Origin of the sequence: Bacillus cereus group sp. MYBK220-1 (assembly GCF_051916445.1) — a bacterium.
Classification (GTDB): Bacteria; Bacillota; Bacilli; order Bacillales; family Bacillaceae_G; genus Bacillus_A; species Bacillus_A cereus.
This window is the reverse complement of the sequence record NZ_JBQAGQ010000001.1, coordinates 230,687-288,357: the sequence shown is the minus strand read 5'-3', so window position 1 is coordinate 288,357 and position 57,671 is coordinate 230,687. Positions and strand designations below refer to the sequence as shown.

Below are 57,671 nucleotides of genomic sequence, written 5' to 3'. Positions count from 1 at the left end.
GGATTCACAGAGGCGTTCATGAGTATTTGTGTCCATTCACGGAACTGGTTTCGATCAGTGACGGGAATCCCGAGCATCTCTGAAATAACAATAATGGGTAGTGGGTAAGCAAAATCTGAAATAATTTCCATCTGTCCTTGTTCCTGTACAGCAACCAACAATTCGTCGGCAATTTGCTGAATACGGGGACGAAGATCCTCTATCATACGTGGTGTAAAGGCTTTAGAGACTAGACGACGTAGGCGAGTATGATCAGGTGGATCTACCGTAAGCATATTTGGCATATTCATCAACCAGTCAAACAGTTTACTCGCAGCTGTATTTTCCGAATTTGGGTGTTGCTTATCATGGGGTGATGTGAATTTCCGTAAATCTTTGATAAAACGAGCATCTTTCAGAATAGTAATCACATCATCATAGTGTAATGCGACCCATGTCCCTCCCATGCCATAAAAGTCATCAATTTGAAAAAAACGCTCTTGTTGCTTGATGAGGTTTTTATAGAACATAATGGGATTACGCATGGTTTCCGGTGAATTCAAATCCTTAAAAGTAAGTTTTTTCACTAATATGCTCCTTATCATTATAATTATTGAATGATCTGAAATTACATGTCTCTTTACCATACTATTCTATAGTTATTCATAATACAAAATGACACATCCAATTCCTAAACTCGTTTGATTAGAAATATATCCCTGAATACAAAAACACTAATACGTTTTCCTTTATATTTCTTCCGGAATATACAAATATAGATTCTATAACAACATATATGGGTCCCCATACATGTTAAGAAAACAGATTTACCCAAAAAGAAAAATGAGCTTTTTTATTTCAAGTTAGCACAAAATTTCATTTTTAGGGTAGTTGTCTTCTCTTAGCTTGATAGCGATGGGGCTCTACCCCATCGCTATCAAGCTAACAAAATTGAGATACCCCCAAATCGAATAAATGAGAGTATCTCGGTTATATATGTTTGACCATAATTCCTTATTTATATACTGCTAGTTTTTGTAATATTTGTTCTTTTATAACTGGCCATTCGCTTGCGATAATACTATATACAACGGCATCTCTTACATAACCGTTTGGCAATTGTCTTTCATTTCGCAATACGCCTTCTATTACATATTAATAATTTAGGAAATTATAAAATAAAGAGGTGACTTTTAATATATAATGATTCAATTTATTATCCTTATATAAATTATGATCAATACTTCGATCGTCAATTCCCTGGTCTTCAAATCCCTAGTTCTCCAGGTAGACCAGGTCAAAGTTCACAAGCCCCAACATCTCCTCCCCCATCATTTATTCTTCAACAATCAGTAGCTTCACCATTTGCTGTTGATCCAGGAGCAATTTCATTCTGTTTATTTCGAAACACCTATATATGGCTTAATAATGGTAAGCAGTTTTGGTATTATCCGATTTTTGTAGGACAAAGGTCTGTAACTGGTTTTAGATGGAACGGTAGGTTTTTGATGATTTTGGTAATTGATACAAGATGGATTAGATTATTTACATGTTTTTAAAAATTGTAGAGTAACGTTAAAAGTTTAATTATATAAATAAAAGAGGTATTAGAATGAAAAATTCCCATTCGAAATTTAAAAATTGATAATTTTAAAGAATTGTTTTGTGTTAAAAATAATTATGATTTATAAGGTCTCTTGGTTTATTTGAGATGCAAATCTTTAAAGAACTTACACTGGATCTTTAGAAGAATGAAATAATTTCACTTAAAATTAAACCTATATAATCTTAGGTTGATGGGCATGGGATACCACCAACATTTTGTAAAATAACCTACGCTATGCGGAAAAATAAAATAAGCTGTCCATATGGACAGCTTACTTACATAATTATCAAGATAAGAAGTGGCTAAATATGATTTATTTAACATTAACTCTCATTATCAGTAATTGGATAACTACTTAAAAATGAAAAAGAATTTGCCAATTTTTTCGCAAAACTTAATGGTGGTTCAACAGATTGGATATGAATATACATAATCAATGGTTTCATATATAACCAATGATTATGTAAAGCACTAACAATAATCCCCTGTTGAACAATTGATTGCATAAATAAAGGAATTTCTTCTTGTAAAATAGCAATTTCTCCAAAGTTCAATGCGTTACCATTTTGATCTAACGATTCAAAAGATATCCCGACCGGTATCACTGAGGTGCTTGGTCGTCCTTGAACAAACACTTTGATATTACGGTGCAAGGAGACAGAACAAACACCTTGATTTATATTGCTTTTTCCATTAAGTATTTTAGCAAATTGTTCACAAAGAACGTTGAGGTTATTCATAAATCTGATGTTCCTTTCTCACTATAATAGAGTGCTATACTACTTAAAGTATTGATCTATATATATCATACAGATTGGGTATATATGATTACTTGTATTAATATATGATATACACATACTTGGTATGCAAATATATAGAATAGAGCGAGAAACGAAGGAATAACGATGTATAACCAATTCATATGAAGTTAACATAACACATCATTGTCGGTAGCAAGGAAAAGGGAGGAAACCGTACTCTCACCAATTGTGTTGCTGTTCTATCGATTTTTGTTAAAAAAGATAACTGTTTAGTCATGTAAGATCACTTCTTTTTATTTTTAATTTATTTTTGTCTTATTGTTCCACGTCTTCTTTCATAACGTGGTCCATGAACTCCCATTAACTCTTCAATTTCACGAGCGCTAAATTTCTCTTTTCCCTTTTTCTTATTTTTCTTCTTTGCTTGTTTTGATTGCTTTTTCCACTCGTGTAATTAATCCTTTAGCACCTTTATTCCCCCCATCTCCCTTTTCAAAATAAAAAGGACACCTATTCCTAAAACAGCTTAAATGACTGCTTTAATGAACTGGTGTCCTCTAGTTTTCTAGCCGGACTATATTTGTTTTTCGTTCACTTTAAAATTCCAGCTTGTACAAAAATATTACTCATACCCTTTTCCGTTGTAGATAACAAAACCTACTGGATGATGGGTAAAATACAAAACTGGATCATCAGGATTTCCAATTGAAGGATATACATGATTTTTATCAATGTAGACTCCCTCTAATTCAATTGGATTACCTGATTCTAGACCACTAATTGGCTCTCCAAAACCATCGTTATCTCAATAACGAATAGCACAGAATAGCTCATCTGGAATCATTGATACCTCTACACCACTTGCATGCATAACATGTTTTGTAGTTTCCATACTTCCATCGCTTTTCTAATTAACGACCTGTCCACATATCTTGCACAATTCCATTTTTAAATAATTCATATGGGAAATAACAATATCCTTTATCTCCCCAGTCTTCTCCCCAGCTGTTGCGAATAATAACCGTTTGCTTATCATCGTCATATCCAACAGCACAAACAGCATGTCCCGCTGGTTGACCATCTTCAACAATTACATCATCTGTTCCTGATACTGGAACTATACCAGTCTTTTTCACTTCTTCTGACATAAAAGATTTTGGTACAGCAAATCCAAGTACAGCAACTAATCCATGAGCAAGTGCAGCCTTTAATCCCGATAAATCTTGAATACGATGGTAGGTTCCAATTTTATAAAGTGCAGCATCTGATTCAGCCTTTGGTGATGGCTTATCTCTAAAATTCTCGGTATAAGGAAAATCCTCTTCAGGGCATACCCCAATATTTTTAAGAACCCCCATACCATCACGAACATTCGCTCCACTATCTTCCTGAATATGTCCTTCTATTTCTCGTTCATGATAATATAAAAACAAACGAGATAAGCAAGTAAATGGACGACCTGATTGTAATAATAGATATTCTCGTAACCCTGAAACAATTGCATTTGCCGTACAAGAACCTATATTCCATTGATTTACTATACCTGACATTTTAGGACGAAGATCGACTTGCGTTGGCAAATCCGCCTCATTACTAAACAAGTAACTCCGAAACATTTTGTCTCTTAAATCAACAGGGTCTTTTCTTACATTAAGGTACTTTACAATATCTTTGTTACTGGTAAAACTGAAATTTGATTCATTTGAACTCATTGTAAAAATCCATCCTTTCTTAATATCTAGATAATTCATTTCTTCTCTATACTTAACTTAAAAATTAAAAATATACCTATTTAATTTTTATTTCATTTGCATTCAATACATCCGCATGTTTAATTATTTATCTTTTTACTTATCAATTTCTATTTTCAATTTATCTCACAACTACTTGAACTCTATATCTTTTTTTCTTTCTTGTTTGATTCAATTGCTTTTTCCACTCACGTAATTAGTCTTGTAGTGCCCTCATATTTTCCTATCTCCCCCTTCCAAAATAAAAAGGACACCAATTCATTAAAACAACTTGAATTGCTGCTTTAATGAATTGGTGTCCTCTAGTTTTCTATCCGGACTATATTTATTTCATTATACTTGTCTGTATAAAAAGATTCCTCCGAGCTTTATCTATTCTGTCTTTCTTATATTTTTGTATAACCTTTGTCCGACGAGCAATTGCTTTTTTTAGTTTCTTTTTCTATAAATTATCCAATCCTCTCACTCCTTCTTATGAAACAGTTTTTCCATTTTTAGACATTCTCATTAATTTAATACCTTCTTACATTCAAAAAGCCGCTCAGATGTGAATTGTACCTATATAATTTCAAAAGGATTATTTTATTAGGTTTTCAATCAAACTTCATTTCAAAATTCTCAGTTTCAAATGAACTACTAGACGCATACACCATATACTAATTTAAATGCTTCCTAGGAAAGAAGGTGAAAGCTATGCCATCTATTGTCGGAAATATGGTTGTGCAAAATAGTAACGGTTCTTTCAACTTAGGTGATTTTTATAACGTTTCTCCAAAAGAAAATACAAAAGCTTATAATGGTTCAGGTTCATCTAACGTTGCTTTTGTTCTCAATACATTTAACGGTGTTAGTGCAACAAACACATTTGATTCTGATGTTGCAGACCAAAACCAAGTTGGAACAGTCTAAATTTATTCATTTTCCTCTAACTCCTGAATAAAACCCAATATTCCGTTAATAATGTATATACAGTTTCTGATTTCCCTTCATACCCGAAGGCTGAGTAGCTAGTTTTTACTAGCTGCTCTTTTTATGTTTCACACGAATAAAATTCTATATTTCACCGATACTATATAGGACTGTAAAAAGTCAGCTTTAAATTCTTCCCACTCTAGCTCTCTTGGTCGAGGGTTGAGCAGTTAGCTCTTGCTAGCTGCTCTTTTATTTGGTTACTGCTTCTGTTTCTTAAAGAGATTCTTTAACTATATTTCACTAATAAGGACAAATTCTTTAATCTGTCTCGAATAAAATAAATAATTTGGCATATAATATCTATGCATCTAGATTATTACCTCTGTATGGAGCAGTTAGGCTGGGCTAACTGCTCTTTTATTGAATAAATTTCTAAAAAGTGTTAACAATATAAGTACACCAAGGTTGAATACGAATGACCATTTCGTTCTACTTATTCATCAGGATAGTTAGCTTTTGCTAGCTGTCTTTTTTTAGTTTATCCGAATAAAATTTTTAATTATGTCCGATACTATAAATGGGCTGATACAGCTTGAATTCACATTGACATCTGTAATGTTCTTTTTCCTTTCTCTGAGGACTGAGCGGTTAACCTTCGTTAACTGCTCTTTTGTATTGAGTTGATAATAAATTTTAGGTCGTATTTCTCTTCTATGCCATATACTTTTTAAGTATCCAACTCAAAGTGTTACCTCCTATCCGAAAGGGCACTGATGCATGGTGCTCTTTTTTAGTTTCTTTATTTCTACAAAATGAAATTTTTATAACATTTTTTAGTTCAAATATCCTTTCCATCAATGTACAAATAATATTACTTCTTCTTTAAGCATCTTTATGAACAAAATCAAAGGAGGCATCTAATGTATATATCAAATAGGATTGGCTTATTTAGTTGGATTGCAACTTACCTATACTTTTTAATTGAACCTTTCTTTATTTTCACTTCTACAGCATCTTATAACTATTTGCATCATGCAATGAGTGATCTAGGTGTAACAACCTGTGGAGAATTCACCTACGAAATAGCTCCTTATGAAATATGCTCCCCTAATCACTTTTGGATGAATTTACTCTTTATTCTTAATGGAATAACATTTTGTATTGGAGTACTATATATTTCACAACATCTAGAAAAAACAAAAATTAATAAAATAGCAACATTTTTTATAATTATAATAGGAGTTTCCACTATAGTCTCAGGATTAATTCCTGCAGATGTAAACCTAATTGGACATTCTATTCTAGTTTGGATAGGTATGCTTACTGTATTTCCAGGACTATTTATTTTTGCAAAGAATCTTAAAAAAACTAGAAAATGGACATATTTCTGTTTACTAAACTTAATAGTAATAACAATCATTATCTCACTTGTTTTTCTTTTCCCCTTACCTGCAGGTCTACTACAAAGACTTTTTTACTTGGTTCTTTTCGTTTGGGGAACTGTATCAACCTACAAATTAATAAAATAAAGATTTCATTAAAACTTTTCACCTTTTAACTGGACAAGCATATAGTATTGTATGGAGATATCCACTCATAGAAATCTACCTTTCTTGTCCAAGAGCATGCTTATATGCGTGCTCTTTTTGATTGCATTTAAAGACTTCACATTCATTAGAAATGTACATACAATAATCATGATCATCTCATTATTAATCTTTTAGTATCCTTCTCGATACACATCTTGGTCATGGAGCATCTTAAAAAGCGCTCTTTATATTTGTTAATAAATAACCATTTTGTTCAAACATACACACGGTATATATTAGTTAAGTATATATTTACATAGACAAGACATAACTTTTTTAAACATGCACAATTTTTGTGCATGTTTTTTTATTTAACAAAATAACTATTTTATTATGTTTCCTAACTTACAGTAATGTCCTTAAAAAACATTCATATATATTTATCAGATGCACTTTTAAATTCCAGAGTATCAAATACTTTTAAAAGTTAACTGACCAACAATATTCGACTTATCTTTAAAAACTTATTAAAAATCACTTAGATACAAAAAAGCTACGTTTTATATAGGATAAAAAATTATCTTACGCAAAGGGGCTTGATTATTTGTGAATTACCAAAATGATAATAACTCTAACATTCACAAACCTTGCACTTGTCCATCCCCCACGGCTAACAGTTTAAATGTTGTTCAAACTACCCCATCAATAGTCTCTGTAAATTCTGCGATTCCACTAGATACCGTGGTAAATTCTAATGGTACGGCAATCTCATTCACACCACCAACAACTGTTTTACTTGAAGGTGGAAGAACCTATTTGGCAATCTATGAAGTGCAAGTTATCATTCAACCAGGAGGTAATTCGGCAGGTATCACTATGTATCTTAATAATAATCCAATCATTGGCTCTGGTACTTCTCTGGGATATACTGCAGGATTCACTTCTGTATCAGCACCCGCTATTTTCACTACACCTTCAGGTATAACAAGTACCCTTACTGTTAATGTAGGACCATATTCTAATACATTAAATACGTTGGGCTTAACTCTTGCTGTTGTAGCATTAACATAATAAAATGTAAAACTCTCTAAAATGATTTTATTTATCCCTTAACTGTCTATTGGGCTAGCCTCTAAGAACTCCACATAACTACATATAGAAAAAGAACATTATTTGGTTCCATAGTACTAGGTGACTCGGCTAGCACAATTGCTGAGTCACCTATTTATCTATAATAAAATAAAGCTTTTGTTTAATTTATTACTTGTTCTTTTTAATGCATTATTCTATTACAATCCATTTTCATGTTATAATTACCAACAGTACATATTTTAATAGGCACAACAAATCTCATAAATATAGGAGGACCTTAATAATCCTAACTCAAGAAAAGAACATAAAATTAATTATGCATTTTCTTACATTATTATCTTTTTTTATTCTTATTTTCTTTAGTGTCACAATTTTTTATATACCTTTGGTTTTCTATTTTGTATGCAAATCACAAAACATTCGAAAAAATATCCTTGAAGCTGTTTTTTACCAACTATTCATTTGGATAATCACAGTAATTTGGAATCTTTTCATAATAAGAATCTTAATGCTATTTTAGTCTAATTTAGACTTGGCTTCAAATAACGCTTTGTTTATTTTCGGGGTAGCTCCTTTATATCTAATACTGTTTCTCTTGTTAATTTTTGGACCTATAAAAGGAATTTTATATGTGCTACAAGAAAAAGACTTTCATTATCCTATTATTTCTAAATGGATTAACAAATAAAAATACGTGTAGAAGAATTCAGAGTTTTACTGAATTCTTTTTTATGGATCTTTCAAAATCTTTTACATCTTCCTTCATTCCTTCTTTTTAATAAACTTCAAATTTTATTACAATAACGCTTTTTTTAAATACAATCGCTTGTCTATAAACTTTGTAACCTTCATTTCCTTTCCTATGATTACAACATCCTCCTAACAACCAAGTATTGATTATATATCCCATATGAACACCTCCATTTTATTGGCATATACTTTGAAGGAAAAAACATTTCACATTAAACATATACCTACAAACTCAGTTGCTAATAATTTATCAAAAATTACTTAATATTCATTTTTTAAAAGGAGGTATTTATGAGATATAATCGAAAATCAAATTCCCAAAATTCGTGTGATAAATTTCAGCAACCCTGCTTTATTTCTATATCCCCTTGTGATCAAAGTAATTGCTGTACACCTGTTTTTTTCTCGAATTCTCAACAACAAGAATTATTGCAAATAATAAATCAATTAAATCAAGCCATCCTTTCTTTTTTCACAACACCAAATCCAACAACTATACAAATACTCCAATCAGCATTACAGGCATTAAATGATTTATTAATAGCAATACAACCAAATACACCAAATAGAAATTTAGTTATAAGAACTATAAACCAATTAATTAATTCTTTACCTACCGCATCTCTCACTCAAATCTCAGCATTATTCCAATTTCTATTCCAAAGCTTGTCTTCACTTATAAGTTGTTCAAATATATCGGACCCCTTATTACAACAAACTTTCAACTTAATTTTACAAGGAATCTTGAATAGTTCGCTATTAAGTAACATCGGAACACCCGGGCCGACTGGAGCCACTGGACCTAGAGGATTTCCTGGACCTAGAGGAGCTCAGGGTACTCAAGGCGTGCCAGGTATTCAGGGGCCGGAAGGGCCGGAAGGACCACCGGGACCTCAAGGTGTGCCAGGTATTCAGGGACCGGAAGGGCCGGAAGGATCCACTGGACCTCAAGGCGTGCCAGGTATTCAGGGGCCGGAAGGACCACCGGGACCTCAAGGACTTCAAGGCGTACAAGGAATTCAAGGGCCACCGGGACCACCGGGACCTACTGGTTCAGGGACCGGAATGGGAATTCCCGGACCACCGGGACCCACTGGACCTCAAGGTGTACAAGGAATTCAAGGACCGGAAGGGCCGGAAGGATCCACTGGACCTCAGGGTGTGCCAGGTATTCAAGGGCCGGAAGGACCACCGGGAACCACTGGACCTCAAGGTGTGTCAGGTATTCAAGGGCCGGAAGGACCACCAGGAGCCACTGGACCTCAAGGAGTGCAAGGAATCCAAGGGCCGGAAGGACCACCGGGACCTACTGGAGATTGTGATTGTCCACCGGGACCTACTGGACCGACCGGACCTACTGGGCCAACCGGACCTGCATGTAATTTCCTAGTATATGCTACAAATGCAGGACTCATAGATGACCCTACAAATGATACAGTATCTGTAATTAACACCGGAACAAATATAGTAGTTGATACAATTACTGTAGGTAATGCACCACTTGAAGTAACAGTTTCACCAAATGGAGCTCGTGCTTATGTTACTAATATTTTTTCTAATACTGTTTCCGTTATTGATACTGCTACTAATACTGTTATCGCTACCATTCCTGTTGGAACTAATCCAATAGGTGTAGCTGTTTCTCCAAATAACACAACTGTTTATGTTGGAAATCATGGTAATAATACGGTTTCTGTCATTAATGCGGCAACAAACACAGTTATTAATACCATTCCTGTTGGCATCGCTCCACAAGGGATTACTGTTTCCCCAAATGGTGCCCTTGCATATGTTGCAAACGAATTAAGCAACACAATTTCTGTCATTAATACTGCTACCAATACAGTTATTGCTACCATCCCTGTTGGTATTCGTCCTAGAATAATCGTGTTTACACTAGATGGTACTCGTGCGTATGTCACGAATCAAAACAGCAATACGGTTTCTGTTATTAACACCGCTACCAATGCAGTTATTAATACAATTAACGTAGGTACTGAACCTGTTGGCATAGATATTACACCGGGTGGAAACCTTATTTACGTTGTAAATAAAGTTAGCAATAATGTATCGGTAATAAATGTGGCGACAAATACTGTGATCGATACAATTTCTGTTGGTTTATCCCCTGATCAAGTAACTATCATACCTGATGGCACTCGAGCATATGTTACAAATCAAGCTAGTAATACTGTTTCCGTTATTGATATTGCTACGAATACTGTTATCACTAATGTCCCAGTAGGTGTCGCTCCAACCGGAATAGCTACTGGAACTATTTGTGAATAAAATAAAGAAGTGAAAGCCACAGATAGTTTTTATTAAAATTGATAGTATGTGATATTCTTTCTTTAACTACGTTCAAACAACCAGGATAAACCTCTATATTCTGTTAATATTCTTTTCTGTTTTGTCTTACAGAACCTGCAGATCAGCTAGCTGTTGTTAGCTGATCTCTTTCTATAAAACCCAAATCACATACCAATTAATTTACTAACATTGAATTTTTTAGAATTTAATAATAATATTTACCTATAAAACCATTACCCTTATACAAAGAGCTATGAGCCTTTCCGCTCATGACTCTTTTTTTTACGATTTTCACTTCACATCTACGCGATTTTGACTAGCTTCTCGACTAAATCCGTCTGGGTATCTTTCTAAAAATAATCATTTTATCTTTTCAGTAAACTTAGTATCTACACGATCAACCTTACCGTTTATCTAAACCGCGACTTGCTCACCAAATCCGCTCATTGGTGGATTGACTACTGTTACATTTCCATCCTAAACTATTAAAAGTTTGTTGCTACTAACATCAATTTCTACTTTTTTCATATGTCCATCTCCCTTTTACTACCGCATGTACTCGACAACATCAGTTTTAAAACCACCTCCCAAATAAACCCTTACTGGAATTATTTCTTTTTTATCCCTCGCTGCCTTACACAATTCTTCAGCTGTATCCCAATTGGAAAACTTGTCTACAACTCTTTGAAATCTCCGTGTATTCATTAACTCTTAGGATTTATTCTCATGTTTTACCGAACATGCAGGAAGAAGGAGTAAAAAATTTTAGTAAAAGTATCTTTGGATAGCTAACGTTTTCAAAATGTTTGTATTTTATAACAAAAAGCCAAACAAATCTTGTATTAACAAGGTTTATTCACCTTAACATATGTTATTATGTATAATACATATGTTAAGTAAATTCAGAATAACGAGGCAAATATTATGGACTTTGTTTATATTAATCAAAACGTATTAAATAATCTTCTATACATTTTATGTAGTATATTTGTTTTTTATTTCATATATGATAGCAGGCATTATTTGAAAAAATACAAAATATTACTGATTACCCTTTGTTCTAGTATCCCGCTTATTTTATGTATGCGATACCCTATCTATATGGATGAAAGTTGTATTCATGATTTAAGACAAATTCCGGTCATAATAGGTACGCTTTATGGTGGATTCCCTGTCGGTATCATATTGTTTACAATTTTATTAATTACAAGATTTTTATTTTATGGCTTTAACATGCTAACAGTCGTTGTTTACGGAATAATGTTCATCGTTACAGCACTCGCATCTTCAAAATTTAATACATATAATAGAAAACTTAAAGTAGCTTTTTCCATGTTTTTAACCTTTTTCCTAGCAATATTTACAACTTTAATTGTATTAACTTTATCAGATTTTGAAGTGAATAATTTGTATATTATTTATTTCATGGTATTACCGACTACTTTAATGTTATTTATTGTTTATATAAATGAAGTTATAAAAGATGCTGTATTAATGCGCTCAAAATTAATTAAAATGGAAAAAATGGAGATTGTTAGCCAACTCGCTGCAAGTATATCGCACGAAGTAAGGAATCCCTTAACGGTTGTAAAAGGATTTACACAGCTTTTAAAAACACCAAATTTAACTCCTGAGTCAAGAGACGAATATATTAAACATATACTTGAAGAGTTAAATCGTGCCCAAGAAATTATCGATGATTATTTAACGTTTGCCAAACCTGCTCCAGAAAAATTAGATCAAATTTCAATAAAACAAGAGTTAAATCGAGTTATTAATATGATATTGCCATTGTGTAATATGAATACGATACATATTACACAGGATTTTTCTGAGGCAACCATTGTTGGTAATAAACAGCACTTTCAACAATGTTTTTTAAACTTAATAAAGAACAGTATTGAAGCAATGCCTAATGGTGGTACCTTAAATATTTCCTCATCTATCAATAATAGTAAAGTTGAAATACGAATTGAAGATAGCGGAGTTGGAATGTCACAGGAGCAAATCCATCGATTCGGTGAACCGTATTTTAGTACAAAAACAAAAGGAACCGGTTTAGGTACGATGGTTGCTGTTAAGATTATTGAGACGATGCATGGAAGTTTAAAAATCCGAAGTATCGTTAGTAAAGGAACGACTTTAACGATTACGTTCCCGAAATATAGTAAGAATACGCATTAAGACAAATAAAAAAGGAGCATAGTTGCTCCTTTTTTATTTGTTTCGATACATAAGTATCTTCAATGTTTTTTTAGTTTACATTTGTGAAGACTAATTAAAAATTAGTATCCTCCGCCCCAGCAGCTGCATCCTACAATTATTAATAGAATGAATAACACAACTAGTAAAGCGAAACCTCCACCAAAACCACAAGAACCACCGTAACTCATATTTTCTCCTCCTTTTGGTTTGAAAACTAATAGGTAGTTGATCATTTTAACTGGTTCGTATTATACATTATGTATATATCCCTTTTTTGAGCATGTCTACATAAAAATAAGTAAAAGCACTCGTTTAAAGAGTGCTTTAAAATGGATACCAAAAGTTTTGAAATACGTTTAATTTTAAATATACCGCAACAATAAATATGAAAATACCGGCAAATAAAGCAAGGAAATCTTCACGTTTCGCCTTACTTGTATAAAACCATGTACGTTTATCCTTCTTTCCAAATCCTCTTAAATCCATTGCATTTGAAACTGTATCTATTCTTTCTAGAGAATGAATGATTAGTGGCCAGAAAATTAAAACACGGTTCTTCATACGAACCCATAAACTTGCTTCTCCTTTTTCAAAAGCCACTCCTCTCGCTTCTTGCGCGTGTTTAATAATTTTATACTCAGACTGGATGTCAGGAATATAACGTAGTGCAATATTTATTGCATATGTAATCTTATAATGAATACCAAGTTTACTTAAGCTACTTACAAATTCGCTTGGATCTGTCGTGTAAATAAAAAGAAGTGTAAATGGTAATAACGTAAAATACTTTAATGAAAGTGTAGCTGCATAAAATAATGTTTCATATGTAATCGTTGCATATCCAACATGTAAAAACGCGGTATATGATTCAGTTAATTCAGATCCATGAGTTGGTGTAATAAATAAAATCATGACAGAGTTTAATAAACTAAATGTAAATATGACACTAAAAACAATTAAAATTTTACGAAATGGAATTTTAGCAATGCTGAGTCCGATACACCCAATAATAAATAATATTAGCAACACCCGAAAATCAAAAAACAAAAAAGTAAGCGTCATACAAAAAATAAATAAAAACAATTTCACTATCCCATCCATACGATGAAAATATGTACTATGCACCTTCCTCCCTCCTATTACTGTCTAAATAAAGCTCCATAAATTTTTCTGGACATGCAATCCCACTAAATTTAACAAGCTTGGTTAAAGAACTCTCTCTTAAGTTGGCTCTTTGTAACGTTTCTTGATTGCCTAATACATCAAACACTGTATTATCCGCAATAATTTTCCCTTCATGTAGAACTACTGCACGGTCTGTATATTCTAGCGCGAGATTCATATCGTGAGTGATAAAAACAAATGAAATTCCCTTTTTAGCTAGGTTTTTAATAAACGACATAAATTGTTTATAATGATAATAATCTTGTCCCGCTGTCGGTTCATCTAATATGATAAGCTTAGGATTTGTTGTTAATACAGATGCGATTGTTAGTCTCTTTTTTTGCCCATAGCTTAGTGCTTGAATTGGCCAATTACGAAATGGATATAAACCACAAATTTTTAAAATCCCTTCTACTTTATTCTTAATTTCTTCCTTAGAAAAATTATGTAATGTTAATGTAAATGAAACTTCTTCAAAAACAGTAGACTGTGTAATCATATGATTTGGATTTTGCATCACGTAAGATATGATTTCCCCACGTTTACGAATAGACCAAGAACTAATATCTTCACCTTTTAACGAAATTTTCCCATTTTTCATTTTGTTTATACCTATAAGACTATGAGCTAATGTTGATTTCCCTGCTCCATTATGTCCTAACAGTGCCACAATTTCTCCTTCATATATTAAAAGGTTTACATTTTCTAATACTTTTTGTTTATTAGGGTATGAAAATGATAAATTCTCCACTTTAAGTAATTCCTTGTTTTTAGCATTCCTTTCTAATATGACTTGTTTCTCCATCCACTCTTTTATAACGTTGCTTACCTTTTCTTTTTGAAGGTTTTCCATTGGATATATTACGTCATTATTACGATCAAAATGTAATCTCTTTAATGCTTCGATGTAAATAGGCTCTCTTAAGCCAATACGTGGTAATATATTTGACGCTAAGATTTCTTTTGGTGTTCCCATCGCAATGACTTTACCTTCATCAATTAATATAACTTTGTCTAAATCCAGTTTTAAAATTTCTTCTATCCTATGTTCGATAATAACAATCGTTTTATTATACTGCTCATGTATATCTTTCATAAGTTCTATCGTATGTATGGCGCTTAGTGGATCTAAGTTCGCTAATGGTTCATCGAACAATAATATATCCGCATTTGTTGTTAATAAACCAGCAAGAGAAACTGTTTGCTTTTGACCTCCTGATAATTCATGTGGACTTTGTTTATGAAACGTATGCATCTTCACCTTTCTTAATGAGTCCGAAACAATCTTTTTCATGTTATCTTGCTTTACACATTCATTTTCTAAATAAAAAGCTACATCTTCTTCTACTGTCAGACCAATAAATTGAGCATCTTGATCTTGTAAAATTGTTCCTACCTGTTTACTTTGTTCAAAAATACTTCCTTCCCTTGGGTCTTTACCGGCAATTAAAACGTTACCTGTGCTATTCCCTTCGTAAGAAAATGGGATTAGCCCATTTATACAATGAGCCAATGTCGACTTTCCTGAACCACTTCGTCCAGCAATTAGCACTTTTTCCCCAGGGTATATATGAAAGGTAATATCACTTAAAGTAGGCTGCGCAGCATGCCCATATTGAAAGGTGAATTGTTCAAACGAAATAATTGGTTGCATGTTAACATCCCTACTTTTCAATTTTTAAATGTGTATGTTTCTTATTGGATTTCGCCAAACCAATTGTAAGTGGCAATCCAAGTACTAAGAAAACGATGACATCGGAAATTGTTGCTCCTAATACTTGTATAACAATTTTGTCAAATGGTTCTCCCATCACAATAATATCGAATGCCCCAGCAAATATAATAGCAATGACAATACCAACTAGCCCAGTAATTGCTAAATAAGAAATATCTCCCTTGTTAAACGACCCGTTTTTCACACTAAAACCAACTCTTTTTTGAATAAGCCCCATTGAAAAACCAATAATACCTGAACTAATAACCCATCCCCACCAAATACCCCATCCAGCAATCGTATCTGTTACGGTATGACCGATAAGTCCGATTAACAGTCCTGCCACTGGACCAAATAATGCTCCAAAAACAGTTAATATAGCTAATGCTGGTTTAATAAATGTATTCGGTGCAATAGAAAATCCCCAAAGTCCTAATATCCCGTATAATGCTGCTCCAATACCGATTGCTACTACTAACTTTGTTGATAATTTATTCATGACAATTCCCCTCTCATATTAGTCAACTTTTATTACTCTATATTTAATTTAAAAATGAATTATGCATCGACACTCCCTTTCTATACAACAAAAAAATGACCTCTTACATAAGAGGTCATTTTCTTTCACTTTCAAGAATCCTCTTATCTTTCAAAAAACACATCGTGTCCTCTGCGGAATTAGCACCTTCCTATAAAATTGCATAGGGGTTGCTGAGGTTTCTTAGGGCCGTTCCCTCCACCTCTCTGGATAAGTATTAATTTGTAATTCGTATTATGGCACTAAAGAATGTAAATTTCAACACTTTTCTTACTATTTTTATTTTTTATTAAATAGCGCATTTAAATCATTGTATTCTTATCGGAATTGTGAAATAATGAATTCAAAATCGTTTCGGGAGGAATGCATTATGAAAGTTATTGGTTTGATTGGAGGATTAAGTTGGGAATCTACATCATTATACTATAAACATATTAATACACTTACACTCTCTCAATACGATCAAAATGCGAAGCTAATTTTATATAGTATGGACTTTGGTGAAGTAACTACTTTATTACAAAACTATCAATATGAAGAAGTGAAAAATGAACTAGTTACAGTTGCAAAGAAAGTTGAAAAATCTGGGGCTGAATGTTTATTAATGTGTTCAAATACTGTACATCTATTTGCCGAGGAGGTAGAACAAGCAATATCTATCCCGCTTCTTCACATTGGTGATGTAAGTGCTAAAGAAATGGTAGAACAGAATATAAAACGTATCGGACTATTAGGAACAAAACAAACAATGGAGCAAGATTTCTATAAATCACGATTAGCGAAATATAACATTGAGACAATTATCCCAAATGACGAGGAAAGAACTTTTATCCACCATGTCATATTAGATGAATTAAGTAGAGGGATCATTTCAGAAACATCTAAAAAAAGGTTATTACAAATTACAAAATCATTAATTCAAAACGGCGCTGAAGGTATATTATTAGGCTGCACTGAAATACCTTTACTCATCTCCCAAAATGATCTTACTGTTCCCGTTTTTGATACTGCTTTTTTACATGCAAATACTGCTGTACAATTTGCTGGATAAGAATACACAAGCATAAAGGTGAGAACCTCTATGCTTGTATACAGTTACGACTATTTATCCCGCTATTTGCAGGCAGTAAAGCCCCACCAATTAAAGTTTTACTTTATTTAAAAGAGATTCAATAACTGCAATGGCTTCTTTTGAACCACCACATTCTAAAAAGCTATCATTAAGTTTTCTTATACCATGTTTATACTTTTCATTTGAAAGTACATCTGTTACGGCCTCTTTTAAAGTGTACACATTAACATGTTCTTTCAATAGTCTATGTGCTGCTTCCAGTTCAGTTAATCTTTGCGCTATCATAGGCTGATCTTTATCATGCGGTATTATTACAAATGGGACATTATAATGAATGGCATCGTGTACGCTATTCATACCGCCATGTGTAATAAAAACATCTGCTTCATTTAATATTTCTGATTGAGGTACGTATGGAGCAATTATAAAATTATCTGGCGTTTGCTTTATTTTTGAAATATCATTTCTATCACCAATTGCCATTACAACTATCCCATCAAAATCTGAAAAAGTATCAATACAAGTATTAAAGAATGGTTCGAGTCCTTCAAGCAGTGTTCCCATTGAAATGTAAATAACTTTCTTTTCTTTAAGTGATTCCAGTGGAAATTTTATATTTGTTTTACGCTTTGAAATACTCGGTCCAATAAAAATGTTATTTTCTCCGAACGATTCGCTATTAGGTTGGAAATAACGACTTGTGTATACGAGACAAACATCACCTTTATTATTCATAAATTGAAGATTATTCTTTGGTTTTACTCCAAATTTATGTTCCATCTGATTTAGTAATTTTTCAGAGATTTCCTCTGGTTGGAATGGCATATCTGCATTTGGATGAAAAGGTAATGTCTTCAAAAATTCTGGCGGAATTAAAAATATAGGTGAGGACACTACACCTGGAACTTGTAAATACTCCTTTACTAACTCTCCTGCGCCAAATATATCATACATTACGAAATCAAAATTTATACTTTCACATAATTGTTTCGTAATTTCTAATATATATAAAGAAGTCTGAACATGCATATGAAAGAAAGCATTTAACCCAGATGAGGTTTCAGCATCAATAGAAATCTCTTTTAATAGATCCGGATGAGTATGTACAGTAGCTCCTAAATCTTCAATTCTATCCTTAAAGTTTGCCGTTGTAATATAATGTACGTTATCCCCTCGTTCAGTAAAGGCTTTTACTAAATTTAATGTAGGGTTTACATGTCCCTCTGCTGGAAAATTAACCACTAAAATATTTAGCACTTATTCCTCACTCCTTACATTTCATTGTTTTAATTAAGCATACTGTTATTTGTACAAGTAATCTTCCCTTAATAGTCCTAATATGCTTGCTACATTATATTGATAAATAATTTTCAGTCATCAACATAAAAAAAGCATCTACCTATGTAGATGCCTAACCGTGATAAGGAGTGTTCTGTGAGGTTAGAACAAGCGTTTTTGCTTGTCCTATGCTATCAATATATGATTTATTTTATAAAATGTGAATCGTTAATAGAATTATTTTATCCATTTTATATGATCAAATGGATAAAATACCATTTCTACTTTACCTATTATATTTGATTCATCAATAAGTCCAAGTGTATTCCTACTATCTTTACTATAATTACGATTATCACCTAACACAAATAATTTATGCGTAGGAACTTTTATTTCTCTAAAATTTGAAAAACGATTGGATACTTGTGACATATCTAAATGTATATACGACTCATCACGCTTTTTACCGTTAATAAATACCTCATCCTCTTTTAGTTGTATGTTATCCCCCGATAATCCAATAATTCGTTTCACATAGTAAGTAGGCTCGTCTTCTTTTTTTATAATGACAACATCTCCATGATGAAAAGACGATAAACAGACGTTTACCTTATTAACAAGTATATAATCTTTTTCATTCAAAGTAGGTTGCATCGAAATTCCTTCTACCATACAAAATAAAAAGGACTTATTAATAAAAATAACCCCTATTATAATGAATATGTAGCTACATATGTTCCTCCAATATTTTAGAATAAACAGCTTCATATATACCTCATTTCTAATCTATTCCCAGATAAAAACGCCTCTAGTTTACAGGAATGCTAGAGACGTTTCGTACATTTTAATTCTCTTTAGAGACATCTGTTTTTGGCGCTTCACCAGTTAATCGCTTATTTTTCAAATCAAAATAAGCATCTAAAACTTCTTTTCCAATATCGGAGTTAATGCCCGATTTATCATTTTCAACCCACGGTACTACAACAGAAAATGCTACTTCTGGATCATCATATGGCGCATATCCAGCTAATGTTAAGTTATAACATTCTCTACGATCGCCTTTCGCATTTCGCCCAATTTCATTTTCTCCACCATATACAGTTTGTGCGGTCCCTGTTTTACCAGCTGGTTTATATGGTGCTTTTTGGAACGCTCTTACTCCCGTTCCATCTCCTTCTTGAAATACTTTTCTAAATCCTTCTTTTACTTGATTAATATATTCTTGTTTCATATCGATTCTATTTAAAACAACGGGTTCTATTGATTGTACTACTTTACCAACCTCATCTTTTTGAACGGTTTGTTCTCTAATCTCTTGAACAATTTGTGGCTTCATTCGATACCCTCCATTTGCGATAGTAGAAATATATTGTGCAAGCTGAAGTGGTGTATACGTATCATATTGTCCAATAGAATAATCTAATAAGAAACCAGGCTGATTATCTTTTCTTCCAATTTGCCCTGCAGTTTCATTTGGTAAATCAATACCAGTTTGTACACCTAGTCCAAATTGCCTGAAATAATACCTCATTTTATCAAAATATTCTTGTTTAATATCTAGTGAACTATTTTTCACATAACCCACGCCAGCAATTTTTAATGCTATATTAAACATATAAACGTTTGAAGAAACTTGTAACGCTCTTAGATCCTCTATATCACCAAAATTTTTCCAAGACTTCTTTTCCTTAGTTCCTTTAAATTTCATAGGTGCATCATAAAAATGTGTTCCAGGAGTTATTGCATTTGTTTCAAACCCTGTTAACACTGTCGCACCTTTAACCGTTGATCCAAGCTCATATGAACTTGTCAGCGTACCTAAAGCATAATCTTCAACTTCCATTTTCCCGTCTTTTTCTACAAGCCTTTTCCCAGCCATCGATAATACTTGGCCATTTTTCGGATTCATCATTACTACGAAAGCACGGTCTAACATTGATTCTGATCCTTTATATTGTTTTAATATTTTTTCTATGCTCTCCTCTACTTTTTTTTGCAATTCCATATCTATTGTTAAAGTTAAATTTTTACCGCTTTTCCCTTCCGAAACCGTTTCCGTTCTAATAGTATTTCCTTGTTTATCAGCAATGCTTCTTACTTCTTTTTTTGTACCATGAAGTACATCTTCGTATTGCTGTTCGATATAACTTTTGCCAACTCTATCATTTCGGCTATAATCACGCACTAAATAATAATCTAATCGTTCACGTGGCAATCCTTCATCAGCATTTGAAACGTTACCAAGGACAGAACGGAATAATCCATCATTTACATAGATTCTCTCCCAATCAACTGATGCGTCTACCCCTGGAAGGTTCGCTAAATTTTCACTAATCACCGCATATTCCTGTTCACTAACGTCCTTTTTAATAATTTGAGGTGCCATTTGAAAACCTGAGGTCATTTTACTTTTAATAGCTAACACTTCTATATCTTTAGCCGTTAGTTCTTGAAGATTTTTTTCTGTAACGCGCTTCCTTTTTAAATCTTCTATTTTTTTGTCTAGCTCTTTTCCGGTAATATCTTTATCTCGGAACTTATCTATTTCTTTTTTTGATACTAAGTCTTGAGTAAGTTCTGGATTTAATTGCATCCAAAAGTCTTTCTTATCAGTCTCCGTTAACTTGTCTATATCTTCTTGCGGCATTTCAATAATGTCTGCAAGTTGTCTTGCTGATTTTAATATTTCTTCTTGCTTTACACCTTTCACCTTTGTATATGTAATCGTACGTAAAGACTTATTATCAACTACTGGATTTCCTTCACGATCAAATATTTTCCCACGTGGTACAGAAAGACCAACGGTTGCATTTTCTCTCTTCTCTACTTCATTTTTATATGTTTCTCCATCAAAAATTTGCACTTTCCCTAACTGAATAATAATGCCAGAAAATAATAAAAATACACAAAGGAATAAAATATTTAACCGGAGAGGTACTACTCTACCACTTTTCTTCTCTTGCTTTTTCACCTTGTCATAATCTCCTCCTTACAATATTTCAAATAATAATCACATTTCTATATTAAAAGTAATGTGCAATTTCTATACATTGCTTTGTACAAATATCAATATAATGTTTAAAACTTAATAGAAATTAAAACAAAGGTAAAGAAAAGGTAAAGTTTACTAAATTAAATATAAAAAATACCCAATAACAAAAAGCTTAGTTTTCACTAATCGCTTTGTTATTGGGTATTAATTGATTTAAGAATTACTACTAGTGCGTATTGCTATACATTTGTCGTCACAATTAGAAAGAGATTGTTTACTTAGTACTTTCGGTAAGTAAATAGTTACTGTTGTCCCGACACCAACCTCGCTCATGATACTAATTGTCCCTTGATGACTTTCAATAATTTTATAACTTAACATTAATCCAATACCAGTCCCTTTTTCTTTCGTACTATAAAAAGGTTCACCTAATCTCTTAATTCTTTCTTCAGGTATTCCTATTCCTTCATCTATTACATGAATGATGACACCATCATCATTTATTTCTTTTATGTGAATTGAAATTCCCCCACCATTTGGCATAGCTTCGATTGAATTTTGCAAAATATTAATAAATACTTGTTTCAATTGATTTTCTGAGCATTCAATAACTATATCTTTGTCATCCGTAAATAGTTCAACTTGAATATTTGTCATAATTGCTTTTGTATTCATTAACGATACGACATTTTTAAAAATTTGATAAATATTTTTCTTTTCTGTATTTATCTCATCTGTTTTAGCAATTGCCAGAAATTCTTGCAGGATTGCTTCTATCCTTTCAATTTCAGAGAGCATAAGATCAAAATATTTTTCTTGATCTTCTTTATTAATTTGAAATAACTGTATAAAACCTTTAATTACAGTTAAAGGATTTCTTACTTCATGAGCCACGCCAGCTGCTAATTGACCAATTGCTGCAAGCGTATCTGATTTATTTAGCAATTCTTCTGTCTTTTTTCGCTCTGTAATGTCGCGTACAATAATCATAATTTTATCATGTAATAATGGTAAGCACCTAGCCTCAAAGAAATCAATACTTCCATTAAGTGTGAGTGGATATTCTACAATTACATTCGTTCCTTTTTCCTTCACTTGATTAATGGCTTCCTGAAACTGCTGTGCTACTGAAGATGGTAATACTTCGTAAAATTTTTTTCCCATAAAAGCTTCTGCGGGTACGTAAAACTTTGTAGGAGATCCTGCCTTGTAATCTATAATTGTGCCATCATCTTCTGTTAAAAAACATAAATCTGGTAAAGCTTTAAAAATTAATTCCAGTTCAGATGTTTGTTGTTTTAACTGCTCTTCTATCGCTTTTAAATGTGTAATATCTACACCAACAGCCCAATAACTATATCCTGTTACAGGAAACTGTTCTGATATATTCGACCACATTATTGTTTTGATTTCACCATTTTTACATGTTAAGTGCATTTCCCAATCTCTGAAATTTTTTCCACAAGTTAAAAATTTCTTTTGTATTTGATGGCGATAATTATGATCAGGATACAATAATTGCAGTGCATTGGGATTTCCAATTATTTCTTCAGCGGTATAACCTGTTACAATTTCGCATTCTCGATTCCACAAAACAAAATCTCCATTATAATCAAGCGCATCGACCATAACAGGCATGTTTTGTAAAATCGTATGTAGTTCCTCCTCTTTCTGAGAAAGCAACGTTGTATTTTTACTTTGAAATACTTTTATTGCGCTATCTAAAATTAAACTTGAGAGCATTTCAAAGTATTTTTGACAACTGAAAATTTCACTTTTTTTGGACCATACAACAAAAGATCCTAAATGTTGATTGTATAAGAAAATGGGGATTTCAATCTTTGGAAGTTTACTCTTTTTTATCTCATTCATTCCGAATGAAAAAACACATTCTTTTTCAGCATCAAGAAGTTGATGTGATATATTAGTTAATTTATAAAATTGTTCTGCCATGGTTTCTATTGTACTCACATCAATAAGTTCCATTAGCCGCGAATTCATTCCTTTTTCACCTCAATATGTAAAATTAATACAAATCTAAAATTCATACTTCTCCATTATACGAAGAAAGCTAGTGTAGGTATATAGCTGTAGAATAATTATTCGAACAAATTTTATTTTTCAATTAAAATAAGAAAAGAATATATATACTGAATATACCTTTAATTAGTATATATTTCGTTGATTCCTCACTTATTGTCTAGTAACTTGAATTCCTCCTTACATTCACTGAATTTTCACTCGAGAGTCATACACGTTACTAATAGCGGTATAAACATGCAATAAGTATAAAGTTCATAAAATATTCACAATTTTTATGAAAAATATAAACATTTATTCCAATATATTCTATATAATAAAATGTAATAAGGCTTCTATGAATCTCATAGAATACCTTACCCCTAATAAAAAAGAAAAAAGAATCCATTTGGATTCTTTTTTCTTTTTTAATTACATTACATATTTATATAAAGCATGTGCCACACCATGTTCTTCATTTGATAACGTTTCGTATTTACACATTGCTTTTATTTCTTCTACTGCATTCCCCATTGCAATTGATATGTTCGCTTTTTCCATCATAGAAACATCGTTTAGCCCATCACCTATCGCTACAGTGTTTTCAACCGGAATATTAAGATGTTCTGCTAAAGTATATAATCCATTCCCTTTTTGAGCATCTCGATGATTAATCTCTAAATTGTGCCAATATGAAGATGTAATTGCTAAATCTGTATTATGAAGAAATGTTTCTTTGAGTTTTTTTAATTTCTCAATTTCATAAGAAAATGGTAATAATTTATGCACATGTATATCTGTTTCTACAATTGGTTTACAACTTTCCGCACTATGAAACGCTGTATGCTCAAGATATAATGCTGCGATTGTTTCTAACTCTTTCAAGTCGAAATTTTCTTTTGAATTCTTCACATGCTCAATTTCATTACGTACACTCTCTACTCCATAATCCGGTACATACACACCTTTATCAGTATAGAGCTGATAATATAAACCATTCTCTTCAAGATATTCTACAATTTCAAGTGCCTGCATATTTTGAATTGGATATCTCTTCATCATTTTTTTATCTTTATATATAAGAGCACCATTTTCCGCAATGATTGGACACTCTAAATCAACTTCTAACAATAATCGCTCAATGTCAACAATAGAACGTCCTGTACAAATTGCTACAACATGGCCAGCTTCTTGACATGTTCGAATTGCTTCTGCATTTTCTTTACTTATCATTTTATTCCCCGAAAGAAGAGTTCCATCTAAATCAATTGCAATTAATTTCATTATTTCTTCACCACTTTCTATAAATACACGAGTTCTAATTAATTATTAGGTATCGTTTTCATACAATCCTCGTGAGGTACTTCTTATTTATAATTTATGAAAAGCGTTTCAGGTCAAGAAATAATTAAAAATAAAATCCAAAGCTTTTCTTTTTAAAAAAGCTTTGGATTTTAAACTATGAATTATAACTAATGTATTTCGTCTCACACATGTACACATTTTTTTCTTCAGTTGGGATATATACTTTAAACTTTTCTAACCGTTTTCCATAGACATGAATCGTAATAACGCTTTCATTTTTGCTAATTTCAAGAATATGACAATCCGCTGGTGGAATTACTTTATCTGTTTCTCCTTCTCCCAAATAAAGATTTCCTGTATGTGTTAAATAAACAAGTGAATTTCCAAGTTGTTTCGTTTGTATAAAGTTCTGCACCATAATCCTTCCTGAAAAAACGCCTTCTACTCCCCATGTGCCGTCATGATCATGTAAAGGTGTAGATTGTCCATCTTTCCATACGAGAGCTAGTACTTCAAAACGTTTGAGCGGATCTTCATACAATAAATGTCGTGCATATTGAGTCAAATTGGCCTTCTGTTTATCTAACGGAAGCCATGTTTTCTTTTCTAAAAGTTCTTCTAGTAACTTTTCAATGCCACACACTATTTCTTCTTCAAATAAACCGTTTTCCATAAGATCTGTAACACCTTTAATAAACTTTTGAAATGATTTACTTCCATTACAAGTCAACATAAGAATCCTCCTCTACGTTTTATACAATTCCATATTAAGGTAATTACCGAAAACTCACAATTGAGAAACAAAAAACAAGATGCAAATGTATGCACCTTGTTAAGATTTTTATTTAGCTTTCAAACGAATAGGTAAGTATTTTAATGTTTGTTCATTTTCCAATATACATTTTTCTAAACAGAAAGATGGAGATAGCTCTATTTTTTCAAAAGTATTTATAAAGGTAGTTAATGCAATCTCAGCCTCTAAACGTGCAAGTGGTGCTCCTAAGCAAAAGTGAGGACCTTTCCCAAAGGTTAAATGCTTTTCATTTCCTGTTCGATGTACATTAAATTGAGAGGCTTGTGAAAATTTTTTCTCGTCTAAATTCGCTGCACTAACCCACGCAACAATCATCTGATCCTTTTTCATTAAAGGACCAAATATATTTGTATCCTCTGTAATCCTCCGGGCCAATGTAACAGGAAAGCGATAGCGTAATACTTCCTCAATCGCTTTTGAAATTAAGTTAGGTTCTTTTCTTAACTCTTCATAAATTCCAGGTGAATCTACTAAAAAGCAATAAAAGCTATTAATAATTAAATTTGTAGTGGTTTCATTCCCAGCCGCTAGTAAACCTAATGAAAAGGTTACAATTTCCTCATCGGTTAATCTTTCGCCTTCATATTCAGCTCGAATTAAATCAGATATGATATCATCGGTTAAATGATATCTCTTTTCCTGAACAATCGGTAAAAGGTATGCTTTGAATTCATTTAATGCTATCCCTTTCTCGGCATCCAGATCATTAAACTTTTCTTTACTATACGGCATAAATAAAATATCAGACCATTCTTTAATTTTTTTACGATCTGTTGTTGGGACTCCTAATAAATCAGAAATAACGGTAACAGGTAAAGGTGCAGCAAACTGTTCAACGATATTAACTTCACTACATTTTTCGATATGTTGTACAAGTTCATCTGCGATAGCCTGTATTCGAGGTTTCCACTGTTCTAAACTTCTTGGAGTAAATGCCTTAGAAACAATGGAACGTACATTGCGATGTTCTGGTGGATCTGTAGAGTTTATATTTATTCTAGTTTCTAAAGGAGGGATTGAGAATTGTCTGCGCTCCCTTCTACTTGAAAATAAGCGATAATCTGATAAAACACGATTTACATCATCATATAAAAAAACATTCCATACATCCTGCTCTTCATCATAATGAACTGGGTGATTATCCCTCATCAAACGATACCATTCATATGGATTCCATAATTCTTCTTTTGTTTTCAGCTTTGAAATTTCATGAACTAAAATAACATTTTCAGGTGAAGCCATAGTTCTTTCCTCCCTTTTCTTTTACAATAAAAGTGATAGGTCGGCAGTTCAAAGTTGTATAAACTATCATATGTTATTTTAACATATACAAAAGGAGATTTTTCATTAGAGAACTTGAGAAATATATAAGGGGGATTTTTATGTACGTTGACATTTTACTGCTAGCAGAATTAACGACAGGACCAAAACATGGATATGAAATCAAAAAAAATGTTCAAAATCGTTTAGGTGAGAATTTTGAGTTAAATCACAACATGCTTTACCCTGCCCTTCGGCGCTTTGAAAATATGGGTGCTATAACGAAAAAAATACATAAACAAGTTGGAAAACCAAACCGAAATATGTACGATATAACAGAAACAGGAGAAGAAATTTTTTCTGAAATGTTACGAGAGTTTCCCGAAAAACTTGCGACAAATAATGCAGAATTTCTTGTTCGTATCGCGCTATTTGAAAAACTTGAATATGAAGCTAGAAAAGAGATTTTGACTGTACGTCAAAACGTACTACATAATCAACTTACCGCTATTCAGTCTCTAGAGGTTACCTCACCCTTTATTACTGAAGTCATTGAATTTAGTAAATCACGAATTAAACATGAATTGAGTTGGATTACATCACTTATGAAGAAAATATGAAAAAATAACAAGAAAAGTTAAAAACAATGAATGAAAATGATATTTATTATCAATACTATCATTAATAAAAGGGCAACCACGATTTGGCTACCCTTAAAAAATTTACACTTCTGGATCGAATGTTTTGCAATCTGTTTCTTCCGTTGTAGATGCATGTTTACCTTTATGACTTACTACGTAAATTGCCTCTGCACTACATTTATTACCGTTCGCCCAAAATTTACAGTTGTTTACTTCACATAAAACGTCTTGTGCCATAGTATCACACCTCCTTGTTCTATTATCATTAACAAAATTCGGAGGTATGATACTATTTGTCATCCATTTTTCATTCCCTTTTTAGCTTTCTTAATGGTTCAATATCTCCGCGTACAATAGCATCAATATTTCCAGTTATTTTTTCAATATCAAAATGCCACCATTGAATTTGCAATAATTCTTGAATTATTTCATTTGAAAATCTCTCTTTTATTTTATTTGCAGGGTTTCCACCAACAATTGTATATGGTGCGACGTCTCTAGTCACAACAGATTTAGCTGCAATGATTGCACCATCCCCTATTTTTATTCCGGGCATAATTGTTGTATCCATACCAATCCAAACGTCATTTCCTATAACTGTATCACCTTTATAAGGTAAATCAGACAAACTAGGTGTATACTTCTCCCACCCATTTCCAAATATATTAAATGGATATGCCGAAAATCCATCCATCCGATGATTGGCTCCGTTCATAATAAAGTTAACTCCAGATGCAATACAACAAAACTTTCCAATAATAAGGCGATCTCCAAGAAATTCATAATGATGTAATACTCGATCTTCAAATGTTTCTCCATCTTTCGCATCATAATAAGAATAGTCACCAACAAGTATATTAGGTTTTGTTATTATATTTTTTATAAATTGAACGTTTTGATTTCCTTCAATAGGGTATTTAACATTTGGATTAGGATTCATTTTGTACGACACTTCCTTTACCACTTATTTCACTTTCTACCGCTATTACTGGCTTTAAATTGTATATAGGTAAAATAAACAATAATCCAATTATAAAAAGTAAAGCCGTCCCTTCATACATCATACTTAATGAAAACATCTCTTTTAATGAGCCAGCTATACTCATCGTTACTACCATTGAACCGGTAAAAAGCGGACTTAAAATACCATTTACACGACCTATAAAATCGGTATCGCTATTTTGAATAATAAGTGTATTTATACCAATTTGGATACAAGGAAGAGCTAAACCACTAAAAAGCTGCGCTGTAAGTGTCACCCATAAATTTGTAGAATATCCTATAATGCCAATACCAATTGCTTGACCAAGCATACCGATAATTAACATCTTTTGCGGAGCAACATTTTTCGCAAATACCATTGCTAATGCTCCGCCAACAATCATTCCCGCACCATTTACTGTTAGTAGCCACTGTAAACTCTCTTTTGATAATCCTAACTGCTCAGTCACAATAAATATACCTAATGGCTGAATTAATCCTATACCTAGTCCTGCAGCCATAAAACAAAGCCCTAGCAAAGTTAATGCTTTTTTCTTTTTGACATACTTAATACCATCCTTCATCTCTTGCAACAGAGTGATATCCTTCTTTTCTACGTCGTTTTCAAGATCTTTCGGAAGAAATAACAATACAACTGCCGCAAGTAAAAACGAGATACCTGTTATGATGATTGAAATATAAATTCCAAAACTATGAAAGATAAATGTCCCTAGTATTGGTCCTAATACCATAAATATTGCAAATATCGTTTGATATATAGACATTGCTAATTGAATTTGTTCCGTTGATAAATGTTGTTTAAACAATTTCATTCCAGATGGTTGTGAAAACTGTGAAAGGATTGCAGAGATGAGTGTCACAAAAAACACAATTTTCCACGTTCCAAACATAAGCGTAATTAATACAGCGAATACTGAAATGGAACTTAACGTTTCACACCATATCATTGTCTTCTTTGGCTTCCACCTATCAGCAAAAGTACCGCCAATAAATGAAAAAATAAAAATTGGAGCGAATTCAGCAACTGAAATCATCGAAATAGCAAAAGCATCACCTTTTGTCATTTCCATTACATATAGTAATACCGCAAAGTTTCGAACCCATATTCCTATTTGTAAAAATAATGCTGATGCTAAAATCCCTTGAACAAACCGATTTTTTAATACTTGTGATACCCCATTGTTTTGTTTCGTTACTACATTTGTCGACATAAAAAAGCCTCCTATTTCATGTTCTGAACAGGAGGCAGCACAAATCATATAAAAAGACTATATATTCGCAGAGCGAAATACATCCCTTTTCTATAAATGTACAGACTAACCCTATTCAGAAGAATATTTCGTTTTTTAACGAAGATCTCTTACAAATAGAATTAGTTGATCATTGGGATGTTTTCACCCTTCCGTTTCGAATTTAAATAACACATACATACTCTATGTAAATCATTTTCGATGTATGCATGTCTCCTTTTAACTATTCTAGAAAGTTAAAGGTAATTCCTCTAAAGAACGCATTAAATAGTTACCATGCCATTTAATTTCTTCACGATTCCCTTTTATTTGTAGTTCAGGCATTCGATTAAACAAAGTAGTAATAGCAATCTTTGCTTCTAACCTCGCAAGTGGAGCTCCTAAGCAGAAATGACTACCATGACCAAAGGCAATGTGACGGTTGTTCTCCCGTGTAATATCAAATATTTCTGGATTTTCAAATACTGTTTCATCACGGTTCGCTGAAGCCAATGCAATAATAACCATATCTCCTTTCTGTATTGTTTGATGGTGAATTTGAAAAGGTTCCGCTGCCCATCTTGCAGTTGTAACCTCAACTGGAGAATAATAACGCAATCCTTCCTCAATAGCCGAATCAATTAGTTTTGGATTATCTTTTAATAACTGTAATTGATTTGGATTTTCAAGAAGTGCTAATACCGTATTTGTAATTAAATTCACTGTCGTCTCGTGTCCTGCTACAATTAATAGCATTATCATTGAATATAGTTCCCGAGCGCTAAGTTTATGCCCTTCACTCTCTGCAAGTATTAAAGCACTCACCAAGTCTTCTTTTGGCTCTTTTCTTTTAATATCAACTAAATATTGAAGATATGTAATAAACTCAGATAGTTGTTTTTCGGTCTCTTTTATTTCTTCAGGTGTTTCTGGTGATGCAATAACAGCATGAGACCAAATTCTAAATTTCGCTTGATCTTCTTTTGGAATACCGAGCATCTCACTTATTACAATAATTGGTAACGGAAACGAATAATCATCCACAAGATTTAATGTACCTTTTCGCTCTATATTACTTATCAAATCATCTGCTATTCTCTGAATTCTTCCGTCTAATTGTGCAATCATCTTCGGTGTAAAAGCTTTTTGAACTAAAGATCGTAAACGACTGTGGTTAGGTGGATCTGAATTTAGCATATGTGTTGTTAAGTGGTCACTATTATCAACGGAAAGATACATGTTCTTTATATCTTGAGAAAACACATTTGTCCAATCTTTTTTTAAACGATTATCTTTTAAAAGTGGCAGAGCATCTTCATATCTAGTAATGAGCCATTCTTTACCGATTTCAACTTGGTTTACAAATAATATAGGTTGTTTTTTTCGCGATTCTTTATAAATTTCATACGCATCTTCTTTAAACTGAGCTGAAGCTAAATTAATGCCATCCTCTATGCTTAACCCAACTTTGTTTTTCATTGACATTGTATTCCCTCACTCTCATTTGTTTTTGAAAACCAACCAACATATGCATTATACTCTAATAAAAACGTGAAAATTGTAAATTTTTAATCAAAATCTTACTTCGTATATTGAAAAATAAAAAAGTGAGAGAGTACAATCGTTTTACTCTCCCACCTCTCTTTATGCGAAGCACATAAAATTACTAATTTGTTGATAGCGATAACTTACTTTACGACGACGACCACCTTGCCAAGTGTAACCTGATACTCCGTTTCTTCTCACTTCAGTCGGAAAGAACCATAAATCCCTTCCAAAAGGTCCAGGACGATGTAAACGTAAATAGCCCCATCTTCCTAAACAGTTACACATCCATGATTTCATATTGCCTGGTTGTGCTGGAGAAGCAAATGTAGACGGTAACGATGGCGCTTGTGACGGTGGTGGTGACGTTGGAGCATCCTCCGCATCATCTGGTCTGTAATCTTCTTGTTCAATATCTCTCACTTCATTTGTAGGTTCATACCCGTAGTCATGTGGATTATAATACATCGCTTGATCATATGGATAATTTTGTTGGTTATACATATTAACAAATCACCTTCTTTTCATTCATTACCTTTATCATTCATATGTGATATGCCCTCTCTGGGAAGCTTATGTATAGCCCAAATTCAACTTAAAAAACTCGTATTATTAAAAATACGAGTTTTTTAAAAATAGAATATTTTTATCATCTCCTTAACTTCACACTATAAAAACGCATTTCATCTAACGAACCTTCAAATTCAAATACTTCTTGTTTAATTAATTGTTTCAAGCGATATTCTAAGTAAGTATCTCCAACCAATTGTTCAACAAGACCAAGTGCTTCACCAATTACTCTAGGAGCTTTGAGGAACTCTCGATCAGCACCCACACTTTTCGCGCATTCAATTATAAATTGATCAAAATAATCTTCCTGTACAGAATGCACTTCATTTTCTTTCCACACTCTTAAACATTCTATGCTTTCCGATAATCTATTCCACTCATGTTCAAACTTCATGCGCTTCTCTTCAGTTAAATAAGGTAACTTTATAAAACTTTTTTGGAATAGAGCTAAACTTTCAGGTGGTAATTCTCCCGTTCCACGAATATCATACTCTTGTTTTAATATTTCTCTGCTTGCTTCAGACGTATTAATTATTCGAATGTTTTTCTTATCCTTTAATTGTGCTATTACAAAACTTAGACCTACATGTTCATGTGCATTATCAGCCCTCCAAATTGTAATAGGCGTTTCAACAGGAATAGTATGTAGTTCTTCTATAGTTGCTATAAATCTTAATAAATATTCTTCTTCAAAATAACTATCATATGCAGTTAAGTTATTTATTAACCACTTCTGTCTTGCTAGTTGCCCCTCATTCGTATGCAACTTATATATCGGTCCAATTGAAAAGAATTCCGAAAAAGCAACAACACTCTCTTCAAATAATTCTTCTTGACTTAACATATATTTCAAGCAACCAGCCGTTGAATCATCAAAAGCAATATGTACGTGCGTACTTTCTTTTACATTCCTTTTATAAGTAGGATTACTTGTTAATTGTTTCGGAATATCCATCAAATTTTTAATTGTATCTTCACTATAGTTTTCTTTTAATAAGTTTAACTGTATGAGAATACTTTGAAGTAAACCTTTAGCCTCATCTTCGTACATATCCTCTACAGCATTTTTAATTTTATCTATCACACAAATCCCTCTATTCATTTCAAAAATAACGTAGATTATAGTGTATCATTTTAGTATAGTTCTTTAAAGTCAAATTCAGATTACTACAGCAATCTGGATTTTCAACAAAAGCTCTCCTTATATTTTTGAATTGCTAAATATTTTTACTTTGAAAATCCTTGTATCTAAATGTATAATTATATAAAAACAAAAATATAGGAGCTATATTTATGGATAAAGTACTTACAAATTATAAACATTACTTAAAAAATTGGAGATTTATATTTATTTGCATACTACCTGCTATTGCCTTATTCGTTACTTTCGATGTCATCTTTGAACTACTGTTTCATCAAAATTTCTACTTATCTAACTTAATTTCTGCTATCATATTATTTTTAATATTTATTAACGTTAAAGATAAATTTAAAATTAAAGGCTAAAAAACACTATTTCAAAATAGCCCTTTATTATTGCATCCTACTATAAAATAAGGCTCATAGTAGATTTTCATAAAAAATAAGAGCACCCTGCAATTGGCTGCTCTTATGTGATTAGAGGTTTTTTCTGAGTATTAAGTAGGACACGAAGATCTTGTCCTACTACATAATATATGCTTGTACTTATTATTTCGTGCATGTATTAAGCACCATGTTCAGGTACTTAATATATGCATAGTCATTGCTAAAAAATCTACTCAAATATTCACTGTACAATTTCATATTTATAAATTAAAAAACATCCTCAATGGATGTTTTTTATCTAACGATTTTAAGCTTCCATAAACTTAGCCGGTACACCAATTTTTTCAACTACAGAAGATATATTAGTAGGATTAATCATTACATTTTCAATACATACTAATTTATTTTCTAATATCCCATTCTCTGTAGTAATAAGTTCTTCAAACCGATCTAAAGTCATTGAGAATTTATGTTCACTTCCACCATTCATACTAACTTTTACATACTTCATAGTGTCACCGCCTTTCATAATAATTTACCTTTCGACAAGAAGGCGCTTACATCCTTTTTATTTACTCTTAGATTTCTCACGTTTACATATATTTTGAGAACGGAAACTACTATTATTCACTCACAAAATTATTGCTAATAAAAAAGATAAAGATAAAAATGCACAAAGTGGAATATATAAACCGGTATCCATTCTTGCAAAGTGCGTATCTTTTTGGCGTTTAAAGATACCAAAATAGTTAAATTCACCAATTACTCTAATAGAAAAGACGATCATACAAATCCAGGAACCGACTTGAATAATAACATTAGGAACTGCAAAATGAACAATATTTGCTTGTTGCAACAAAATTATTGCTGCCATACTTAATAATAATGCAATGAACAATGTCATTCCGGCGCGAGGTGTAAACGCCTTTTCCCCTGATTTAGTTGGAATAACACTATTTGTCCCCCAATTACCTCCGAAAGCCCAATATACATGTAAAAAGCTAACTAAGAATAATATACAAGCAGATATATATGTAATGATAAGCATTTTATCCTCCCCTTATTTCATTTTGGTTCCTACCTATAAAATATGCTGTTCCCCTCCGCAATAGCAACCTTCATTTCATTACATAAAAAAACCGTAATGATTTATCAATATTAAGATAAGTCATTACGGGGTTATTAAACTTCATTATGCATTATACCTATTTCTTCGGCGTTCCATCCTTGTTTGACCTTGAACTGCATTTTCTTTGTATGGATCTATTTGCTCTGTCATTTCATATGTTGCAACTGGTTCTTCGTACTTATACTCATGGTTCTTTTCTGCCATTTTACTTTTAGATTCTTTCCCACCAAACTTAAATAGTTTCATCTTTAATTTCGGCAATCTTGGAAGTCTAATCTTAATTGATAATCTTTTGCGTTTCTTTTTTGGTCCAAGTAGATTTATATTTTCTTTATTATTATCTTTCTCTTTGCGGTGAATGAACATCGCAAGTAATCCTCCTAATACAAGTCCTCCAATTAATAGTAATATATATACATAATGGCTTGTCATTAAACTCGTTATGCGTTCAAGTATGACTAACGACTGTACTTCTTTTATATCCCATAGTAAAGCGGCCCATAATGAGAATAAGCCCAAAGTAAGTCCATATGTACGAAAACGGAATAAACATGGAATTAACGCGACACATGCAGCAATTTTTGCATTTGTTATGATTGAACTTGTTGAAATATCCTGATGCCAAATAACTAACAGTAATGTTATAAATGGCGCATACGCTATCCAGCTGCATATACGTGAATACATCTTTTTAGCAAAATAACTACCGAAACTAGTAAAAAATAAAAGCCCTCCAATATATATAGATTGTTCTAGAGGGATTTGCTTTGTAAGTCCTGCAATTGGAAAGAGGCCGCTCAATAGCATTAAGAGCACATCTAATTTCTTCACAATTCCCCATTCCTTTCAAATTTTTTCAATTAATAAAAATCTTTTTCCATATGATATAGTTTTTGTATTTCTAAAAAACATATTAATCCTGTCTGCACATAAAGTAAATATGTAAACGAAAAGATACTTGACAAAGGATATCCTTATTTACATAAAAAAATGACAAATCCTGATCGATATAACGAGCAGGATTTGTTTACTAGTATTTAAAGTAGAGTAATTGAATCTTTCTTTTCTACCTTTACTACATCTACATCCAATTCATCATCAAATTCTTTAAACTCTCTTGCATCTATGTCAGTAATATAAGTCTTCATTACTTTTTCCATATGTACGGAATATGTCATGTGTACATTCTTTTTCGAAAGCATACTAGAATTACAGCACATGTAATGTATCATTTTAGCGATATAATCCCTTTCTACAGGTTTTACACCCAATGGTAAAATTTCAAGTATATATCGCTGAAAAATCCCACTACAATTAAGTGAATATTCACCAGTGCTATAATACATCCCTTTTTGATCTGCATATAAGCCAATGCTATCTAGAGCATCATCCCGCTCTATTACACCGTAACTTGGTACATCAAAACCTGTATTTATTCTAATAATATTTAAATTTGGAACCTTTAAGACCTCTGGAACAATATCAGGTAAAATATCTATATTAATTTCTTTATTTTGTAACTCTTTTATCCAATATTTTCTCAAATTTGCATCTACAATGAAGTAAACTTGTTCATTTTGTTCTTTTGCATATTGTACAATTTCCATTAATGTTTCGAAAACATATTGTTTAAAAAGAGCCCCCATATCATTTCTCTTTGATGGTTGTGGTAAAAATGCATTATGTTTATTTATATTTAATAATACGTAATCAATCGTTTGCCACTCTGTACTCCCATATAATTTATATAAAATTTCTTTTCCTTTTATTTTTGAAAAAATAGGTAAGAAATCGAATTTCGATATTCGTTCAATTGATAAACTAACATATGTACAAGGTAAATTTATCTTATTCCAACTACGCTTCAAAAATCCTTTTTGTTCTAATAGACTAAAAACACTATTTACAATTGTTTTACGAGATACATTTTGTCCTATAAATAAATTAATAAATGTTGAAATACGGTTTGTTCTTGCAAATCCCTCTCTAATGATTTGTTTTGGATCAATTTTTTCGCGTCCATCACAATTTTTCATTGCGATTAATGCTAATGTCGCATCACTGCGCTCACCCGCGGTAGCATAGACAGCTTTCTTAACATCATCTACAAGATTTGTTTTATATTTTTGGCAATATTGCATTTTATATGGATTTTGTAACACCTTTTCAATATTGTATCTCACAATCTTTAATAACACCGGAAAATCTGTATTCAATACATAAGAATTTTCACCAACTTTAGTCAAAACAATTTTGCTATCAAGTAATGCTTGTTCTATTTCCAGCGCTATATTTTCAGACCAAACTTCTAATGTTAATGTCTCTAATCCTTTTGGTGCAAATAAAGGAAATAATTCATTTTTGTTATTTGTTGCTACCTTTTTACATTCTGGAAGTATTGTGAAATAAGAGAATTTACGCTGAAATTCTTTAAATAAATACTCTCTTTCCTTTACTGTTATACCCGGTTCTATTTTAGTACCTCGAACTTTATAAATTCTCTCATTGTATGGAAATAACACCCTTTTATTTTCCCCTACAATATAATCTTTCGGATATTGGAGAATATGGTCTAAATCCACCTCTCCCCCTATTTGAAAATCACCTTTTAAATTTCTAAATATCTTAATCCATTTCATGCCGGTTGTAGCTTGTTGTATTTTTAGTTTTACAAACCGTATTTTTTTATTATTTGACGCAAACTCTGAGGTAGAAATCAATATCATGCCTCGTTTTCGTCTTAAAAGTAAAGGAATATCTGGATGATTATATTCTTGATATTAAGAATGGTTTTATGAGCGTTTCGTACTAGTGTGTTCTAGTTGATTATGGCTATTATTGAGGCAGACATATCAGCGATAATTTATGTCTATTTTGTATAGGTGTTAGCAAGTTCGTTTGCAAACTTGTTAGCACTTTTTTGTTCAGATAATACACATACTCCTTCGTATATACTGTATGTTTAAAGTTAAATTTGTCTAATTATATAACATGGAAATTCTACATAATTTTATTAAAAAGTAAAATACTAATACTTGTTTTAATACTTTACTTCAAAGCATTAAAACAAATTTACTAACTACGGAACAAGGAGGCATCACTGTGGACATTCGTGAAGGATTAATTCCAACAGCTCTAGGTACAGCAGTGACAGCAGCAGGTTACGCTCTTAAACAAACTCGTGGAACTAATAAAATGATTGCAAATACAGTATTTGGTTTTGGTTTAGCTCACGTCGTTTTAGGTGTAATCGACCTTGTTGAACATCGTCGTTAGAACAAAAGGCAAGCATTGGTATATGCTTGCCTTTTTGGTAGTGCATTTATTATTCATTTTTCAAAGTATGTTTGTATGACATAATCATTATCAATGAAATTAAATAGATACTTCTGAAAGAAATCTATTATATCGTAGCAGGGGTTATATTTACAGCTGTAATTTTACAAGTTGAAATAGCAAACCTAACGGTTGTAGTTGGATTTATAGGTAATGTACCTAGCACTATACCAAGTCCTGTTTGTTCCACGTTAAAATCTGCTGCAATAGAGCCATTACTTGCTAAAAGACTTACTGTAGATCCAATAAACACATCCAATAATTGTCTAATTGGTCGTTCACGACATTCACACTCACATCCTACATCGACAGGTGGAAGTAATGTGATAGGTGGTCCTGGTGGTAAAAAACCTACCCCTGTTACATCAGAAATATTAACCACGAAGGTTGTGGTGCCATCTGTAACTGTAACTAAAAAATCATTTACGGAAGTGATAGTAAATAGAAAGAAAAGTGGGGGCGTGTTTGGTGTGTCTGCAATAGTGCCGAGAATTACAGTTTCTCCAATAAGTTGTTGTAAGACGCTTTGCATAGGGAAAACACAGCAATCACACAGACAACCTTCAGTCCCTCCCGTTGGACCTGTTATTCCTGTCGGACCCGTTACTCCTGTTGGACCTGTTATCCCTATTGGACCCGTTACTCCTGTTGGACCCGTTATCCCTGTTGGACCCGTTACTCCCGTTGGACCCGTTATCCCTGTTGGACCTGTTATCCCTGTTGGACCCGTTACTCCCGTTGGACCCGTTATCCCTGTTGGACCTGTTATCCCTGTTGGACCCGTTACTCCCGTTGGACCTGTTTTCCCTGTTGGACCCGTCCCTCCTGTTGGACCCGTTACTCCCGTTGGGCCTGTCCCTCCTGTTGGACCCGTGGGGCCAGTTGGTAAAGTAAATGGTGGGATTGGCGGGAGTGTGGGGCCAATTAAATTTGGGGTTAATGCATTAGTTTGAAATATCCCATTTGTTTTTTGTATTTCATTTTTATCAAACACTTAACTACCTCCTATGAGTGTATTATACTGTGGTATGACAGTTATCTTACATATACATAAACTTCATTTATCGTAATATAATATGTTTCCCCTATACTATTGTGCACCTTAAATTGTAGTGAACCGTTTACATTTAACTTCCCATCAATTGTAAATCCCTCACCTGCATCTACGAAACCAGCAACATCTTTGTCCTGCCAAGATGGAGCATCATAGAAACGTAAATTGTTAACTTTTGAAATAACGCGCTTTCCAACAATAGAAGAATCTACTGTACTTTTCTTATTAAACTTCACATAAGATGAATCGTTCTTAATCCACTGATCTCCACCAAGATTTAACCACCCATCCTTTTCCGCCCACACAATATAAGATTCTGGTTTGTTTAATTGACGAATCTTAGAATAGCTTGTACCTGGTCCTTTACGTAAGTTAACGTTGTAACCTTCAATATAGGCGATACCGTCTGTTACTGCTGTTGGTACTTCCGCTGGTTTAGATGGCTTTTTAGGAACAGAAACATCCACACTAGAATTATTATATGCTCGTTGTACATCTGCTCTAAATTGAGCTTCTGAAACGCCATGAGACTTTAAGTAATCAATTGGATCTTCATGATCTGTACCACCAAGGTGATGAGTTACATCGCTATGTGTCCACAATCCTTTTTCTACAGATAACCCACGATCACGTAAGATTTTAGCTAGTAACTTAACATATTTGTCATAGCTGCGTTTGAATTTTGTATAGTCCGCTGTTTCGCATAACTCTACATGTACAAATCGTTTATTAGCAGCAGGACCGCCACCATAAGCAATGTATTTTGTATCAGCAATTTGGATTGTTTCATCCCAATCGACTGCATAGTGAACAAATGCATTTCTCCATGTACGAGACTCATATTTCTGAATATTAATAGCTGGAGCTTCTGGAGTTGCTGTAGAATGTGCTACAACGCCCTCATAGGCACCTACACCATAACGGTATGGTTGTTTCGGTAAATCAGGAATAATAAGCGTTCTATCAGCAAAAACACTTGTAGCAAAAGAACCCACAAATACTAGAATCATAAGGAACGAGATCATATGTTTCATTGTCTTTTTCATTTAGCATCAACATCCTTTTTCATAATTTTTGTGTGGTCAAATAATCCACTTGCTGATAATCCAATGATGATTCCTTGAAATACATTTGTTTTGATATCTCCGTCCAAAAATAAAACGCCTAGCACAATGCCAAGCGTTAAATTTAATAACGGAACATATTTTGTTTGTAATCCAATTGTTTTTCCAATTTGTGAAAGACCAACTACAATTCCAATCATTACAGTAATTTCAAACATTACATACCACCTCCTTTCATTAAGAAAGTGAGAATGCCACCAACAATTCCGCCAACTATAAGTCGCAAAATCCAGGTAGTATTAGCGCTGATTTTATCTAGCTGTTTGTTGATATTAATAATGTCTTTCTCGTTACCTGTTGTCCGCATTTCTAAACTTTTAATCTCTAAGCGAATATCCTTAATATCTTGCTTTATTTCTTGAACATCACTTCGTACATCTTGTAACCCTTCCACCTCATTCACCCCGTTTCAAAATAAAAAAGAGAAGCGAAATCGCTCCTCTTAATCTATGAATTGAATTTACTCTAAACCGTATTATCATTAGAGAGTTTAAAGTTTTATAGACTCTTTACACCCTAACTCTAAAGGGAATGCCCCATCCTAACAGGATGTTTGGGTTTTTATAATATTACCCATGTTTAATTCACTCTCTTTCCCCCCTTTTTGCTATAATTTGTACATTTCATAATAAATCCCATTTGAAACGTCTCCATGCAATAAAAAGTGGTCAATATAACACTTTTTTATTGTAATATTAATTTTTTAAACCAGATATCTAATTCATTTTGTTTCATTTCAGATAAAAACGAGTAATCTTTAATAACTGTTTTCAATATACTTCTCATTAATTCATCAAAACTTTCCGCTAAATCTGGCAATCTTCTTAAAACTTTCCCTTTAATATCAGAACCATGCACGTACATTGATCTAATATCATAAACATTCTTAATCAACGTGTAATTTTTCATCCTTGTATCAATATCTCCACCTAATATTTTAACAGCACGTTCAGCAACCTGATGAGTTACCTCACTTTTTGTAGTAGAGAATAGGGATTCTAACGCACCTACATATGCTGAAATTTTCACAGGTAAAAATGATTCGCCACGCCCACTCTTAATAAAACGTAAGGCCCTTGATATTCTATTCATATCCGCATATGGGATTTGAGCGGAATAATTTTGAGTTTGCAAATCATTTACATCACAATTTTCTAAAGCTTCCTTTTTAGCTACTAGCGCATAATTATAGAGTAGCGCTTGCCACTGTAACGCTTTTTTTAATTCTTCACTTGTAAAAGAAGTGATTTTATACTGACCTCTTGAATTAGATGGCCAAAGATTACTTTTATCTCTGATAATAAAATAATTTTCTGGCTCGTATAGGTACAAATAGTCTACTTTTACACTATTATCCTTCACAAACCATAAAGACAATAAAAACCACTCTACTGGTCCCCATGATAAACGAATGAATTTACTAACCTCATCTAATGAATATTGTTTACTTTGATTTAAATCAAAATCATTATATATATATGGTGATTTTTCTAATGCCTCTATACCTAGTTTCCCAATATATTCTATGAAAGGTTTTTCAAAGAATTTATTTTTTAATAGTAATTGATCATTACAAATGATATATCCATATTCCATACCAAGAAATAAATTTGTTTCTTCTACAGATAAATGTTTAAATGAACCGACTATATTTACTTGCATTAAAGCTCACCCTTTATCGTTTTATAAAGATTTTATATCATCCTCCTATAAAACTCCATAAAAAGTGAGTTTCTTATTTAATAAATGCCGTATTTTATGCAAAATAAAAAACAGCTTATAGCTGCTCTATTTGCGTTGTATTTTCATTAGTTGGTGTTGGCGGTTCTTGAGATGGATAATTCCCTGTAAGTGATGTATAACACTCTAAACATATATTCTTTTTCGCAAACCCCATATCCAATGCATACAGACGAGCTCCACGTTTACATATTTCGCATCTTGTTGCAATACGGAAATATATCGTTCCATCCGTTTCTCCCCACACCTCTACTTTATTAGTACCATATAAACCGGCATTGTTTAGCATATCAAAAGGAATTTGCACAAATACTCCGTTTTCGTTTCTTTCTGAATCTACTAACCTACCAGCAAATGGAGCGCCTTGCCCCGCTTGTAAGGGATAACCTTGTAAATCTTTGTAATCATCCATATATTTACCTCCTAAACGTTAGGTAGCTTGTACCATTGTCCTGCCATGCCCATAAAATAAAACCCATAGCCTTGACCACCATCAAAGAAACGAGCGGATCCAGCTTGGCCCATTCTATTACGCCCTAAATTTATTCCCTGCGTTAGAATAGGTTGATTTATGAATACATCCTTTTCTGTACTTATATCAAAGGTCTGTCCGTTATCAGATGGACCTATGTTGTTATTTACACCGCCTATTGCAATCTTATTAAATGGTTGAAGACCATCTGCTCTTTCTGCTGCTGCTCGATCCCAGTTATACATAGATGCATATTTACCGCTGTATAGCGTTACACCCGATACACAAACCGCTTTCCCTTGTCTCATATCAGCATTTCCAGAACAAACCTTAATAATTAATGCGTGCTGTTGCGGAATATAGTTTGTCGGCACTTTGAAAGTGAAAGAGTATCTTCTGATTTCTCCATAATAGGTAGACGGTTCAGGAAAATCCATTTTTTGTTCATGCCATGTATCGTAACTTACATTGTCTCGGAATGTAACGCAGCATACTTGTAAACGCGGCTTCCCTGTTTTACGTACCCCATTTATCATTGCTGTTCTAAAATGAGCAGATACTGTGTATTCATTTCCAGGATGTATCCCATTATTCACGATTGCTTCTGGATAGTTATACATATCTACTCTTGCAGCATTTACCATTTGCTCGTAATCGAATAAATGTGTATTCTTTTCTATTACGACATTGCCCCACGACTTCCAAGTAAGACCATATCCACCTTCAAATCCATAATAATCTGCATTCCCAATGTTTTTCTTTGTAACACTAGAAAAGTCGGGATCTGCTATTAGGTTTCGTCTTGATACCGCAGTTGTTTTTGTTCCCCATTCATCTTGGAATAGGAAGTCTAGCATTTTAACAGTTACACCGTCTTTATCAATGGTTATTTTATCACCGTCAATTCGAATAAGATTCGTATCAATTCCTTTTGCTGTTAACCATTTGACCATTGTATCTGCATTAATATCCAGTTTTGCAGCATTAATTGTAATTTTCCCAGGGGACATATTGATTGCAGTGACAATACCGTCCTTTAAAATCTGCGCTAAAATCCCCTCATCTAGAACTTCTAACTTAGATTCCGTTTTCTTTACATAGGCATTATAAGTCTCATTTATAAACGTTTCTTGTTTTCCAGAGATGATTGAAACGCCTTTTTCATTAGCACTAATACTTCTTTCTAATTCTGTAACTTTTTTATTGTAATCTTCAGTAGCTACTCTATTGGCTAGATCTTCTAGCATTTTATCAGCATCCGTTTGATCTTTCGGATGTAACCAAAATTCTGTAGCTATAGTACCACGCTGTAACATAGGTGTCGCACACCATAAACGCCCATTTCTCGTAACGTAATAACGCCATCTCACAAACGCTGCATTAGCTGGCGCTTTATCTGTACATATAGCACGAACCCACGTATTATTTACAACTTTGACATTCGTTCTAGCTGTTTTAACACGAGTTTTTTTGTCAGCCGTCCACCATTCAATTTCAATAAATGCACCACCACTATCAATAGGTGTTTTCCCATCAGTATTGAAATAACCTGATGCAACAAAGGCTTCATTAACCTGACACTCAATGAATTGACTTGTAAGTCCCCACCAACGATCTTGAGTCTGGCCAGTACCGGTAATTGAAAATGTGTTCATACCTTTGTATTTTAAGTTAGTATCAACAGAACCAGCAGCCCCATTACCACTATTCCAAAACCAATATTTCTGCCCTAACTTAAAATCAGCATCACGCAACTCGTTTACAGTACCTAAACCACCTACATAATTTTCAACATCTTTTATTTCTACTTTTCCTTCCAAAGCTTTTGCAGTAGTTTCCCAGCCTGCTTTAGCTTCTTGTAACTGCGTACTTTGTTTGGTTTGTATTTCTTGTAAACTAGTAACTTTTTCTCTAATACCGTCTGCTGTTTTCTCTACAGTAGTAACACGCTCGCTAAAATTGACTTGTGTTTTTTCTACCGTTTTAATACTTTCTTTAATACCATTCACACTTTTTTCAATCTCGCTTGTTTTCTTCGTGAATTCATCATTCGTTACTTGATTTTCTGGAGCTGGTGTCCAATCCTGTGGCCTATTACCTTTATATAAAGCGACCCATTCTACAACGGATTTTGTAGTGTTACTTGGAAAGTTATATAGACTCAACTTTCTTTCATTACCACTACTTGCTGCTACGGCTTTAAAAGTTACATAGGTAATTCCATTCGCATAAACACTTATTGCATATCCAACATTATTTGAACCACCATTCTGCCAAATTCCAAATTTCTGGCCTTGCGGGACACTCCCTTTAATTACAAAAGTATATTCCTCACCTGCAACAAAATTTTCAGTTAGAGAATATGGATTGATTAGATAATCTGTTTTTTCATATTTGACGTTTGAATCTAATAACAGATTACGCCCTCCAGCTTTATCGTTATTAACTTTTTTTTCTACGATCTCCAACTTCTCACTAATCTGGCCAGCCTTTTCTGTAATTTCAGTTGTGGTTTTCTTTAGATTATTAGTTGTTTGCTGCACCTCAGAGAGGGTCTTTTTCGTACCTTCAGCAGTCTCTACAACTGTATTTAATTTTTCAGTGATTTCACCGTCTTTTTTTGTTAGCGATTCAATAGATTTAGTAAAACCTTCGTTGGTTTGTTTCATTTCAGAGACAGTTTTGGCAATTTCACCTTGAGAATTTTGTACATTTTTAATAGTTAAAGAAACTTCTTGAAGGTTTTCTGTTACTTCCTTGAATTGACCAGCAGTTTCTTTTTGTGCTTCTTCCACTTTCTTATTTAATTCTTCTTTTGTAAGTTGAATATCCTTAATAACCTGCTCCATAGTTTCTTTCTTGATAGTTTCTGGATCAGGAATAAGTAGCTCCCAACCATTACCGTTCCACACTTTTAAAATACCCGGTTTACCTTTGCTAATGTCTCGCCATAATGTCTTACCTACTATAAGATTATCGGTTGGTGGATTTTTAGCTTCAATAATATTTACCGTATTATTTTTTAGGTTTTCCTGGACCTTTTCAGCCAGTTTCTTAGCGACTTCAGATTCTTTTTGAGCATTGTTTGCTGTTACAACTGTTTCTTTAACTAACTCATCTAGCCGATTAAGAATTTCTTGTTTACTACCTATTGAAGCCAGGACTTTATTATAGAGCTTACGTAATTCTTCATTAGCATCCACAATTTCTCGATAATCACCAAATGCGTATTTATCTTGCGAAGGATCAGTATGTGATTCATCACCAGCGATTGCCCTTGCTTCTAAATAAAGCTTTGGTGTAAATCCTGTATCTTTTATTCGGATTGTATCCCCCTCATTAATCAGTTCATGAGCTAGTCCAAATACACGACCTATACTTTGTGCTTGAACTTCATATATATAAGATGTATTGATTCGTTTGGCTAGTTCTGTTTTCATAAGAGTTAAAAGACGTTGTGGTGTTATATCTTCTTCTGTTTCTGGTGTATAAAAGCCAAATTTATGTTGACCTCGCTCATTCCATCGCTGAAACGCATCACTGTCTACAAGATAAGGAACTCCATTATTAATACTAGAGATGGTTATAAAGTCTCTACCTTCTTTTTTTACGAATCCTAATAGGGCTGTACAAATGTTTTGGGAATTCTCAATTCGTTTGATACCCATTAAATCTTTACCAAGAGTTACTTCTTTGCCTGTATCACGTCCTCGTTTTTTCACCATATCTACATAACGACCAACAATTTGAGACCCTACAACTTCCGCGCGATATTGAATTTCTAAATCGAATAAGGAAGCAATGTGTTTTAAAAATTTCAGTGGATCTATGAATTCATCAATCGTCATAGTGTGGAAGGCAGCGTATTCTGTTTTTCCTCTTTTCCACTTCGTACCCACAAGAGCTATATCGATAAACTCATTGACGGTTTTGCCTACAATCTTCTGAGGATTGATAATGCCCGATTTCGCTAGTTGAACCCATTCTCCAGAGGCATAAGCGATTACTGATCTATCATCTGAATTTTTTTCAGTCTCAGTAATAACATACGGAACAATCCGTCCGTCCCTTACCTCTTTTAAAACTAAATTTTGCTGTATGAGTGTCGCTGCATGATCTGTATTATCAAATACTTTAAACTCTAAAGTATCAATGTTATTTTTTATCTCCCAATGTCGTTTATCGTCCCAATAATCTTTTGGTTGTATATTGGAAACAATTTGACTCGTTTTAAAATCAACAACATGTAATATTCCACTTGGTTTCCTCATCTAAATCGCTCCCTATACGTTACTTTGGCTGTTCCGACAGTTGAAGGCATAATTTCTAGTTTATTCGAACCCTTATGAATAAAAGGATATTCACTAAATATATCTTTTAGATTAATAGCACTTTTACCATTTATCGTTACAAGACTTCGCTCAGTATCAATAACTACTTTGTCCCCAACATCAAAGATATAAGGAGGATTATTTTGTGTATTCATGTTAACCTTCCAAATTTTCAAATCGTCAATAGACATTTGCGAACAAAACATGTTGTTAGAGAACTGAGAAATGCTGATTTGTACTTGAGTGACTTTATTCATATTCACGTTATTTTCATCAAACCAGACAACGAACCTTTCAGCATCATCGATTTCAGTACCTAATATAAACTTAGAAATATACGCTTCCCATCTATTACCGGTCCTAGCGAGCCATAATCGCCCTCTGAAATTAGTCCAAGTATCTGGATGATCTCCATGTTCATTAATTAAAACTTGCCCACCAGGTTTCTTACTGTTCCCCACACTAGCAAATCCACTGTTTTGCTCCGCTTCCCACTGAACATCTGACATAGATATACGGGCTACATAATCGCTGCTTTCATCCAACAATCCTATTTCCACACGCCCCATTTGATCCCAATGATAACTATTAATGTGCACATAAGCTTGCATGATAAAATCCTGTAACGGTCCTTGTGGGATATTCTTTTTGGCTATACAACCATGCCATCCTTTTACCGTAGGTTCACCTAGATACTCGGCCATAAAACGGTATCCATCCGATTTAAACTTTCCTCCACCATTCATATCTTCTGTTTTAGGGACATCAGTCCATCCTATGGTTGTCCCCATCTCGTCCCATAACACACGTTGATTTCTTTCAACTGGCACTTGGTCTGCTTTCAATGGATATCCAATGCGAAAATAATTCGTTCCATTCCATACATCAAGAAATGTGGAAGGTTTCGTCACATCAACCTCTATAATTGGATTGGATTCTACACTTCCTTTGTTTTGAACATTTGCTATTAACCCACGCCCATCCATTTCAAATTCTACTGTTTTAGTAGGTCCTAACTTATATGGCATTGGACAAACAAAATTCAAAGTACCTTTTCCTAAAGTAACAAAATCCTCAGGATCAAAATTTTCATCAATAACCGCCAGGTATGTCCTATCAGATGTTACATCAAAGACTAATTCAACAGGTTTTTCTGTAATTAACCACTCTGCTATTTCTTCTTTTAATGTTTCTAAGTCAGATCCATTAGGAACAATAATTCCCACTGGAACAGGTAAAACCCGCATTTCAGTTTCTGTCGTTAATAATCTTGCACCTGGATAACCTCGAACACTTAGAAATTTCCGTTTTAATGGAGCCCACGCTGGTCTTTTCCATCCCTTTTCTATTTGAATAAAATCCTTACGTATATTGTTAAATGTAAAAGAGCTCATACTGTCACCCCGTTTCTTTATAAAATAAAAGAAACCCAAACTTAAAAGTCTGAGTTTCTTTTTGCTTCTCTTTCTTGATACTCGGTTGTATAGCGATAAGTACCGCGTGCCACGTCTCTTCCTTCTAAATTAACAGGTACTTCAATAACTAAATCTCCACCAAGCATTGGAATGACTCCACCGCCAGATGATCCTGAAGAATAATTAATTACTTGATTTGATACACTATTTGTCATGGCTTGTCTACTATTTGACATACTTCCATACACACCACTCATGACAGACTTTAATCCGGATAGCTGATTCATAGAACTAGCCATCATACGGCTCATATCATCCATTAATTGATTTATTTCTCCTGATATAGCGAATTGTTGTCGCGGCATGGCTGCTACTATTCCTGCGCCAATATCTCCAAGTGTCTTTTTATTCAATGGTAAAACCGCTTCTTTTCCGGCTTCTCCTGCACCTTGCAAGTTTCCACCATTCATTCCAAAGATAGTCGGTTTAGTGAAGATACCACCTTTTGCACGCCAATCTATATTTAGTCCAGAAGGGAATGTAATATCTTTTCCTAAAATATTTTTTGTACTAGTTTGCAAGCTAAAGTGTGGAAGAGGTGGCATTTCAGGTTTAGGAATCTTTAACTTCAAGTCACTAAAGAAACTCTTGATTTTCCCTATAAACTTTTCTACACTGTCAACTGCATCTTTTATTGGATCAATAATAAAACGTTTAGCTGCTTCGAATTTTTCTTGTGCGGCACTCTTTACGGAATCGAATTTTTCTTTAGCTGAATTATATAAATCAGTGAATTTTTGTTTGGCTTGATTATACGTTTCAGTGACAGGATCAATTACATATTTCTTCACTAAATTCCAAGCTGTAAGTGTATACGATTTTATAGATTCCCAGTTGCTTAATATCCAATTTGCTAATTCACCAAGTTTTTGCTTGGTTGTATTCCACAAGTCTTGAACAGGTTGAATTACATACTGTTTAACCAAATTCCAAGCCATAAGAGTATACGATTTAGCAAGTTCCCACTGTGAGCTTAACCAAGAAATCAAATCGCTGAATTTTTCTTTTGTTGTACTCCAAGCTTCTTGGACTGGCTGAATAATATATTGCTTAAGTAATCCCCATGCAACTTGGGCCACGGCTTTTGCAATTTCCCATTGTGTACCAAGCCATGTAACCAATTCACCAATTTGTTTACTCACCCAATTGTAAGCTTCTTGGATTGGTTGAATAATATACTGGCTTATAGCTGCCCATGCAATTTGCACTCCTGCTTGAATTAGTAACCAACCAGCCTCAAGGACCGTAGAAATCAATGAAATAATAGGGTCTAAGACTGTAAGTACAGTGTTCCACGTTTCCTGCCAAGCTTGTACAAGTGCCCCCCACAATTCAGAAGCTGTTGTAACTAAAGAAGTCCACCAAGAAGACGCCGTTTCCACAATACCTGACCACAAACTACTAAAGAATTCACCTATTGGATCAAAGAAACTATGCATCATTTCAGTGAATGAGGCCCAAGCTCCTGAAAAGAATTCAAGAATAGAATTCCATGTACTACTACATATTTCACCTATCCCTGTCCATAAATCGCTAAAAAATTGCCCTATCGGATCAAAGAATGAGTGCATTGTTTCTAAAAATGAATTCCATGCTTCACTAGAGGATTGAACGATGCCATTCCAAAGTTCTATTAAATATTCTTTAATAGAATTCCACATATCAATAGTCCACTGTTTTATAGAATCCCAATTTTTATAAATAGCAACTCCTAGAGCCACTATAGCTGCGATAATAATAGGAACAATAGCAACAAGTCCGGCTGCTGCTAAAGCTCCAATTTCAAAGAAGCTCATGACTGTCATGACTATAGGAGCAAGTGCCATGATTGCACCTGAGATTATACCAATAGCCATCGCAACAGCTGTTATTGTGGCTGCCAGTTTAGGATTATTAGAAATCCATTCAGCTACTTTGGAAATAACATCAGCTATGACACTAAGAACTGGCTGAAGTGCAACTTGTAAATCCTGCATCGCTTTTTGAAATTTAACTGCTGGGTTTGCATCCATTTTCTTAATAGAATCATTCAGTTTATCTTGTTGCTTCCCAAAATCAACTGTTTTCTCTTTCGCACCTAGCAAAGTATTAATGATGTTTTGCCCTTGATCTTCATACATTGTCATTTTGTTATCGTAGAGGCTTTTTATCCTCTACTTCTTACAGTTCATTTCCTGTAAGTTCGGCATACGTTTTCACTAATAAGTGTCGCGGTCTCGTGGAGGGATTATATCTTTTCACCCTCTATGCTCTGCCCCTGACTATACTTTGTATAGCCTTCGGTTCAAATTAGGATTCGCACCCTCTTTGCTTTATACCGCGATTTTACTTCGGCACAATTCATCATCTACCGAAAAACTTAACACCTAATTCATTACGCTTTGTTTCATCCTCAACTTCTGATAAAGCCTGTGCAATTTCAGTCATTGCTGCTGATCCATCTTTACCACCTTTAGCTACTGCCTGACCCCATTTTTCAACTTGTTCTGCTGAAATTTTTGTGCCTTCAAGCGATTCTTTCATAGCTTTATCGACACCTTGACCGAATTCAGCCGCTTTAATACGCCCTTCTTTTAAACCATCTAAGAGATTATCAATCATTTACATTCAACGTGATTCGCAAGGTCACGCCCGTTCTCTATGAACTGCTATACGTCACCGTATAGATTAGACTATATCTTCAACTACTTGAGTTGCTCCCCGTTTCGAGTGTCATATGCTTACACCCTACGTCTTTCGACTAGTCGTTGCACGTTCCTTAATTAAAAGGCTTCGCTCAGTATTGTCTCATTTGAGAGTTTCACTGAATTAAAGGAGTTTTTCATTGTATGTCGCCATACAAGGGAACTATAATCTAATTCCAAGTACCTGTTTCGACCCCAGCTGCCATAATAGCTTGCACTTCTTCAGCATTGTATCCGGCCCGCGTCAGCTGACCACCATATTCAGCAATAATATCTAATTGTTCCGGTGGAAAACCCATTTTTAATAAGGCATCAGCCATACCGAGAGCGCCTTCTTGTGAAATACCTAATTCATTACCGATTTCATTTGTTTCTTGAATTAATTCAGTAAAATCTATGCCAGCATAAGCATTAGAAATAACAGCCGCACTCTTTACGAAAGAAGCATTTGCTTCATCACTAACATCTTTATTCAAAGCCCATTGTCTTCTTACACCCTCAAGTGCTTCTTCTGCATCTAATCCATAGGCTGAAATTCCTCTCACAGCATCCTCTACTGATTTTTTTGAGGACTCAGGAACATCAAATCCTATTTCAATTTTTGTTTTTAACTTCGACATGTCCATTGCTTTTTCAATTGCGGTTGCAATTCCGCCACCAGCTGCCAATCCACCAATAACGTTTTCTAATCCTACTTGTAGGCCCTCAAACTTCTTCTCGGTTCTACCAGCTTCTTGTTGTAATTCTCTTAACTCATTTTGCACTTGTCGTATGGAGTTTCCAGCATCCACAGATCGAAGTGCTCTTTGTAATTTTTCAATATCAGCTTCTGTACCTAATGCTTCGCGCCCAATAATCCCAATCGCTTGTTCTAACTGTCGACTTGTAGCTGTTCCATTCCGAATTGCATTCACAAGACGATTCCCTAATGCTCCTGCAAAATCATCAACGCTTTTTCCTGTAGCTCTAAACAATGTTTCTAATTGCCTTGTGGAACTCGCTACATTCTCCTGCTCAGCTTTCATGTTTCCTAGTTTATTTTTAAGACCATTAAGTGACCCTTCTGTAAATTCAATCTCACGCCTAAATGCTCGATACTGTTCTTCAGAAATTTTACCGTTTTGGAATTGAGCTTGTACTTGTTGTTCCGCTGCTTTCAATTTATCTAGCTTTTGCGTTGTATTTTCTATTTGTTGTGTAAGTAATTTTTGTTTTTGAGAAAGTGCCTCAATATTCCCAGGGTCAAACTTTAACAAACGCTCGACATCTTTTAATTCTTTAGCCAAAGCATCACTTTGTTTATTTACATCTTTTAAAGCATTTTGTAACGGCTGAGTATTACCACCAATTTCTATCGTAATCCCTTTAATTCTCCCTGCCATTTTCTCACCCCTTTCTTAGAATGAATCGAAGTCTTTTTGATTTGCTTTTCTAACTTTTTCTTTATCTGGATTCTCTAGCTCAGCAAATTCAGCAATGTAATCAAAGCAATCACCGATTGTCATATCTTCTAAATCCCAGCTTGTTAATTTCGCTTTATAACAAAGAGCAAGAAACAATTCAGTAGTAAATTCCTCATCACTGAATGTCCCTTGCTCTCCATTGTTTTTCTTTATTTTTTTTTTGCTCCCATAGTGAGCTGAACTAATTCCATGACTTCTGGCATAATTTCTTCAATTGGGAATTCTTCAAATCCATCTAGCCACGTCATAGGATCAGGAATATTAGGATCAGCCGTTTTAGCGTATATCCATGTTAAGTCATAAATAAATTCAAAATCTACTTTACTCATATCGACATTAGACATATCAATGGGTTGTTCTGACCCATCTGATGAAGCTAAAGCGTTAATTGCCCCTAATGCCATCAAATCTGAAAATAAATTACGTCTGAATTGTGCTTTATATCGCTTAACTATTGCTGCTGTAGCTTTTAATCTGACTTGTTTCCCGTCTATTGTAATTGTCTTTTCCATTTACTTACGCTCCCTTTGGTAATGCAGGTACTTTTGTATAAACTTTTTTATACCAATTATCATAGATCTCTTGTTTTGATTTAGTTGTAGTTTTCGTTTTAACCATACGTTTTCCATTAATATCAATAGGGCTTGATACAAATTTAAGCTCATTTGTATTTGGCTCCGCTGAATTAGTTTTCGTTTTAGATGCAAGTGTTGGACGACTTGCTGAACAGTTAAACATAACGTGTCGAGTCGCTCTTACATCGCCATCGAATTCAAATAATAATGCAAATGATTTCCCTTTTGCATCGGCTAATTCATTTAATACACCATCTTCTTCGTCTAATTCCTCACCTAATGCATCAATTGCAAATTGCTCCGGAATATGGGCGATTGATAAAGTGCCATCATACCCTTGGTTATTACTTGCTGCGTAGTAAAGCATGTCATCCGCATAGAATTCGATTAAATCTCCGCGTGGATCAAATGTTAATTCAACCGCACCTGGTAATCGAATCGGTGTACTGAATGTAACTACACCATCTTTAACGTCATAGAGTGCATAGTGGACATTTTTCAGACCGAAAGCTACTTTATTTTCATTCATTTATATCAACCTCGTTTCATATATTTTTTGATACATTTTTTCAGATTCAATAAAAGTTCCATACGAGTCATAAGGAATTTCATGATCGTCTAGGACTTTTTCAAGTTTTTCTTCTGCAACTAAATCTTTTTTAGTTGTGTAAAGTTCAATATTTGTATCGTCTATCTTGTGATACACCTTATTATCAGCCATTAAATTTGCTGATCCATCAACAAGGATACAAATATAAGGTGGCGCTGGTACTGGCTTCGTTGGTGTTGCTGTGAAATGCGAATAAGCCACAGGATAACCTGTAGCTTCAAGAATTTTTGTTAATTCACCTAATGTCATTATTGAATCACCCTTTCAATACGTCTTGGCAACTCATCAATGACATACTGTTCAACTGGAAGGATATGAACTTGTGCTGGTACACGGCCACCACCCACTTTTGCATGTCCCTTTTCTAAAAGATGTGTTAATTGACCTTTTGTATTGTGAACGACAAAACCATTACCTTCTTTTTTCTTACGCCACCCTTTACGGTAAGCACCTGTTTTTTTAGGGCTGCCTTGCCTTAATTTTTCTACAGCGACATCAGCTACTTCTTCTTCTGCTGTCAGTAACTCTTCTTCCACAACATTTGCATATCTTTGTAATTCCCTAGCAATCTCACTCGCAAAATCATTCATATTAAGTATGCTCCTTTGCGATAATAGTCAATGTTTGATACATTTCATCATCATTCATTGGCGGTTCAATAATATCAAAGATACGATCCTTCATTTTAATTCGCATTAACTCTGTAATACCTGTTGTATAAGGAATAACAAACCGATAAATTCGCGTGGACTGTGAAGCCGAAGCTTCAATGTACTCCGAACCTTTTACCGTTTTTATCATTGCCCATGCTTTTTTTACTTCTTGCCAATTACCTGTTTCAACTTCTTGATTCAAATCATCTTTTATTACTTCAGGTTGTTCAATGATAATTCGATTTCTACAATCACCTGTATTCAGTGGTTTTTTATACTGAAAAGGACGCATATTAATCACCGTCCAATTTAATTTCTTCTAATGCTTTATCGATACCTAAACTATTAATCTGACTTAAAAAATTCTTGTCAAAATACTCTAATGCATCGTTATAAACATAACGAGAACGTTCAAAGACTAATTCTTTGAACTCCTCGTCTTTATTTAAATCATAATTCCCACAAATCCTAAGTAACGCCTTGTTAGACGTAGAAAGGATGCGCTTTAGGTTGTCGTCTTCCTCATCCCCTAAGTGCATCCTATCTTTGAATTGCTGTAATATTTCATTCGAAATTACTGTATCCATTTACATCATCCTTGTGTCGGTGGCGTTGGCGTTTCTTCAATCTTTAATGTATAAACTTGAGAAGCATATTTATCTTTTGGCTTACCTGTAGCAAATTGTTTAGCAATATAAACTGTTGCGTCTTCTAATGCTAGAGTTTCTTCGAACTTTTTAATAGGCTCTGTGCCACCCATCGCTGCAACATACTGACCTTTAACAAAGAACAATACTTTCCCTTGTGGCACAAACACCGATTCTGTAGGGATTGGATTAAATGGCAAACTTGTCACGTATACCCCAGCTGCATTTTGAATTGTCGCGTTTGCTTGAATATCAAAAGTATCAAATGGGTTTGTTACCATGACTACTTTTCCAGCAATGTTTTTCGGTCTATCTGCATCTGAACCATCAGCGTTTAATTTTTTAGCTAGTAATTTAACTACACCTTTTAATTCATTAATTGTTTTACGGCCAGGTTCAAACGTTAAGGTCCCAACTGGTTTTTTATCTGGATATACTCCATTTGTAACACTTCCACTAGGATCTTTTAATAAACCGATAGGTTCATTTTTACCTGTACCAGCTACAAATCCGCGTTCTAATCCCACTGTCATCGCTTCTGTAATCATTGTGCGAACATATCGTTCTACCCATACTGGACCAAGTTTTAACATGTCATTTGCTAATGGAATAAATGCCGTTAATTTAAGTTGTGAAATGCTATCTTTACGGAATGTAGCATTTAATTGACCTTTAATACCATCAAATAATGGCCCCCATACCGCTGCACCTTCTGGATCTCCGTAAACGAATTCTGTTACTGCACCTAAATTCTCTAAACCAATATGTTGTAAGAAAGGATGATCTTCAACTAAGTCATCAAAAATACGTTCTTGAGTTGTTTTAGGTAAAGTTTCAGTAGACTTAAATCCACCTTCTTCAACTACTGCATTAAAGAACTTCATTTCTTCACTTGTTAATACATTAGCACCACGAGACTGCATAATAGAACGATCTACCATTGATTCATTCACTTGATTTAAAATATCTGCTCGTACATCTGTAGCAAGTGCTCCAATCATAGAATTTAATGCTGCTGTTTGTTCTTCTGGAGTTCCCTCCTGTGTTGCTTTCGCAAATGCTAGTTTCTTTTCTTCAAAATTATTAAATTTAATAACCATATTTTATTTTCCTCCTAAATTTAAAAAGAGCGTACTCAAATTCTGTTTTGTATGAACAGGTTCTTGAATAGGCTCTTTTGTATTTGTATTTGTTTGTAAATCATTCAGAATTTCGTTTTTTAGTCCTAATAGTGCAGCGTTTAAATCTTCTTTTGTAATTCCTTGGCCCTTGTTCATTGTTCCATTTCTAAAACCATCGATTATTTTTTGTGGAAGCATGGCAGCAGTAGCAGTTGAAGCTGTCATTTTAACTGGGTTCTCCATAAACATAATTTCATCCACAAAGTTATTTTCTAATGCTTGTTGTGGTCCCATCCATGTTTCATCAGACATCATATTAAGTAGCTCTTCTTCTGATTTACCACTTTTAATGACATAAGCATTTACAAGTGTACGATCAGTTACTTTTAACATCTCAGCTGCTTTTGACATATCACGATGATCTCCACCACTCAACATAGAAGCGTTATGAATCATAATCTGCGCTGTAGGGGAAATACGAACCTTATTACCAGCCATCGCAATAATAGAAGCTGCACTTGCCGCTAAACCAACAATTTGAACTTCCACATGACCAGGATAATTTTTTAATGCTGTGTAAATTTCCGAACCCTCATCTACATAACCACCAGGACTATTGATTGACACAATTAAATCCTCACTATTTGCGTTATCAAGTTGTTTTGTAATCTTCCCTGGGCTTGTCGCATCCATTTCAAACCAATCATAAATCCAAGCTTCATCATTTGAAATAATTGGTCCTTTAACGTCAATTTTCACCGTCATTTTGTTTCTCACCTCCTTCTTCTGTATTCATTTCAGCGTAGTTTTTCGTAATATAATGTTTATTTAAATTTGGATCGTCTGAGATATCATAACCAACTTCTAATCTAACCTCATTACCTTTAAAAGCACCTGACGAAATGAGCTTATCGATACTTTCCGCAAGTTCGAATATAGTCTGATAAGAAAAAGATTTAACCTCTACTCTTTGCCCTTCAAGATACTCATTCATTTCAAAGAATTTTACGTTTACTTCATCAGAAATCTTTTTTAACAAAGGTTTTACTGTGAAATTCATGTAGTTTTTCGTTTGCTTCTCAACATCAGCCATTTCACCATATATTAAAGCTGTAGGTATTCCCATCGCCATTGCTACTTGATTTAAAAAACCATTTGTTACTTTATTTATTTCTTCCACACTAGGACCATTAGCAGAACCGTTATAAACTTCTTTGTACTCAATTCCTTTTTGCTGTGGAACAATAGCAATATCTTTCTTACCGACCGCTTGATACATGTCATCTATGAATTTTTGTAACTTATCTACCTGTTCTTGTGTTTTAGCACCGATCATATCCATATCAACCGTGCCACGAATTTGATTTTTTCGTTTCTGAGAACTTAAAATTCTTCCGAATAAATCGCCATAATCAGCAAAGAGTCCATCAATAAGCGGTGATAACTTATCATTTCGATATTTTAAATGGATAACTTCACTCTGTTTAAAACTTCTCTTAAATTCATAATCTTTTACTACTACATTCGTAAATGTATCTTCAAAAACAGCGTATTCATTATGTTGAAAGTCATCAGCAATAAGTAAATCCTCGTCATCCGCTTGTATAACTAAACATTCATTATCATAAACAAGCTTCTGAATGAATTTTTCCCAGAATGTACTTGCTGTCATATTCTTATTTGGTCTAACAT

Annotated in this window: 54 protein-coding genes, 7 pseudogenes and 1 riboswitch (2 of these 62 running past the window's edge); of the genes and pseudogenes, 12 read left to right on the top strand and 49 right to left on the bottom strand. The window is 33.7% G+C overall.

All coding sequences use genetic code 11. The annotated features are described in order from the left end of the window. On the bottom strand, positions 1–566 hold the 5' portion of the coding sequence (locus ACTFRU_RS01425) for a cytochrome P450 family protein (protein ID WP_440037414.1). Its footprint begins 667 nt before the window's first position; the window shows 566 of its 1,233 coding nt (coding positions 1–566); its start codon is at positions 564–566; the stop codon falls past the left edge of the window. A gap of 427 nt (positions 567–993) precedes the next feature. Next, positions 994–1,131 (bottom strand): annotated as a pseudogene (locus ACTFRU_RS01420) (GNAT family N-acetyltransferase); the annotation flags it as partial. Between the two features lie 44 nt (positions 1,132–1,175). Between ACTFRU_RS01420 and ACTFRU_RS01415 the strand changes: the two are divergent. Continuing rightward, the gene (locus ACTFRU_RS01415) at positions 1,176–1,538 is read left to right on the top strand and encodes a transporter (RefSeq protein WP_081631309.1); all 363 of its coding nucleotides are present in this window, start codon (positions 1,176–1,178) and stop codon (positions 1,536–1,538) included. A gap of 370 nt (positions 1,539–1,908) precedes the next feature. On the opposite strand, the gene ACTFRU_RS01410 is transcribed toward ACTFRU_RS01415, so the two are convergent. From ACTFRU_RS01410 to ACTFRU_RS01400, 3 genes and pseudogenes are all read right to left on the bottom strand, one after another. Then, complete coding sequence (locus tag ACTFRU_RS01410) at positions 1,909–2,325, bottom strand: DUF1259 domain-containing protein (protein ID WP_033692076.1); 417 nt, start codon at positions 2,323–2,325, stop codon at positions 1,909–1,911. Between the two features lie 932 nt (positions 2,326–3,257). Beyond that, entirely contained in the window at positions 3,258–4,058 is an 801-nt protein-coding gene (locus ACTFRU_RS01405; RefSeq protein ID WP_000097509.1) for a C1 family peptidase, read from the bottom strand. 364 nt (positions 4,059–4,422) lie between these two features. Then, positions 4,423–4,563, bottom strand: a pseudogene (locus ACTFRU_RS01400) (DUF3983 domain-containing protein). Positions 4,564–4,790: 227 nt separating this feature from the next. On the opposite strand from ACTFRU_RS01400, the gene ACTFRU_RS01395 reads away from it, so the two are divergent. The 4 genes and pseudogenes from ACTFRU_RS01395 (at position 4,791) to ACTFRU_RS01380 (ending at position 8,318) form a co-directional block, all read left to right on the top strand. Beyond that, on the top strand, positions 4,791–5,006 hold the full coding sequence (locus tag ACTFRU_RS01395) for a spore germination protein (protein ID WP_001139345.1): 216 nt from the start codon (positions 4,791–4,793) through the stop codon (positions 5,004–5,006). A 923-nt stretch (positions 5,007–5,929) separates the two neighbouring features. Then, the gene (locus ACTFRU_RS01390) at positions 5,930–6,538 is read left to right on the top strand and encodes a DUF998 domain-containing protein (protein ID WP_440037413.1); all 609 of its coding nucleotides are present in this window, start codon (positions 5,930–5,932) and stop codon (positions 6,536–6,538) included. A 606-nt stretch (positions 6,539–7,144) separates the two neighbouring features. Continuing rightward, positions 7,145–7,609 (top strand): hypothetical protein, encoded by a 465-nt coding sequence (locus ACTFRU_RS01385; RefSeq protein WP_043924670.1) that lies wholly within the window; start codon positions 7,145–7,147, stop codon positions 7,607–7,609. Positions 7,610–7,910: 301 nt separating this feature from the next. Next, positions 7,911–8,318 (top strand): annotated as a pseudogene (locus ACTFRU_RS01380) (DUF4870 domain-containing protein). Positions 8,319–8,405: 87 nt separating this feature from the next. On the opposite strand, the gene ACTFRU_RS01375 reads toward ACTFRU_RS01380, so the two are convergent. Continuing rightward, entirely contained in the window at positions 8,406–8,540 is a 135-nt protein-coding gene (locus tag ACTFRU_RS01375) for a hypothetical protein (protein ID WP_264299199.1), read from the bottom strand. 131 nt (positions 8,541–8,671) lie between these two features. Between ACTFRU_RS01375 and ACTFRU_RS01370 the strand changes: the two genes are divergently transcribed. After that, the gene (locus ACTFRU_RS01370; RefSeq protein WP_049107915.1) at positions 8,672–10,669 is read left to right on the top strand and encodes a YVTN family beta-propeller repeat protein; all 1,998 of its coding nucleotides are present in this window, start codon (positions 8,672–8,674) and stop codon (positions 10,667–10,669) included. Between the two features lie 435 nt (positions 10,670–11,104). Here the strand turns inward: ACTFRU_RS01370 and ACTFRU_RS01365 are convergent. Next, a pseudogene (locus ACTFRU_RS01365) lies at positions 11,105–11,218 on the bottom strand (DUF3954 domain-containing protein). A 173-nt stretch (positions 11,219–11,391) separates the two neighbouring features. On the opposite strand from ACTFRU_RS01365, the pseudogene ACTFRU_RS01360 reads away from it, so the two are divergent. Together ACTFRU_RS01360 and ACTFRU_RS01355 are read left to right on the top strand one after the other, a co-directional pair. Continuing rightward, a pseudogene (locus ACTFRU_RS01360) lies at positions 11,392–11,478 on the top strand (tyrosine-type recombinase/integrase); the annotation flags it as partial. 136 nt (positions 11,479–11,614) lie between these two features. Next, positions 11,615–12,874, top strand: coding sequence for a sensor histidine kinase (locus tag ACTFRU_RS01355; RefSeq protein WP_001987738.1), 1,260 nt, complete (start codon positions 11,615–11,617; stop codon positions 12,872–12,874). A gap of 101 nt (positions 12,875–12,975) precedes the next feature. Here ACTFRU_RS01355 and ACTFRU_RS01350 read toward each other — a convergent pair whose 3' ends face one another. From ACTFRU_RS01350 to ACTFRU_RS01335, 4 genes are all read right to left on the bottom strand, one after another. Continuing rightward, complete coding sequence (locus ACTFRU_RS01350; RefSeq protein WP_000120182.1) at positions 12,976–13,083, bottom strand: YjcZ family sporulation protein; 108 nt, start codon at positions 13,081–13,083, stop codon at positions 12,976–12,978. Between the two features lie 136 nt (positions 13,084–13,219). Beyond that, on the bottom strand, positions 13,220–14,020 hold the full coding sequence (locus tag ACTFRU_RS01345) for an energy-coupling factor transporter transmembrane component T family protein (RefSeq protein WP_006915341.1): 801 nt from the start codon (positions 14,018–14,020) through the stop codon (positions 13,220–13,222). Then, the gene (locus ACTFRU_RS01340) at positions 14,013–15,713 is read right to left on the bottom strand and encodes an ABC transporter ATP-binding protein (RefSeq protein ID WP_049107914.1); all 1,701 of its coding nucleotides are present in this window, start codon (positions 15,711–15,713) and stop codon (positions 14,013–14,015) included. The genes ACTFRU_RS01345 and ACTFRU_RS01340 overlap by 8 nt, the downstream gene beginning before the upstream one ends. Positions 15,714–15,723: 10 nt before the next feature. After that, positions 15,724–16,272, bottom strand: a complete 549-nt coding sequence (locus ACTFRU_RS01335; protein ID WP_001038210.1) for an ECF-type riboflavin transporter substrate-binding protein — start codon at positions 16,270–16,272, stop codon at positions 15,724–15,726. Between the two features lie 140 nt (positions 16,273–16,412). Continuing rightward, a riboswitch (SAM riboswitch) is annotated at positions 16,413–16,528 on the bottom strand. Between the two features lie 153 nt (positions 16,529–16,681). Here ACTFRU_RS01335 and ACTFRU_RS01330 point away from each other — a divergent pair. Next, positions 16,682–17,362 carry an aspartate/glutamate racemase family protein gene (locus ACTFRU_RS01330; RefSeq protein WP_000864374.1) on the top strand — a complete coding sequence of 227 codons (681 nt, stop codon included), beginning with the start codon at positions 16,682–16,684 and terminating at the stop codon, positions 17,360–17,362. Between the two features lie 90 nt (positions 17,363–17,452). On the opposite strand, the gene ACTFRU_RS01325 is transcribed toward ACTFRU_RS01330, so the two are convergent. From ACTFRU_RS01325 to ACTFRU_RS01295, 7 genes are all read right to left on the bottom strand, one after another. After that, positions 17,453–18,640: a macrolide family glycosyltransferase gene (locus ACTFRU_RS01325; protein ID WP_006915255.1), complete on the bottom strand. Its 1,188-nt coding sequence runs from the start codon at positions 18,638–18,640 to the stop codon at positions 17,453–17,455. Positions 18,641–18,898: 258 nt separating this feature from the next. Next, the gene (gene lepB / locus ACTFRU_RS01320; RefSeq protein ID WP_440037412.1) at positions 18,899–19,429 is read right to left on the bottom strand and encodes a signal peptidase I; all 531 of its coding nucleotides are present in this window, start codon (positions 19,427–19,429) and stop codon (positions 18,899–18,901) included. Positions 19,430–19,505: 76 nt separating this feature from the next. Continuing rightward, positions 19,506–21,632 carry a peptidoglycan D,D-transpeptidase FtsI family protein gene (locus tag ACTFRU_RS01315; RefSeq protein WP_440037411.1) on the bottom strand — a complete coding sequence of 709 codons (2,127 nt, stop codon included), beginning with the start codon at positions 21,630–21,632 and terminating at the stop codon, positions 19,506–19,508. Between the two features lie 234 nt (positions 21,633–21,866). Then, entirely contained in the window at positions 21,867–23,654 is a 1,788-nt protein-coding gene (locus ACTFRU_RS01310; RefSeq protein WP_016122581.1) for a PAS domain-containing sensor histidine kinase, read from the bottom strand. A 450-nt stretch (positions 23,655–24,104) separates the two neighbouring features. After that, complete coding sequence (locus tag ACTFRU_RS01305; protein ID WP_000766385.1) at positions 24,105–24,956, bottom strand: Cof-type HAD-IIB family hydrolase; 852 nt, start codon at positions 24,954–24,956, stop codon at positions 24,105–24,107. Positions 24,957–25,131: 175 nt separating this feature from the next. Further along, positions 25,132–25,710 carry a cysteine dioxygenase family protein gene (locus ACTFRU_RS01300; RefSeq protein WP_000954437.1) on the bottom strand — a complete coding sequence of 193 codons (579 nt, stop codon included), beginning with the start codon at positions 25,708–25,710 and terminating at the stop codon, positions 25,132–25,134. 108 nt (positions 25,711–25,818) lie between these two features. Then, positions 25,819–27,033, bottom strand: a complete 1,215-nt coding sequence (locus tag ACTFRU_RS01295) for a cytochrome P450 (protein ID WP_000168013.1) — start codon at positions 27,031–27,033, stop codon at positions 25,819–25,821. Positions 27,034–27,173: 140 nt separating this feature from the next. On the opposite strand from ACTFRU_RS01295, the gene ACTFRU_RS01290 reads away from it, so the two are divergent. After that, the gene (locus ACTFRU_RS01290; RefSeq protein WP_166695984.1) at positions 27,174–27,671 is read left to right on the top strand and encodes a PadR family transcriptional regulator; all 498 of its coding nucleotides are present in this window, start codon (positions 27,174–27,176) and stop codon (positions 27,669–27,671) included. A 102-nt stretch (positions 27,672–27,773) separates the two neighbouring features. Here ACTFRU_RS01290 and ACTFRU_RS01285 read toward each other — a convergent pair whose 3' ends face one another. From ACTFRU_RS01285 to ACTFRU_RS01260, 6 genes are all read right to left on the bottom strand, one after another. After that, positions 27,774–27,929 carry a DUF1540 domain-containing protein gene (locus ACTFRU_RS01285; RefSeq protein WP_000046095.1) on the bottom strand — a complete coding sequence of 52 codons (156 nt, stop codon included), beginning with the start codon at positions 27,927–27,929 and terminating at the stop codon, positions 27,774–27,776. Positions 27,930–27,999: 70 nt separating this feature from the next. Further along, on the bottom strand, positions 28,000–28,632 hold the full coding sequence (locus tag ACTFRU_RS01280; RefSeq protein ID WP_001069247.1) for a Vat family streptogramin A O-acetyltransferase: 633 nt from the start codon (positions 28,630–28,632) through the stop codon (positions 28,000–28,002). Beyond that, positions 28,622–29,905: an MFS transporter gene (locus ACTFRU_RS01275; protein WP_440037410.1), complete on the bottom strand. Its 1,284-nt coding sequence runs from the start codon at positions 29,903–29,905 to the stop codon at positions 28,622–28,624. Before ACTFRU_RS01275 ends, ACTFRU_RS01280 begins: the two co-directional genes overlap by 11 nt. A gap of 267 nt (positions 29,906–30,172) precedes the next feature. Beyond that, the gene (locus ACTFRU_RS01270; RefSeq protein ID WP_044307540.1) at positions 30,173–31,408 is read right to left on the bottom strand and encodes a cytochrome P450 family protein; all 1,236 of its coding nucleotides are present in this window, start codon (positions 31,406–31,408) and stop codon (positions 30,173–30,175) included. A 159-nt stretch (positions 31,409–31,567) separates the two neighbouring features. Continuing rightward, the gene (locus ACTFRU_RS01265; RefSeq protein ID WP_000282680.1) at positions 31,568–31,972 is read right to left on the bottom strand and encodes a hypothetical protein; all 405 of its coding nucleotides are present in this window, start codon (positions 31,970–31,972) and stop codon (positions 31,568–31,570) included. Positions 31,973–32,117: 145 nt separating this feature from the next. Next, positions 32,118–33,122 (bottom strand): DUF1835 domain-containing protein, encoded by a 1,005-nt coding sequence (locus ACTFRU_RS01260; RefSeq protein WP_006926088.1) that lies wholly within the window; start codon positions 33,120–33,122, stop codon positions 32,118–32,120. Between the two features lie 209 nt (positions 33,123–33,331). On the opposite strand from ACTFRU_RS01260, the gene ACTFRU_RS01255 reads away from it, so the two are divergent. Beyond that, a complete protein-coding gene (locus ACTFRU_RS01255; RefSeq protein ID WP_000362067.1) occupies positions 33,332–33,544 on the top strand; it encodes a hypothetical protein in 213 nt (70 codons plus the stop codon). A gap of 328 nt (positions 33,545–33,872) precedes the next feature. On the opposite strand, the gene ACTFRU_RS01250 is transcribed toward ACTFRU_RS01255, so the two are convergent. From ACTFRU_RS01250 to ACTFRU_RS01235, 4 genes are all read right to left on the bottom strand, one after another. Continuing rightward, positions 33,873–34,076, bottom strand: coding sequence for a hypothetical protein (locus ACTFRU_RS01250; RefSeq protein WP_000878369.1), 204 nt, complete (start codon positions 34,074–34,076; stop codon positions 33,873–33,875). 120 nt (positions 34,077–34,196) lie between these two features. Beyond that, the gene (locus ACTFRU_RS01245; RefSeq protein WP_000905571.1) at positions 34,197–34,613 is read right to left on the bottom strand and encodes a DUF3995 domain-containing protein; all 417 of its coding nucleotides are present in this window, start codon (positions 34,611–34,613) and stop codon (positions 34,197–34,199) included. 144 nt (positions 34,614–34,757) lie between these two features. Further along, positions 34,758–35,525, bottom strand: coding sequence for a DUF3959 family protein (locus ACTFRU_RS01240; protein ID WP_006926091.1), 768 nt, complete (start codon positions 35,523–35,525; stop codon positions 34,758–34,760). A 206-nt stretch (positions 35,526–35,731) separates the two neighbouring features. Next, on the bottom strand, positions 35,732–37,414 hold the full coding sequence (locus ACTFRU_RS01235; protein WP_197323749.1) for an RNaseH domain-containing protein: 1,683 nt from the start codon (positions 37,412–37,414) through the stop codon (positions 35,732–35,734). Between the two features lie 382 nt (positions 37,415–37,796). On the opposite strand from ACTFRU_RS01235, the gene ACTFRU_RS01230 reads away from it, so the two are divergent. Continuing rightward, entirely contained in the window at positions 37,797–37,970 is a 174-nt protein-coding gene (locus ACTFRU_RS01230; protein WP_000354585.1) for a hypothetical protein, read from the top strand. Between the two features lie 127 nt (positions 37,971–38,097). On the opposite strand, the gene ACTFRU_RS01225 is transcribed toward ACTFRU_RS01230, so the two are convergent. The 21 genes and pseudogenes from ACTFRU_RS01225 to ACTFRU_RS01125 all read right to left on the bottom strand — a co-directional run. Beyond that, positions 38,098–39,024, bottom strand: coding sequence for an exosporium leader peptide-containing protein (locus ACTFRU_RS01225; RefSeq protein WP_440037409.1), 927 nt, complete (start codon positions 39,022–39,024; stop codon positions 38,098–38,100). A 41-nt stretch (positions 39,025–39,065) separates the two neighbouring features. Continuing rightward, on the bottom strand, positions 39,066–40,130 hold the full coding sequence (locus ACTFRU_RS01220) for an N-acetylmuramoyl-L-alanine amidase (RefSeq protein WP_097842395.1): 1,065 nt from the start codon (positions 40,128–40,130) through the stop codon (positions 39,066–39,068). After that, positions 40,127–40,366 (bottom strand): hypothetical protein, encoded by a 240-nt coding sequence (locus ACTFRU_RS01215; protein ID WP_016108980.1) that lies wholly within the window; start codon positions 40,364–40,366, stop codon positions 40,127–40,129. The genes ACTFRU_RS01220 and ACTFRU_RS01215 overlap by 4 nt, the downstream gene beginning before the upstream one ends. Then, complete coding sequence (locus ACTFRU_RS01210; RefSeq protein ID WP_016081457.1) at positions 40,366–40,602, bottom strand: hemolysin XhlA family protein; 237 nt, start codon at positions 40,600–40,602, stop codon at positions 40,366–40,368. Before ACTFRU_RS01210 ends, ACTFRU_RS01215 begins: the two co-directional genes overlap by 1 nt. 290 nt (positions 40,603–40,892) lie before the next feature. Next, on the bottom strand, positions 40,893–41,870 hold the full coding sequence (locus tag ACTFRU_RS01205; RefSeq protein ID WP_063264108.1) for a HEPN domain-containing protein: 978 nt from the start codon (positions 41,868–41,870) through the stop codon (positions 40,893–40,895). A gap of 115 nt (positions 41,871–41,985) precedes the next feature. Then, entirely contained in the window at positions 41,986–42,360 is a 375-nt protein-coding gene (locus tag ACTFRU_RS01200) for a hypothetical protein (protein WP_097842396.1), read from the bottom strand. A gap of 11 nt (positions 42,361–42,371) precedes the next feature. After that, positions 42,372–46,691 carry a phage tail spike protein gene (locus ACTFRU_RS01195; protein WP_440037408.1) on the bottom strand — a complete coding sequence of 1,440 codons (4,320 nt, stop codon included), beginning with the start codon at positions 46,689–46,691 and terminating at the stop codon, positions 42,372–42,374. After that, the gene (locus tag ACTFRU_RS01190; protein ID WP_440037407.1) at positions 46,688–48,145 is read right to left on the bottom strand and encodes a distal tail protein Dit; all 1,458 of its coding nucleotides are present in this window, start codon (positions 48,143–48,145) and stop codon (positions 46,688–46,690) included. Before ACTFRU_RS01190 ends, ACTFRU_RS01195 begins: the two co-directional genes overlap by 4 nt. 41 nt (positions 48,146–48,186) lie before the next feature. After that, positions 48,187–50,352 carry a phage tail tape measure protein gene (locus ACTFRU_RS01185; RefSeq protein WP_440037406.1) on the bottom strand — a complete coding sequence of 722 codons (2,166 nt, stop codon included), beginning with the start codon at positions 50,350–50,352 and terminating at the stop codon, positions 48,187–48,189. Between the two features lie 223 nt (positions 50,353–50,575). Further along, positions 50,576–50,824: pseudogene (locus ACTFRU_RS01180) on the bottom strand (hypothetical protein); the annotation flags it as partial. 262 nt (positions 50,825–51,086) lie between these two features. Beyond that, positions 51,087–52,292: pseudogene (locus ACTFRU_RS01175) on the bottom strand (DUF2207 domain-containing protein); the annotation flags it as partial. Between the two features lie 15 nt (positions 52,293–52,307). Beyond that, positions 52,308–52,469 (bottom strand): hypothetical protein, encoded by a 162-nt coding sequence (locus tag ACTFRU_RS01170; RefSeq protein WP_000477709.1) that lies wholly within the window; start codon positions 52,467–52,469, stop codon positions 52,308–52,310. Between the two features lie 53 nt (positions 52,470–52,522). After that, a complete protein-coding gene (locus ACTFRU_RS01165) occupies positions 52,523–52,885 on the bottom strand; it encodes a hypothetical protein (RefSeq protein ID WP_063537134.1) in 363 nt (120 codons plus the stop codon). A gap of 4 nt (positions 52,886–52,889) precedes the next feature. Next, positions 52,890–53,477: a major tail protein gene (locus ACTFRU_RS01160; RefSeq protein ID WP_063537135.1), complete on the bottom strand. Its 588-nt coding sequence runs from the start codon at positions 53,475–53,477 to the stop codon at positions 52,890–52,892. Continuing rightward, positions 53,478–53,807: a hypothetical protein gene (locus tag ACTFRU_RS01155; RefSeq protein ID WP_440037405.1), complete on the bottom strand. Its 330-nt coding sequence runs from the start codon at positions 53,805–53,807 to the stop codon at positions 53,478–53,480. After that, positions 53,807–54,148 (bottom strand): HK97 gp10 family phage protein, encoded by a 342-nt coding sequence (locus ACTFRU_RS01150; RefSeq protein WP_440037404.1) that lies wholly within the window; start codon positions 54,146–54,148, stop codon positions 53,807–53,809. The genes ACTFRU_RS01155 and ACTFRU_RS01150 overlap by 1 nt, the downstream gene beginning before the upstream one ends. Position 54,149: 1 nt before the next feature. Beyond that, positions 54,150–54,503 (bottom strand): phage head closure protein, encoded by a 354-nt coding sequence (locus tag ACTFRU_RS01145; protein ID WP_030028310.1) that lies wholly within the window; start codon positions 54,501–54,503, stop codon positions 54,150–54,152. Position 54,504: 1 nt separating this feature from the next. Beyond that, positions 54,505–54,798, bottom strand: coding sequence for a hypothetical protein (locus tag ACTFRU_RS01140; protein WP_087949862.1), 294 nt, complete (start codon positions 54,796–54,798; stop codon positions 54,505–54,507). 5 nt (positions 54,799–54,803) lie between these two features. Further along, positions 54,804–55,958, bottom strand: coding sequence for a phage major capsid protein (locus ACTFRU_RS01135; protein ID WP_440037403.1), 1,155 nt, complete (start codon positions 55,956–55,958; stop codon positions 54,804–54,806). A 3-nt stretch (positions 55,959–55,961) separates the two neighbouring features. Next, positions 55,962–56,744 (bottom strand): head maturation protease, ClpP-related, encoded by a 783-nt coding sequence (locus tag ACTFRU_RS01130; RefSeq protein ID WP_440037402.1) that lies wholly within the window; start codon positions 56,742–56,744, stop codon positions 55,962–55,964. After that, on the bottom strand, positions 56,728–57,671 hold the 3' portion of the coding sequence (locus ACTFRU_RS01125; protein ID WP_440037401.1) for a phage portal protein. It continues 220 nt past the right edge of the window; the window shows 944 of its 1,164 coding nt (coding positions 221–1,164); the start codon falls outside the window, past its right edge — the gene reads right to left on this strand; it ends in the stop codon at positions 56,728–56,730. The genes ACTFRU_RS01130 and ACTFRU_RS01125 overlap by 17 nt, the downstream gene beginning before the upstream one ends.

Coding starts and splice junctions, on each gene's coding strand:
- ACTFRU_RS01395 (WP_001139345.1), top strand. CDS start 4,791: ATGCCATCTATTGTCGGAAATATGGTTGTGCAAAATAGTAACGGTTCT.
- ACTFRU_RS01390 (WP_440037413.1), top strand. CDS start 5,930: ATGTATATATCAAATAGGATTGGCTTATTTAGTTGGATTGCAACTTAC.
- ACTFRU_RS01195 (WP_440037408.1), bottom strand. CDS start 46,691: ATGAGGAAACCAAGTGGAATATTACATGTTGTTGATTTTAAAACGAGT.
- ACTFRU_RS01265 (WP_000282680.1), bottom strand. CDS start 31,972: ATGTATAACCAACAAAATTATCCATATGATCAAGCGATGTATTATAAT.
- ACTFRU_RS01220 (WP_097842395.1), bottom strand. CDS start 40,130: ATGAAAAAGACAATGAAACATATGATCTCGTTCCTTATGATTCTAGTA.
- ACTFRU_RS01370 (WP_049107915.1), top strand. CDS start 8,672: ATGAGATATAATCGAAAATCAAATTCCCAAAATTCGTGTGATAAATTT.
- ACTFRU_RS01280 (WP_001069247.1), bottom strand. CDS start 28,632: ATGAATCCTAATCCAAATGTTAAATACCCTATTGAAGGAAATCAAAAC.
- ACTFRU_RS01285 (WP_000046095.1), bottom strand. CDS start 27,929: ATGGCACAAGACGTTTTATGTGAAGTAAACAACTGTAAATTTTGGGCG.
- ACTFRU_RS01165 (WP_063537134.1), bottom strand. CDS start 52,885: ATGGAAAAGACAATTACAATAGACGGGAAACAAGTCAGATTAAAAGCT.
- ACTFRU_RS01340 (WP_049107914.1), bottom strand. CDS start 15,713: ATGCAACCAATTATTTCGTTTGAACAATTCACCTTTCAATATGGGCAT.
- ACTFRU_RS01290 (WP_166695984.1), top strand. CDS start 27,174: ATGTACGTTGACATTTTACTGCTAGCAGAATTAACGACAGGACCAAAA.
- ACTFRU_RS01310 (WP_016122581.1), bottom strand. CDS start 23,654: ATGAATTCGCGGCTAATGGAACTTATTGATGTGAGTACAATAGAAACC.
- ACTFRU_RS01410 (WP_033692076.1), bottom strand. CDS start 2,325: ATGAATAACCTCAACGTTCTTTGTGAACAATTTGCTAAAATACTTAAT.
- ACTFRU_RS01130 (WP_440037402.1), bottom strand. CDS start 56,744: ATGACGGTGAAAATTGACGTTAAAGGACCAATTATTTCAAATGATGAA.
- ACTFRU_RS01145 (WP_030028310.1), bottom strand. CDS start 54,503: ATGCGTCCTTTTCAGTATAAAAAACCACTGAATACAGGTGATTGTAGA.
- ACTFRU_RS01205 (WP_063264108.1), bottom strand. CDS start 41,870: ATGCAAGTAAATATAGTCGGTTCATTTAAACATTTATCTGTAGAAGAA.
- ACTFRU_RS01275 (WP_440037410.1), bottom strand. CDS start 29,905: ATGTCGACAAATGTAGTAACGAAACAAAACAATGGGGTATCACAAGTA.
- ACTFRU_RS01305 (WP_000766385.1), bottom strand. CDS start 24,956: ATGAAATTAATTGCAATTGATTTAGATGGAACTCTTCTTTCGGGGAAT.
- ACTFRU_RS01355 (WP_001987738.1), top strand. CDS start 11,615: ATGGACTTTGTTTATATTAATCAAAACGTATTAAATAATCTTCTATAC.
- ACTFRU_RS01270 (WP_044307540.1), bottom strand. CDS start 31,408: ATGTCAATGAAAAACAAAGTTGGGTTAAGCATAGAGGATGGCATTAAT.
- lepB (WP_440037412.1), bottom strand. CDS start 19,429: ATGAAGCTGTTTATTCTAAAATATTGGAGGAACATATGTAGCTACATA.
- ACTFRU_RS01250 (WP_000878369.1), bottom strand. CDS start 34,076: ATGAAGTATGTAAAAGTTAGTATGAATGGTGGAAGTGAACATAAATTC.
- ACTFRU_RS01155 (WP_440037405.1), bottom strand. CDS start 53,807: ATGACATTAGGTGAATTAACAAAAATTCTTGAAGCTACAGGTTATCCT.
- ACTFRU_RS01335 (WP_001038210.1), bottom strand. CDS start 16,272: ATGAATAAATTATCAACAAAGTTAGTAGTAGCAATCGGTATTGGAGCA.
- ACTFRU_RS01255 (WP_000362067.1), top strand. CDS start 33,332: ATGGATAAAGTACTTACAAATTATAAACATTACTTAAAAAATTGGAGA.
- ACTFRU_RS01200 (WP_097842396.1), bottom strand. CDS start 42,360: ATGGATGATTACAAAGATTTACAAGGTTATCCCTTACAAGCGGGGCAA.
- ACTFRU_RS01295 (WP_000168013.1), bottom strand. CDS start 27,033: ATGGCTTCACCTGAAAATGTTATTTTAGTTCATGAAATTTCAAAGCTG.
- ACTFRU_RS01330 (WP_000864374.1), top strand. CDS start 16,682: ATGAAAGTTATTGGTTTGATTGGAGGATTAAGTTGGGAATCTACATCA.
- ACTFRU_RS01140 (WP_087949862.1), bottom strand. CDS start 54,798: ATGGATACAGTAATTTCGAATGAAATATTACAGCAATTCAAAGATAGG.
- ACTFRU_RS01150 (WP_440037404.1), bottom strand. CDS start 54,148: ATGAATGATTTTGCGAGTGAGATTGCTAGGGAATTACAAAGATATGCA.
- ACTFRU_RS01405 (WP_000097509.1), bottom strand. CDS start 4,058: ATGAGTTCAAATGAATCAAATTTCAGTTTTACCAGTAACAAAGATATT.
- ACTFRU_RS01160 (WP_063537135.1), bottom strand. CDS start 53,477: ATGAATGAAAATAAAGTAGCTTTCGGTCTGAAAAATGTCCACTATGCA.
- ACTFRU_RS01350 (WP_000120182.1), bottom strand. CDS start 13,083: ATGAGTTACGGTGGTTCTTGTGGTTTTGGTGGAGGTTTCGCTTTACTA.
- ACTFRU_RS01300 (WP_000954437.1), bottom strand. CDS start 25,710: ATGTTGACTTGTAATGGAAGTAAATCATTTCAAAAGTTTATTAAAGGT.
- ACTFRU_RS01135 (WP_440037403.1), bottom strand. CDS start 55,958: ATGGTTATTAAATTTAATAATTTTGAAGAAAAGAAACTAGCATTTGCG.
- ACTFRU_RS01215 (WP_016108980.1), bottom strand. CDS start 40,366: ATGTTTGAAATTACTGTAATGATTGGAATTGTAGTTGGTCTTTCACAA.
- ACTFRU_RS01190 (WP_440037407.1), bottom strand. CDS start 48,145: ATGAGCTCTTTTACATTTAACAATATACGTAAGGATTTTATTCAAATA.
- ACTFRU_RS01245 (WP_000905571.1), bottom strand. CDS start 34,613: ATGCTTATCATTACATATATATCTGCTTGTATATTATTCTTAGTTAGC.
- ACTFRU_RS01185 (WP_440037406.1), bottom strand. CDS start 50,352: ATGACAATGTATGAAGATCAAGGGCAAAACATCATTAATACTTTGCTA.
- ACTFRU_RS01375 (WP_264299199.1), bottom strand. CDS start 8,540: ATGGGATATATAATCAATACTTGGTTGTTAGGAGGATGTTGTAATCAT.